This window comes from Bacillus marasmi (assembly GCF_902168435.1).
GTDB lineage: Bacteria > Bacillota > Bacilli > Bacillales > Cytobacillaceae > Bacillus_BU > Bacillus_BU marasmi.
The window spans coordinates 57,672-115,342 of record NZ_LR656167.1; the positions used below are offsets into that span (position 1 = coordinate 57,672).

Sequence of the window (57,671 nt, forward strand, 5' to 3'; positions counted from 1 at the left end):
ATTAGTGCATTTATGGCTGTAAAAACGGGTAGGGAAGAGCGGCAGTTTGAACAGGAAATGATTGAACGTGAAGGAGATATTTATATGCAGCGCCTTGAAACGGAAAAAGAGCAGCGCAAGCAAAACGTTCATGGGGCTGAAGGTTAAAGTTGGAAATCATAAGGAAAGGACCTGAAAATTTTCAGGTCCTTTTGCTTATTTTGCTGTTCCTGCTGTAGTTCCGTGAGAGATAACGCCTTCAAGGTCTTTATCCTCGATTTTAACGTTTGCACCCTTAATTTCTTTGTCTAAAACTTTTTGGATAGTTTCTGAGTCAAGTTTGGTTAATTTTACTTGATATTCAACTTCTTTTTTCATGTCTTCGTAAGATTTCTTTTCTTTTTTATCAGTTAATTGGATAACGTGCCAACCGTGTTCTGATTTTACAGGTGCACTAATTTCATCTTTTTTAAGCGCATATGCAGCTGTTTCAAATTCTGGCACCATAGCACCAGTACCAAACCAGCCTAAATCTCCGCCATTATCCTTTGAACCAGGGTCTGTAGAGTATTCTTTGGCTAAATCTTCAAATTTAGCTCCACCATCAAGCTTCGCTTTTACTTCCTTCGCTTTATCTTCGCTGTCAACTAAAATATGACGAGCCTTAATTTCAGGCTTTAGATTTTCGTAGTATTCTTTCATTTCCTTTTCGCTTGCTTTAACTTCTTTTAAACCTGCTTTTTCAATTAAAAGCTGTGGTTTTAATAATTCCTTTAGTTCTTTTTCGTCTTTCAGTCCATTTTGAGCAAGTAGCATATCAAAGCTTGCACCTGCTTGGTCCTTAATATCTTTTACCTTTTTGTCTAATTCATCATCAGATACTTTGTAGTTTTTAGAAAGAACTTTTGTATATAGTAATTCTTGAAGGACTGCTTCACCGTACTGATCCTTCATTGCTTCATATAGCTCGTCCTTCGTAATATCGCCAGCGTCAGTTTTTACAATTGTTTCTGAGGTGCCACCGCAGGCAGATAATCCAATAACCCCAGCCGCTAAGGAAAGGGATAGAATCCATTTTTTCATGTTGAACACTCCTAAATAGTAAATTCTGTGATTTTAGACCACAGCTTTTACTATAACATAAATCGAAAATAGAATAAAAATTATTATCGTAAATCTCTGTGAAAATCGGAAAAAATTAGGTATTTGGCTTACCCAAAAAGTCAGTTCTACATATGATAAAGGGAATAGATAATTGGATGCAAAATCTCAAGGGCAATTCAATTACATCTATTCGGGATAACCCTCAGGTGTTCATTCAGTGCTATTTGGAAATTTAGCCATATCGGGATAATTGCCTAAACGAAATCGTCCCAAGTTGAATAGTATAGGGTAGCTAACCTAAAAGGGGGTGTTAAAATGGGTGCAGGTTACGGTGGCGGCTTCGCGTTAATCGTTGTGTTGTTCATTTTATTAATCATTGTTGGCGCAGCATGGCTATAATTCAATCTTAATTCACATGGTAATAAAACCGTGTGGTTAAATTAAAAGGAGGAATTCAATATGTCCGGAGGTCATGGCGGATTTTACGGTGGAGGGTTTGCCCTTCTAGTGGTTCTTTTCATTCTATTGATTATTATTGGAGCAGCTTGGCTATAAGCTGGTTGACTTCAACAAAAAATTAAATGAACGAGAGGCTGCCGATTTAGGTTAGCCTCTTTATCTGTTAGGCGAATAAAATTTCGATATATGAGGTAATTAACAAAATGGTAACCAAAATATTAATGGTTCGGAATATGGATGGTTGGCGCTCAATTGGGATTTCACGTTGTAAACAAAGTGAATTGGTTAGGGTATTAATATAGAATAGTATAAACACAGCAAGTAAAATAAAAATGGAGATCAACAACGATTCCCTCCCCAGTTAATAAATAATTTAGCTAATTGTCTAGCTCCAGCGCCTAGGCAAGGCGCTTCCGCTTTTCTTGTATTTTACATGAATAAAGCAAAAAAAGATAGTGCAAATGGTACTAATACAAGGTATGGAGGGGGATTAACATTTTCAATAAAAAGGTTGTTAATGAAAAAATTGGTTATTTTATGTTATAACTATAGTGTTGATAGTTTGTTAAAGAAATATTTTATTCGGGGGAAATGAGGTATTGTCAATGAATCATGAGGATTTTATACAAAGGTTACTGAGGCTGGAATACCACCAACAGCTTTTATTAAATATGGTAGGAAATACGAAACAGCAATTCTTCAAGCTTGTCATTAAAAAATCATTGAGCGAGGAGGAGGTAGAGGCCTTCTTTGAACTGTGTGAAAACTTGAGCATTGAACTCGATGAACAAAAAGCGGAAGGATTTGTTCATTTCAATCCGCTTTTGGTCAAATTCAAAGAAGGCTTACATCCTAACCTCCGGGTCGATGAAGTAATACAAGCATGTCTAACTCAACAATTATATACCCCTTTGATGGCAGAACTTAGCAAATATTTGTAACTAGACGAACTCTTTTTCTGTAGATGGATCAGTTAAAGTATCTGTTGAGTTATCTGTTGCATTATTAATCTTGGAATCTCGTTTCTTGAGTTTCCCTTCTTCTTCTACATAATCCTGCTCGACATTATTAAATGAGCGTTCAAAAATGTCCATGAAATCATCGCCATAAATATTCCGGACAATGGCCATCATTTCGATGATGTCTGGAAACTTTCCGTAAAGCTCTTTTAATGGCATTGCCCCTGTAAATGTCGCATTTTGAGTAGGATCGTAGTTTTCCATCAAACGTAGGAAAATTTCCTCTCCCTCTGGAGTAAGCTCGATATACGTATTTCGTTTATCAGTTTCCTTTTTTGAAAATTTCAAAAGGCCCCTTTCTTCTAATTTTTTCGAAAAGTTAAACGCTGTTGATACATGCATCACTCCAAATTTCGCTACATCCGAAATTGAAGCACCATGTAAATGGTAAGCAATCCATAAAATATGGTGCTCGTTGATGTTTAAGTCAAAAGGCTTAATCCATTGCTGCCAATCCTTCTCAACCGATTTCCACAGTGCCTTGCTTAACTGGGCAATCCTTTGACTAAAAAGCATCGCTTCTTTCATTGAATACTGTTTTTCCGCCATCCCCATTTTCACCTACTTTTTATTTCTCTACTGTTATTATGCCAATAAAACAAAAATTAATAAAGTAAATTTGCACAATTTTTTGAAATATTATTCTGCATATTTTGCCTTATTAATCCATTTTATCGCGCGCCAAATAATTTAAATTTTCACACTATATTAAATTTCGTTCTTTATAAAGGAATTCCTGCTTTTCTCGCAATGTTTAATAAAAGAATTTCAATAAAATGCAAGAAATTCCAACTTCATACAAAAAAAGAACTCGTAACACGTACGAGCTCTTAACGTAATGTATTATGCATTTAATGCTGCTTCTGATATGTTTGTACGTTTAACAATTGATTTTGCAATTGGGTACAGGATGACCATGGCAGCTGTATTAAATGCTGCGGCTGGAAGAACAACTGCTGCAAATAATCCAACGAATGGACCAGGTAATCCAACGATAAAGTTAGCAGATCCTAAAAAGACAAGGCCACTAACAAGGGTACCGATAACCGTTAATGCGCCGATACCAAATACTGAAAATCTTAATTTACCAAAAGCAATCAGTAAACCAAAGACAACAAAGGATGTCACAGCCTTATCAATGATGTTGGGGAATAAACCACCAGGGAATGTTGTGGTAAGTCCGGAAATAATGCCGGTAACAAGACCTAATAAGAGTACGCTCTTTTTCTCAGGAAATAGGATAATCCCAAGAAACATCATGGTAAGCATCATATCTGGCTTCATTCCTAGGAAAAAACCTGGTATTACCGTGTGTAACACGGCACCCATCCCAACTAATAATGACAATGCGACAAGGTTTTTCGTATTCAATTCTCATCTCTCCTCAACTATTCTAAACTATTATCTAAAAACCTCTCCTACAGTGCACTCATTGCCTGCAGCGAAAAGCTTTAAATTATTATAGCATACTATGATAAAAAAATTAAAGAAAAAATGCTTCTCATAGACTATACCTGTCTATGAGAAGCATCTTAACGTATACAATTAGCTTGTATTAATTAATAATTAGGGTCACGAATTAATAATTTTTTTGGAATGATTTCATGAACTCAGCTAAAGCTTGAACATGTTCTAAAGGCACAGCATTGTAAATTGATGCACGGCAACCACCTACAGAACGGTGCCCTGCAAGACCAACGAAGCCTTGTTCTTTTGCTTGAGCTAAAAATGCTTTTGTAGCTTCGTCAGATTGAAGAGTAAAAGTAACGTTCATTGTTGAACGGCTGTCAGGCGTAGCATGACCATTATAGAACCCGTTGCTTCCGTCAATGACATCGTAAAGAAGCTTCGCTTTTTCTGCGTTAATTTTTTCGACAGCCTCAACACCACCTAGGGAATCAACATGTTCTAACACTAAAGATAATAAGTAGATCGCCAGTGTAGGAGGTGTGTTGTAAAGTGAATTATTACCAGAATGTGTTTTATAGTCAAGCATAGTTGGAACGCTTTCTGGAGCTTGACCAATTAAATCCTTACGAATAATGACAAGTGTTACGCCAGAAGGACCAAGGTTTTTCTGAGCACCCGCATAGATCATGCCGAATTTATTTACGTCGAATGGTTTACACATAATATCACTTGACATATCGGCAATTAATGGTGCCCCGTTGACTTCAGGGAATGATTGCCATTGTGTGCCGAAAATTGTATTGTTGCTAGTGATATGTAGGTAAGCAGCATCGCTATCTAATTCCACTTTATCTAGGGTAGGAATAGTAGTGTAGTTGTTATCTTTTCCAGTAGCTAGTACAGAAGTTTGACCAACTTTTTTTGCTTCCTTTAATGCCTTTTCAGACCAAGAGCCTGTTAAAACGTAATGTCCAACTTTACCTTCAAGAAGGAGATTCATAGGAATCATTGAAAATTGTGTGCTAGCACCACCTTGTAAAAATAAAATTTCGTATTCATCTGAAATGTTAAGAAGTTTACGTAGTAGGGCGATTGCTTTGTTATGTACCATTTCGTAATCCTTGCTGCGATGGCTAAGTTCCATCACATTCATACCAGTTCCGTTAAAATCTAACCACTCCTCTTGGGCTTTTTGTAAAACCTCTAGAGGTAAAGCGGCAGGACCCGCATTAAAATTATAGGCGCGTTTCATGTTTATTCCTCCTAAAATGTTTGATTTTTTGACATTTTTCATGGTCTTATCGTACCAAATAAAGAGAATGTCCGTCATTAGAAAATTTAAAATCTTATAATTTTTTATTTATTAAAAGAAAATAGACTTCCATACAGAGAGAAGTCTAATGGTATCCTTTACAAATGTTTAGCGATATTTTGGGCCATTGTTTGTAAATCATCAGAGCTATAATCGTCGTGATGTGTTTTCCAAACTGCCCCGAAGCCGTCACCTTTGCCATACCGAGGGATAAGGTGGAGGTGGTAATGAAAAACCTCCTGACCAGCTGCTTTACCGTTATTATTTAGTAAATTTAAGCCTTCTGGATTGAATTCTTGTTTAATGGCGTTAGATATCTCAGGAACAACTTCAAAAATATGTTTAGAGATTTCTGGTGTTAGTTCAAAGACATTTTCTTTATGTATTTTTGGGATGACTAGTGTATGTCCCTTCGTCACTTGACCAATATCAAGAAACGCTAGTACATGTTCATTTTCAAAGACTTTCGCTGAAGGGATTTCTCCGTTGACAATTTTACAAAAAATGCAGTCGCTCATTCATTTCACCCTTTCGATTAAAAAACTCTCTTTTCTAAATATTTTAGCATATAATTTCTACTTTAAAAAATAGGAAAGACAGGATTCAAACGAATCCTGCCTCCTGAAGGGGGGTATTTCATTACTCGTCTAATTCAGGTTCTTTTCTGCGATAAACACCTCATTTATTTAATAGAAATTAAATAATTAGTGTTTCAAGTGGGTTATTTACGTTGTTCAAAGTGACCATCCCCTAATCATAAATAGGTTTTTTACAACTTATTAATGTGGATTGATGATCGTATCTTTAACAAACACCTCATTTGTTTAGTTAAATTAACTGCACAAATTCAATTGGTGTAAGGACGTAAATTCATATACATTTTGCAATGTAATCATCCCCTGTTTTAGCAAAATCCCTAAGAATTAACGTTAGTAAATGAACGGGTCTTTAACAACCACCTCATCCGATTTATGGATTTTTAAAACCATAATGAATGTTTACCCCTTCGAAAATTATGATATCCAAAATCGGAAAAGAATATCCACTCAATCAAAAAAATTTTTAATTTCGTTTCTCTATCATGACTTCAAGGTTTGGAATGAGTTTGAACTTTGGTAAAATATATATATCTGACAAGGGAAGGGCGTTATGTATGTCTTTACTCAATATTGAAAATCTAACCGGGGGGTATACCCGCAATCCGGTTTTAAAGAGTGTATCGTTTAAAGTAAATAAACAAGAGCTTGTCGGCTTAATTGGATTAAACGGGGCAGGCAAAAGCACAACGATTAAGCATGTAATTGGTTTAATGGAGCCCCAGAGCGGGAAAATCACGATAAATAACCAAAGCTTTCATGAAAATAAGGAAGGTTATCGCAAACAATTTAGTTTTGTTCCAGAAACGCCGATATTATATGAAGAATTAACGCTTGAGGAGCATTTAAAACTAACAGCAATGGCGTATGGGTTGGATGAAGCTACATATCAAAAAAGAATGGATTTTTTGCTGGATGAATTCAGAATGAAGAAACGGCTTAAATGGTTTCCTACTCATTTTTCCAAGGGCATGAAGCAAAAAGTCATGATTATGTGCGCTTTTTTAGTCCAGCCTGATTTGTATATCGTCGATGAACCGTTTGTTGGACTCGATCCACTTGGGATCCAATCGCTGCTTGATTTAATGAACAAAATGAAGGAAACAGGTGCAGGAATATTAATGTCGACCCATATTCTTGCAACAGCAGAGCGGTATTGCGACCGTTTTATTATTTTACATAACGGCACGGTTAGAGCAGAAGGGACGTTGAATGAGCTTCGTAAACAATTTGGAATGCCTGACGCAACACTTGATGATCTTTATATTCAACTGACAAAGGAAGAAGACTATGTTTGATGAAAGCAAATTGTGGAAGGACAGGTTTAGCCAGTTTACGAAAGAGCTTGGCCGTTATCTTCGCTATATATTTAATGGTCATCTCGTTGTTGTGTTATTGTTTTTACTTGGCACAGGTGCCTATTATTACGATTTATTTGTAGAGACACTTACCTTGGATTTTCCAGCAGCACTGATAATGGCCTTGGTGTTGGGCTTATTTTTAACCCTAAGTCCCATTTATACCTTTTTGCTAGACGCCGATAAAATTTTTCTATTGCCATTAGAAACCAAGCTTGGCTCCTATTTTAAAAAATCGATTGCAGTTAGTTTTGTGTTTCAACTATATATTTTAGTGATGATTCTAGCCTTGTTTATGCCGATGTATGTGCAAGTGCATCAAGGGAGCTTTAAGTCTTTCTTTACGTTTTTATTGTTGTTAGCGATCATGAAGCTTTGGAATTTGTTTTCACGTTGGCAAATCCAATACCATGTTTCTGAACAGCTTCATGCTTTGGATTCCATTGTTCGTTTTGTGCTGAATGGCTTGTTTGTCTATTTCATGTTGATTGAAGAGCCTCTATGGATGACTGTCATGTTGGCTCTGATGATTGGGCTTTATGTATACTGGCGCAGAGAAACAAGAAATCGTGGCTTGAAATGGGAGCAATTAATTGATTTAGAGGAAAAACGATTGACCTCCTTTTATCGAATCGCAAACTTATTTACGGATGTTCCAAAATTAAAGGACCAGGTAAAACGGCGCAGAGGCCTTGATTGGATGCTTAACTGGATTTCACTTCGTCAAGAAAACACCTATTTATTTTTATATATGAGCGCGTTTGTTAGAGCAGGGGATTATTTAGGGCTTGTGTTTAGATTAACGATTATTGGTGGAATTGCTTTGTGGTTAGTCAAATTTGGAATCGGACAGGTATTGATTGTGTTGATTTTCCTTTATTTAACTGGGTTTCAGCTTTTGCCATTAGCCAATCATCATCAAAATAAACTATGGGTGATGATGTATCCAGTTGCGGAATCTTTGAAATACAAAGCTTTTCAACAGTTATTATTAGCTATTTTATTATTTGAAACGGTCATTTTATTTCTGGTTCTATTAGTATCAGGTGCCTATTTGTATGGCTCTATTGCTCTAGGTGCTGGTTTAGCATTTACCATTTATTTTGTGTTTAGTTACAGCAAGCTGCGATTAAAAAAAATGTGACGTTTTTTGCCCCCTTTTTGAAAGGGGGTTTTTGAAACTTTCGCCTCTCGATTTCGTAATAAATAAAGGGTGATCAATGTGAATGAATACGAATTAAAAATAAATCAAGAGGTTCAGGAATGGAAACGGAAACTGTCTAAACGTTCGTCGATTCTGAATCGTGTTTCAAAGAAGGCGCAAACAAAAGTAAATGATATGATTCCGGAAAAGGTTCATCAAGTCGTGACTGAAAGCATGAAGGGACTTGTAAAAGCGACATTAGTTGGTTCTGATTTTACAACGAAAAAAGGGCAAAGTGTCGGGCTTAGCTTGGCTGAGATGGACGCGGATATGGGTAAAAAGCTTGAGACCTTTAGAAAAACAGCGATGCTAGAGGGAGCAGGAACTGGGGCAGGTGGCATACTTTTGGGATTGGCTGACTTCCCGTTATTGCTAACGATTAAAATGAAGTTTTTATTCGAAGCAGCTGCTAGCTATGGTTTTGATACAAGCAATTATGAGGAGAGATTGTTTCTGCTATATGTATTCCAGTTAGCGTTTTCTAGTGATGATACGCGGAAAGAAACACTAGCGATCATTGATAATTGGGATGTGGAAAAGGAGCGTTTGCGTGAACTAGATTGGCGCCAATTTCAGCAGGAGTACCGTGATTATATTGATTTTGTCAAAATGCTTCAGCTTGTTCCGGGAATTGGCTTAGTCGTTGGTGCAGTCGCAAATTATCGACTTCTCGATCAATTAGGTGAAACGGCAATGAATGCTTTTAGGCTTAGAATATTAAAAAATCCCACTTAATCGTGGGATTTTTTTTGGTAGTTTACGGCAGCGGTTGCTAATGTTCTTGCTGCAATCAGCATCGCCCGTTCATCGATATCAAAACGTGGATGGTGATGTGGGTAGGCATCATGAGAGCCAGCACCTGTAAAGAAGAAACTGCCTTTGAGGTTTTCTAAATAATAGGCAAAATCCTCACCACCCATTTGCGGTTCGGTTTCCTCGACTATTTCAACGCCTGGAACGCTCTTGGCACAGTCCATTAAGAATTCCGTTTCTTCACGATGATTAACAAGTGCAGGGTAACCACGTTCGTAAACATAATCATATCCACAATCATTTGTGAAGCAAATCCCTTTAGTAATCCGTTCAATTTCCTTCTCAATCATCGCCCGAGTATTTTCATTAAAAGTTCGCACTGTTCCAATTAATTTAGCTTTATCAGCAATCACGTTAAAAGCATTATCAGCAACAAAGGAACCGACTGTGACAACAGCAGAATCAATTGGATTGACCTTGCGGCTCACTATTTGTTGGAGAGTCACAACCAACTGCGCAGCTGTTACGATTGCATCTTTTGAAGTATGGGGATGAGCACCGTGACCACCTTTACCGTTGACTGTGATTTCGAAACGGTCGGCAGCAGCCATAATCGGGCCTACCCGAGATTGGATTGTTCCGGTTGGGACGGTTGCCCATAAATGTGTTCCGAAGATCGCATCAACTCCATCGAGGCAGCCTGCTTCTATCATTGGCTTAGCGCCTCCAGGGGCATATTCCTCAGCGTGTTGATGAATCATAACATAGGTGCCTTCCAAGTCTGCGCGCATTTCGTTGAGATTTTTTGCTAACACAAGCAGTGTCGCTGTATGTCCATCGTGTCCACAAGCGTGCATGACGCCGGGGACAAGTGATTTATAAGGAGCATCCTTCTCATCTTGGATTGGCAGCGCATCAAAATCAGCGCGAAGAGCGATGGTGCGACCGGGTTTTGAGCCATAGATTTTTGCTACAACGCCGTTACCACCAATCCGGTCCTGTACCTCAATGCCAAGCTTTTCGTAATATTTCTTGATAAAACTTGCAGTTTTTGTTTCCTGGAAGGATAGCTCAGGATGCTGATGCAAATAGCGACGAATCGATACCATTTCGTTAAAGTCATTTTCTAAATTTGTATAAAGCTTTGCTAACATATTCAACGCTCCTTTACGTAAAATGAGTTGATTTGATTTAAGATTTTGATAATAATTATAACATTGTTTTGTTTAGGATTAAGACAACGACAGAATATTCTAACTGGAGGAAGAACGTTTGATGAGAAAGTCAAAAATCGCATTTGTGATGTTGTTTATTTCAATCGCAGTTGCAGCTTATTTATCAATGATTGCGAAGGTAAGTGGCAAGCTTGGATTTGATGGTCCAATTGCAAGTAGTATTAAGACGATTTTTCCGGAACAAACTCATGAGTTCTTTAAAATGATCGAAGTTCTTGGTGCAAAACCCGGAATAGGCGTTGTCGGTATCGCAGTGATATTATGGTTATGGTTTAAAAAAAGAAATTACTTTGGAATGGTTACTGTCCTAATTGCTGTTGCGCTCGGAAATGAACTAAGTAAGTTAATTAAGGACATCATTAAGCGACCGCGACCTGAACTGGAGCATTTAACAGATGTGGAAAGCTATGGTTTTCCGAGTGGGCATGCAATGGTTGGTGGTATCTTATATATCGTTATTGCTTATTTCTTTTTTAAAGAGATGAAGAATAGAGCAACGAAATGGCTGGTTGGCTGCTTATTCTTCATAATAATGGGACTTGTTGGTGCAAGTAGAATCGTGCTCCAGGTCCATTATCCATCAGATGTAATGGCGGGTTATGCTTTTGGCTATGTTTGGGTATATCTTGTGATTATCGGGTATGAATATATTGATGGAAGAAAGACTAATTTGAGTGTTTAATTCAAAGGAAATAAAAAGAAGCTGACTTCAAATGGCTATTTGCCATTTGAATGACTCAGCTTCTTTATTTTTTCTGAAGTAATCGTTATTTTTCTATTAAAGGAAATAGAATCGTAAAGGTTGTTCCTTTATCTAATTCACTTTCGACGGTGATTGTTCCTTTATGGGCTTCTACGAGTGCCTTTACAATTGATAGACCAACCCCGACACCGCCAGTTTTGCGAGCCCGGGATTTATCGCCCCGGTAAAATCGTTCAAAAATATGGGGGAGATCTTGGCTGGCAATACCGATTCCTTCATCCTTAATTCTAAATCCACCCATGCTAATATCCTTGATTGCGGAGATAGTAACTGTTCCGCCTTCCGGTGTGTACTTTAAGGCATTATTAACCACGTTCGTAAGAATTTGTGTTACTTTATCAAAATCACCTTTAAAGATGATTTTTTCCTCAGGTATATGAACAATTAAGCTGACGCCTTTTTCTTTAAAAATAGGGGTTTGCAATTGCTGGATTGAAGAAAGCATTTTATCTGCTTCCAGTTCTGTTTTGTTTAAGCGAATTTGCGGATTTTCAGCTGCTAATAATTTTTCAAGCTCATTTACGAGACGGACGAGCCTCATTAATTCACTGTGACTTTGCTGAAGTCGGTCAGGAGTGGGCTCCCATATTCCGTCCTGGAATGCTTCAATCTGGCTCCGCAATGTGGCTAAGGGTGTCCTTAGCTCATGAGCAAGATCGCCGGTAAATTCTTTTCTAAGCCTTTCTTCCTTCTCTAAAGACATGGCTAGTTCATTAAAGGCAACGCCGAGTTGCTTCATTTCTTCCGATAAATTGTCGAGCGGAACCCGTACGTTTTGTTTATGCTTAGTTAATTCTTCGACTGCCCCAGAAAGACTGTTCAGTCCAGAGGTGAGTCGTTTGGAAAATAACATGCTAAATGCCAAGGCGAGAACGATCGTGATGAGCACCGCAATAATAATGTATTTCTGAATCGTCTGCAGAAAGACGGATTCACTATCGACGAATCCTTTTGGGTAATAGACCTTTAAGAGTCCGATGGTGTTTCCATCCACTTTTATTAATTCTGATGATGTTTGCCATGTTTCCTCTTGATCCTGATAGGGGTTCATCCTCATTTCATTATCAGAAGGAATTGGGTCCTCGCTAATGGATGTGGAGTCTATTAGGAGGATTTCGTCTGGCGTATATATTTTATAAAATAAGCGATCGGTTGTGCCTTGCTGATAAAGGAGCTGAGTCACACGCTCCCCAGTAAAGGTTCGGTTTTCTTTGTATTCTAGCTTTAAAGCTTTGATTAGCTGTGTAATTCTTTCGTTTCGATCTTCGTTAAGATAATGATTAAAGCTGGCTTCAAAGCCCCATTGGATGCTGAAGCTAACAATTAAGATTCCCGAAAGTGATACTAATAGAAAGTAAAAGAGAATTTTAGCGCGAAGAGTTTTTAGCATCCGCTGCTCCTCCAAATTTATAGCCCATTCCAAATACCGTTAATATATATTTTGGATCGCGTGGGTCTAGCTCTATTTTTTTACGTAGGTTTTTAATATGAGTATCAATACTTCGTTCATAACCTTCGTAGGACATTCCATCCTCTTGGATTTTTTCTAATAAATCCATGCGGCTGTATACGCGACCTGGGTACTTTGCCATATTGGATAACAGTTTATATTCGATTGGCGTGACATTCACAATTGTATCCAGGAACAGGATTTCCTTTTTCGTTAAATCAAGAACTAGCTCGCCTTGGTTATAGGTTAAGATTTCAGCCTGTACCTCTGGGTTGGCTTGTCCATGTTTGTTCGCTCTTCTTAAGATCGCTTGAATTCTGACGACAACCTCTTTTGGACTAAAGGGCTTAGTGACATAATCATCGGCACCAATCACGATTCCGTTGATACGATCGTCTTCGCCAGATTTTGCGGTTAGCATAAGGATGGGGACGTCTGATTCCTTGCGAAGCAGACGGCATATTTCCTCGCCAGAAATGTCAGGTAGCATTAAATCTAGGACAATTAAGTCAGGTTTGACGGTATCGGCTTTTCGAAGTGCGTCTAGTCCGTTATCCGATGTAACAACATGATAGCCTTCTTTTATTAAGTAAGCTTCTAGTACTTCGACAATCATTCTTTCGTCGTCTACTAGTAAGATGGTCGTTTCCATGGTGATCTCTCCTTATACTACGTATCTTATCATTGGTGAAATGAGAAAAAGTAATCTTCATAACTTCCACATAAGTTCTACATAAGTTCTCCATACGTTATTTATATTATATAGTCAAGAGGAAGGCAGTTAAGGTCACAAAAAGTAAAAATTAACGAACATTGCCAACCTATTCATATTGTAAACAATCATTTTTGACTAAATTAGCTCAGGAAAACCTCCCTTTTACTATAAATTGTATTAAAAGGTCAATAAACTCCCATATAAATGTAGAAAAGCTAGCCAAATCGGCTAGCTTCTTTTTTGCTTTAACGCAGCGGGGGACTGTCCCCCACTGCACTGAAGCGTTACCGTGGTGGGGGACAGGCCCCCACTGCGGTAACGCGGTGCTAGATTAGAAACATGGCGACGATGGTGGTGACAACGAGGCCGATGGCGACGGGTTTAAGATTGCGTCGAGCTAATTCAAAGGCGTCAACATTACAGATTGCTGCTGCCGGAATTAGCGCCCACGGAACGAGGGTTCCACCGCCAACCCAGATAGCTGCTATTTGCCCAAGTGCAGTAAGTGTAGCAGCACCTGCACCGATTGCTGTTGCAAATAGATTGGCAATAGAACCAGCTAAGGAAATACCAGAGAAGCCCGAGCCGTCTAACCCCGTAATCGCTCCAACTACAGTCAGTGTTACAGCACCTACTCCTTTGCTTAACGGAACAACATTTGCGAGGGCTAAGCCCAAATCATTAACGATACCCTGAGATCCTTTTGGGAGATAGTCACCAATAATTGTCGTAAAGCCTGAATCACCAAGATAGAAAAATGCGGCGATAGGAATCACCGGACCGAATACTTTAAATCCAAATTGAAAACCATCAATTAAATAGGTTGTAGTTTTCTCTAAGCCTTGATGTTTATGGCTCGTTAGAGTAATGATGAGCAGTATAATTATAGAAGTACCACCTACAAGTGCTGTTGCATCGCCACCTTGCAAATCAAACATAAACATCGCGACAACATCCAAGGCAAACAGCACGGGTATCATAAGTGCGAAAAATCGTTTTTGATTTAGTGATAATAATTTTTGACTTGCCTCTTCTTGTGGTTTTATTGGTAGAACGGATTCATGCGAGCTTACTGCCAATTTACCTGATTTCATGTCTCTTTTTAAAAAATAAAATGCAGCAATGGTTGTAACAAGACCCATCACAATGACAAGTGGGATGCTGGCGCTGATGACATCACCAACTGGAAGTCCAGCTGCATCTGCTGTCAGTTTCGGAGCTGCTTGAATAATGTAGTCACCTGAAAGGGCAATCCCATGTCCAAATAAATTCATTGCCATTGCCACACCTAAAGCAGGTAAGCCAACTCGAACAGCAACTGGTAGTAAAACGGCTCCAAGTAAAGCAACGGCAGGTGAAGGCCAGAAAAACCATGAAATGACCATCATCAAAATTCCTATCGTCCAATAAGCAAGGGCAGGAGTACGAATTATTTTCGTAAAAGGGGAAATCATCACATCATTGATACCCGTAGTTGTTAATGTTTTGCTCATGGCAACAATAATTGAAATTACGAGGATAGTTGATAGAAGTTCAGTAATGGCAAAAATAAAACTAGCAAAAATACTACTTACCGAAGCACTTAGTGAACCGGTTGCGGTGATGGCGATTAAAAAGATGCCAACAATACAAACAATGCTGGTATCACGCCTCATCACCATAAACCCAATGATAAAGACGATAAACGTCACGTAAATCCAGTGCAGGGCTGTCAAATCCACGCCCATAGTTTTCTCTCCTTCCAACATCCGGGCATGTAATTATCCGGATGTAATACAGAATATGATATCAAGGAGAAGTTGTGAGCGGTACATGTAAATGGCACAAAAAAAAGAATAGGAAGTCATTTTCATGAGCATTCCCATTCTTCCACGAAATCATCCTTCTTCAGGAACGTAATACTTTGTCACGTAGGAAGAGCCAGAGAAAATCTTTTTCGGGGATCCACTCTCAGCAGCACCGCTGGGAGAAGGTTTTCCGTGTGCTTGCCCAAATGCTTCAGATTTTTTCCACCCTTCAAAACGTGATTCATCCTCCCAGAGCGTTACGATTACATATGTTTCAGAACTTAATGGTCGCAATACTCGAATCCCTACAAAACCAGGCATTTTTTCAATGGAACGGTTTCTGTTTTTAAAACGATGTTCAAATAATGCTCGACCTTCCTCGGAAACCGGAATATTATTCATTACGATAAATCGAGCAGTGCCAAAATCCCCAACGGAGTCAAGGACTTCATATTTTCGTGGTTCTTTGAAAATAGTATCACCAGCGGTCTCGTGCAGTAGGAGTGCCTGATCTTCATAAACCATCAGCAGCATCGTTTCACTCGGATGATTGTTTTTGATTTTAAACAAATAATCGTAGGTTCCACTTGTCATATATACATTCATCAAAGCTCACCTCAGCTTTATATTTGGTCATTCCTCTATATAAAATTCAAGATAATAATAGCCAATCCTGCAAAAATCAATAACTATTACACATTAAAATTGTGTGAAAATCGTCAATTTATCGACATTTGAAAGCGTCATCTATACAACTATAAAAGAAAAGGATATATTGGAAACAGTTATGTCTTCGATAACCCTAGTTTTTTTTGATTTTAGTATATACTAAAAATAAGAACCAGTTAGTTTTGAAAGGTGGATATATGTTCATGACGAAAGTGATCAACGAAACATTTTTAAAAGCAGCTAGAGGCGAAAAAACAGATTATGTTCCGGTATGGTATATGCGTCAAGCCGGTCGTTCACAGCCGGAATACCGTGCAATTAAAGAAAAATATTCCTTATTTGAAATCACTCATCAGCCTGAATTATGTGCGTACGTTACACGCCTTCCGGTTGAAAATTATAATGTAGATGCTGCAATTCTATATAAAGATATTATGACTCCGCTACCGGCAATTGGTGTGGATGTTGACATAAAATCAGGAATTGGTCCGGTTATCACAAATCCAATCACATCTTTAGCGGATGTTGAGAAACTTGGAGAAATACATCCAGAGGAAGATCTTCCTTACGTGTTTGAAACAATCCGTATTTTAACACAAGAACAATTGTCAGTACCTCTAATCGGTTTTGCTGGTGCACCATTCACTCTAGCTAGCTACATGATTGAAGGCGGTCCTTCTAAAAACTACAATAAAACTAAAGCGTTTATGTATACAGAGCCAAAAGCATGGTTTGCGTTAATGGACAAGCTTGGTGAGACAACGATTACTTATGTAAAATCACAAATTAAAGCTGGTGCTAAAGCAGTTCAAATTTTTGATTCATGGGTAGGGGCTTTAAACGTTGAAGATTATCGTTACTTCATTAAACCAGTGATGACAAAAATCTTCTCAGAATTAAGAGCTGAAGGTGTACCATTAATTATGTTTGGTGTTGGCGCTAGTCATTTAGCTCTTGAGTGGAACGACCTACCATTAGATGTAGTTGGTTTAGATTGGCGCTTACCAATCGAACAAGCTCGTTCAATGGGAATCAATAAAACAGTTCAAGGAAATTTAGACCCGGCAATTTTACTTGCTCCATGGGAAGTAATTGAAGAAAAAGCTAAGGCAATTTTAGATCAAGGAATGGCTCAACCAGGATATATTTTCAATCTTGGTCATGGTGTTTTCCCACAGGTGAACCCAGATACTTTAAAACGACTTACTACCTTTATTCATGAGTATTCTGCATCAAAGTTACAAGGTTAATTACTACAACTAAAAGTATTTTAAAGAGAAAGCCCCCTAGGTTCCTAAGTGTATTTCCTCCAACTGGAGGAGTCTTAGCTACTTTTCGGGGCTTCTTTTCAATAAAAAGCTTTTTTGTTGCTAAAATTGATACTTTTTTGGGAAAATACACAGGAAGATAAAAGTATAGAATAGGTGGAGACAAATGCAAAAAAAGAAAATGGGACTTCTAGTAATGGCCTATGGGACACCAACTAAAGAAGAGGACATCGAACGTTATTACACACATATCCGCCATGGTCGGAAACCTACCCCTGAAATGCTAGAGGATTTAAAAAACCGTTATGAAGCGATTGGTGGTATTTCACCATTGGCTAAAATTACCCTAGATCAGGCCGAAAAGCTTGAACAGCATTTAAACAGTGTTCAGGACGAAATAGAATTTAAGATGTACCTTGGACTTAAACATATAGAGCCTTTTATTGAAGACGCCGTGAAAGCGATGCATGATGATGGTATCGAAGAAGCAGTCAGCATTGTACTGGCTCCGCATTTTTCTACCTTTAGCATAAAAACTTACAATGGACGAGTACAGGAAGAAGCGGCAAAGCTTGGCGGTCCGACGTTTACCTGTGTAGAAAGCTGGTATCAAGAGCCTAAGTTTATTCAATATTGGGCAAAACAGGTTCGGGATACATATGACAAAATGCCAGAAAATGAAAGACAGAACGCGATGTTAATAGTATCAGCACATAGCCTCCCTGCAAGAATTGTACAAATGGGTGATCCATACCCAGATCAGCTTCAAGAAACTGCAGATTTAATTGCAAAGGAAGCGGGGATTGAAAAATTTGCAGTCGGTTGGCAAAGTGCAGGAAACACTCCTGAGCCCTGGCTTGGACCAGACGTGCAGGACTTAACAGCAGACTTGTTTGAAGAAGCAGGCTATAAGGCGTTTGTCTACACACCAGTCGGATTTGTTGCTGATCATTTAGAGGTGCTTTATGACAATGATACAGAATGTAAAGCAGTAACAGACAGAGTGGGAGCAAGCTACTATCGACCAGAAATGCCAAACTCAAAACCAGAATTTATAGATGCAATGGCAACCGTCGTCTTGAAAAAATTATCAGTTCTCTAGTGAATAAACCGAAAAGAAGGGTTTTACCATGTTAGAAAAGAAACAGAGGGTAGTGATTATTGGGGGAGGAATTACCGGTCTTGCAACGGCGTACTATTTGCAACAGCAAGCGATTCAACAAAACCTACCCTTTGAAGTGAAGTTAATTGAAGCATCGCATCGTCTTGGGGGTAAGATGCAAACGGTTGTTCAAGATGGTTATGTGATTGAAAGAGGTCCGGACTCGTTCCTTGAGCGAAAGCATAGTGCCATGCGCCTAGCTAAAGAAGTAGGACTTGATAATAAGCTTGTGAACAATACCGCAGGTCAGTCGTTCATACTTGCAAATGGACGTCTTTATCCGATGCCTGGCGGTTCGATTATGGGTATTCCAACAGAAGTAGGACCATTTATTACAACTCATTTATTTTCTGTGACTGGAAAAATGAGGGCTGCTGCAGATTTAATTATACCGCGCTCTAGAGGTAAAGAAGATCAGTCGCTTGGACATTTTTTTCGCCGCCGCTTAGGTGACGAAGTCTTAGAGAATCTTATTGAACCATTGTTGTCTGGAATTTATGCTGGGGATATTGATCAATTAAGCCTACAATCAACCTTTCCACAGTTTTATCAGGTAGAGCAAAAATATCGCAGTTTAATTTTAGGAATGAGAAAATCGACACCGACGAAGCCGAAAATCTCAGCAAGCTCGGAAAAGAAAAAAGGACAGTTTTTAACCGTATCAACTGGATTGCAATCCTTCGTCGAAGCGATTGAAGCTAAGCTTCAGCCGCAATCGGTTATTAAAGGTTATCGGGTGGAATCAGTTCGAAGGGTTGGCAAAGAGTACGAGCTTGAGTTGAATAGCCGAGAAAGAATTATCGCTGATAGCGTTGTCGTTGCTGTCCCGCATTATGTGGCAGCGTCAATTTTTTCACAATATGATTACTTTTCGGTATTTAAAGAGGTGCCAGCAACTTCTGTAGCTACAGTCGCACTTGCTTTTTCAAAATCAGCTATTAAAAAAGACATTGATGGAACAGGCTTTGTTGTTTCAAGGAATAGCGACTTCTCTATTACGGCTTGTACCTGGACTCATAAAAAATGGCCGCACAGCACGCCTGATGGAAAGGTGTTGCTCCGCTGCTATGTAGGCCGTCCAGGACATGAAACGATTGTCGACCTTTCTGACGATGAGATTATTAATATTGTTTTGGATGATTTGAAAAAAACGATGGATATTACAGAGAAACCGGAATTGTCGGTTGTAACACGTTGGAAGGATTCCATGCCGCAATATACTGTAGGTCACCAGTCAAGACTAGAGACTGTTACAAATCGGGTAGCTGAGGATTTACCAGGAGTATTTTTAGCTGGAAGCTCATATCGCGGAATTGGAGTCCCTGACTGTATTGACCAAGCCGAGGAAACAGTAAAAAAAGTATTGAAGTATTTAGATAAATAACAAAAAAGCAGCTGTTTTCAGTTGCTTTTTTGTTAGTAAAATATTTTTCTTGTTTTTATCAAGCAGGTCTGATAAATTAATAACGTACTAAATGACTAAAAAGGTCATTCAGTCATTTTGAGAGGAGGCGATGTTGGTTGGTGATAGATCGAAAACAGATGATTATCGAAGCTGCAACTAAATCATTCTCTTTATTTGGCTATAAAGCAACAACGATGGATCAAGTCGCGAAATTAGCTAATGTTGGTAAAGGGACAATTTATACCTTTTTTAAAAATAAAGAAGAATTGTTTGATGAAATCATGCTCAGTTTAATGAAGGAAATGAAGGTAGCAGCGGCGGAAACAATCGATAGTTCACTAAAATTTCATGAAAATCTCCATCGTGCTCTATTTAAAATGATTGAATTTCGCAATCAACACCAATTGATGATTAAACTATTTCAGGAAGAAAGAGAGATGGGAACGCCGGCAGTTCAAGAGATGATTGAAAAGGTAGAGCAAACGATAATCAGTTATATGAAAGAAAAGCTGATCATGGGCATTGAAAAGGGTGATATTGCCAAATGTGATCCTGAGCTGACTGCTTTTATTATGATTAAACTCTATATATCGCTCATATTTGATTGGGAAAAAAAGCATTCACCTTTATCGAAGGAAGAAATCGGCTCATTATTTGAACGATTTATTGTAAAAGGATTATCGATTTAGATAATCCTCATTTTTACGAATTAAATGACCAATTGAGAAAAGCGGTCAGTTCGTCACTATAAATAAGGAGTGTGAAGTATGAAACAAAGGCTTATGTATCAGGAATGGTTGTCCATTTTTCAAAATAAAAAAGTTCTCATACCAGTCATTGCAATTTTGTTTATCCCTGTTCTATATGCCGGTATGTTCCTATGGGCTTTTTGGGACCCGTATGCTCGATTAAATGAGCTACCGGTAGTAGTGATTAATGAGGATCAAGGGGCTACTTTTGAAGGAAAGGCTTTAGAGCTTGGGAAAGACTTATCCGAGAAGCTTGCAGACAGTGATGAGTTCGAATTTCACATTTCTGAAAATAAAACCAAAGCAAAAGAGGACTTAAAAGGTCAAGAGTACTATATGATGATCCAAATTCCGAGTGATTTTTCAGAAAACGCAACAACGCTGTTGGATGAAAACCCACAGAAGCTAGAACTTGTCTATATTCCGAATGAAGGTTATAACTTTCTTTCAGCTCAAATTGGAAATACGGCGATTGAGAAATTGAAAGCGTCTATTTCAGAGAAAGTGTCTGAAACATACGCTGAAACGATGTTTGATAAAGTTGGTGCGCTCGCGGATGGCATGGTTGCAGCTAGTGATGGTGCGGCTAAAATTGATGAAGGCGCGCTAAGCTTAAAGGATGGCACCGAATCGCTACACGAATCGCTCAAGTTGCTTGCTAGTAAGGCGGTCGAATTTCAAACTGGTATGACAAAAGCGAATACTGGGACAAAAGATTTACAAACAGGTGCTGCAACTCTTGCTTCTGGTTTAAAACAACTTGAAGATGGTCATGAAAAGTTACAAAATGCCTCAAATGAACTATTAGCAGGTGAAGAGGAACTAGGCAAAGGGATTGCTAAATCTAAGCAAGGCATAGATTTAGCAAACAGCAAGATGCCAGAAATTCTTGGTGGTACGGAAGAATTGCAGAAAGGAACTGAAAAACTCCTAAAGCAAGTTGAAACGAGTGCAACAACAACATCTAGTTCAGCACAGAAAATCAACGAAGGGATTCTCAGTTTACAGAAGCAATTAACACCGTTATTAAGTCAATTACCAACTGAGCAGCAAGCAGCACTGAATGATTCATTTGCACAATTAGCAGCTGGAAGTAAGGCTATTGCTGACGGGAATGCCTATTTAGCCGACATGATGTCCTCACCAGAAGGAGGCGACAAATTAACCTCAGGATTGTCCAGTTTAATGGATGGACAAACTCAACTACAATCCGGCATTGAACAACTAGCTGATGGCAGCAGTTTATTGCAAGCGGGATCTAATAAAATCATTACTGGGCAAAAGCAATTTAATAGTGGTATGGAAACATATTCAACAAATTTTGCAACTGCAAAAAATGGTGCTTTAACGCTTGCTAGTGGAACAAATGAACTTTCTAGTGGAATGACCCAGCTATCTGATGGCACTGATAAAATCATTGATGGGACAGGGCAGTTAACTGACGGGGCTGAACGAGTTGCAGCAGGAAATGCGGAGCTTAAGGCAGGAACTGAAGAACTGGCCAGTAAGTTAACTGAAGGTGCAAACCAAGCATCAAAGGTTGACGGTAATGAAGAAACCTTCAGCATGTTTGCTTCACCTGTTGGGGTGAAAAATGAAAAAATGAATGAAGTGCCAAACTACGGAACGGGATTTACGCCTTACTTCTTATCCCTCGGCTTATTTGTCGGAGCACTCTTGCTTTCTATAGTATTTCCATTAAGGGAGCCCGTGGCAGTTCCAAAAAGTGGCTGGAGTTGGTTTATGAGTAAGTTTGGCGTCATTTCAATTATTGGGATTATTCAAGCCTTGATTGCTGTTGCTATTATCTATTTTGGTTTAGGTATCGAAGTTCAAAATGTTCCATTATTTATTTTGTTTGCAATTGGAACAAGTTTAACATTTATCACTTTAATCCAAGTACTAGTCACAACCATGAGTGATGTCGGTCGATTTGTTGCGATTCTAATTTTGATTTTACAGCTGACAACAAGCGCTGGTACCTTTCCACTGGAATTAATTCCAGAATTCCTACAGGGCTTTAATACGCTGTTACCGATGACTTATTCTGTACAAGGCTTTAAAGCAGTTATTTCCAGTGGTGATTTTTCATTTATGTGGATGAATTTTGGTGTACTGATTGGATTCATTCTCTTATTTATTGCTGGAACAGTGACGTATTTTAATTTTAAACACAAACGGAGCTATTCGGCTTTTAAAGAGACTTTTGAAGAACAGGTGGCTAATTAATAAAACAATCCTTACACCCAGCTTGAAAAAATGGCTGGGGTGTAAATATTAAAAGTTGAACAAGAAATTGATTTTGATTAATACTTATGATTACGATTACTTGAATTAATGCCTGCGATGTTAAACAATGCATTAAATAACGTAATATTTTGTGAAATGTAGTACCTTCAAAAGAAACCCCAGTCACATGACTGGGGTTTTCATATATGGCACACTATTGATGTGGGAACCCTATTGATTAGTAACGCTTAAACATTTATCGCATGTATTGCCGTAACATTCATGCTGTTCTTCAATCTCTTCACCACACACTGCACATTTTTTTTTCGGTAAGTTTTTAAAAAATTCTAGGACGTTTTTAATCATCGTGATGCTCCCCCTTAAAAATCGAATTGTAAGAACTTTGTTAATGTTAAGATTATTGTAATATAACAGATGAAATTGGTCAATCGGTGTTTTAAAACAAAATTCTGGAAATATAATTTATCGGTAAATTTGAGTATAGTAATACTAATGGCAAATCAATATGTTGGGAGGAAGTAATATGCAATTACAAATAATCGGCTGTTGGGGTGGTTATCCTAAAGCAAATGAAGCGAGCTCGGGATATTTATTGGAATGTGAAGGTTTTCATTTATTAATTGATTGTGGGAGCGGTGTGTTATCAAAACTGCAAAACACGCTGAAGCCTGAGCAAATTGATGCTGTCATCGTATCACATTATCATTCAGACCATATTGCCGACATAGGTGTACTTCAGCATGCTCGGCTAATCCAAGGGATACTGGCTGGAACTTTGCCTAACTTGCCGATTTATGGACATCAGCTAAATGCCCAAGAGTTTGAAAAGCTTACCTATAAGCAAATCACAAAGGGGATTGCTTATGAGCCTATTGCTCCCTTAAATGTTGGACCATTTAAAATCCAATTTTTACAGACGGCGCATCCTGTTCCTTGCTTTGCAATGAGAATCGAAGCAAAAGGAAAGGTGTTGGTATATACAGCCGATACTTCGTTTAAGCCAGAATTAATTGACTTTTCTAAGGATGCTGATGTGCTATTATGCGAGTGCAATTTTTATGGGAATTTGGATGGAAAAGCCGCGGGTCATATGAGGAGCTTCGATTGTGGAACTCTAGCAAGTAAGGCAAATGTAAAAGAGCTGGTACTTACTCATCTTCCTCATTTCGGGAATTTACAGCAGCTTGTTGAAGAAGCAGGACAGCATTTCACAGGAAAAATACAGCTTGCTTTTCAAGATTTAAAAATAATCATCGACTAATATTTATATGGAGGCGATATTGTGCTTTTTATCGATAATAAGGGAATAACAGATCCACGGATAAATCTTGCAATTGAAGAATACGCATTAAAAAAATTAAATATAAATGAAACATATTTATTGTTTTACATAAATGAGCCATCAATCATCATTGGTAAAAATCAAAACACGATTGAAGAAATCAATACAGATTATGTTGAGAAAAATGGGATTCATGTTGTGCGGCGCTTATCGGGGGGTGGGGCAGTTTATCATGATTTAGGAAATTTGAATTTCAGTTTTATCACTAAGGATGACGGAGAAAGTTTTCATAATTTCCAAAAGTTCACCCAACCCGTCATAAACGCACTAAAAAAATTAGGTGTAAACGCTGAGCTTAGTGGCAGGAATGATATCGTTGCTGAAGGTCGGAAAATCTCCGGAAATGCCCAGTTCTCGACTAAAGGAAGAATGTTCAGCCATGGAACACTTTTGTTCGATTCGGAAATTGATAGTGTAGTTTCTGCTCTAAAAGTGAAAAAGGACAAAATTGAATCGAAGGGAATTAAATCAATTCGCAGCCGGGTCGCGAATATCTCTGAATTTTTATCAGAAAGTATCACGATAGAAGATTTCAGACACCTGTTGCTAGAAAGCATATTTGAAGGTGAAACTGATATTCCTGAATATGTTTTGACAGAATCGGATTGGAAGGAAATTAATCAACTCTCAAAGGAACGCTATCAAAATTGGGATTGGAATTATGGAAAGTCACCAAAATTCAATCTTCAACATTCACACCGCTTTCCAGTTGGCCAAATTGATGTTCGCTTAGAGGTGAATAAGGGAGAGATTGGGTTATGTAAAATTTACGGAGATTTTTTTGGGATAGGAGATGTCCAAGACATTGAAGAACGCCTTGTAGGTATACGTTACGAACGAGCGCTAATCGAACAAGCACTAGCGGATATCGATATTAAACATTACTTCGGTAATATCACAAAAGAAGACTTTATTCAATTACTCTATTAACCCAAACAACCACGGTGCCATAATACATCGTGGTTTTACTTTTAATTAAATATTGGAATAGCAAAAACGGACAGGCTTCGACAGAAATATTATTTAAAAAAGATAAATTGATAATGTTTGTTGGAAAAAATTATAAATATTTATCAGGGGTAGTAAATAAGATAAAACCTAGAATAACATATTTTATGTTGTTAAATCAGTTATTTGACAGAAAATTGTCATAAATCAATCCGAAAAATATTTAAAATATCTAAAAATACTTGCAATTAAAAATAATTTCGCGCTATAATTTAGTGCATAAAAGCGGAAAAGTAAAAAAGCAAAATTGAGGGGGAAGAAAAACCATGAAAAAAGGTTGGAAAACGCTGATAGCTGCTAGTTTAATTGGCAGTGTTATACTTAGCGGTTGTGGCAGTAAGGAAACTAGTGATAACGGAAGTTCTGACGAAAAAACCTATAAAGTTGGTGTAAGCCAATTTGTTGAGCATGATTCCCTTGATAAAGCTTTTGAAGGATTTAAACAAGCACTTAAGGATGAGGGTTTAAAGGTTGAATACGATGTTCAAAATGCTCAAGCAGACATGAACAATAACTTACCAATTGCCCAAAATTTTGTAGGTGACAATGTTGATTTGATTTTCGCAAATTCAACACCAAGTGCACTAGGAGCATTGAATGCAACGAAGGATATTCCAATTATTTTTACATCTGTTACAGACCCTGTTGCACCTGGGCTTGTAAAGGCAATGGATGAGCCAGGTGAGAATATTACTGGTACAACTGATAATCACCCAGATGCGATTCCTAATACTGTTAAATTTATTGATGAACAGTTTGAAGGGAACAAAGTTGGTTTGATTTATAACGCCGGTGAACAAAATTCCGAAGCGCAAATTAAGCTAGTGGAAAAAGCAGCAAAAGGTACAGACTTAAAGCTTGTAAAAGCGACAGTATCTACAACAGCAGAAGTTAAACAGGCTGCCGAGTCCTTAATTGGTGCAGTTGATATGATTTATATTGTGACAGACAATACGGTTGTAGCTGCTCTTGATTCCGTTGTGAAGGTTGCTGAGGATAATGATATTCCATTATTTGTCGGTGAGCTTGATTCTGTAGAAAATGGCGGTTTTGCAGCTTACGGATTTGATTATTATGATATCGGATATCAAGCAGGCTTAATGGCGTCTAAAGTTCTAAAGGGCGAGAAGAAAACGAGTGAAATACCGGTTGAATATCCTGAGAAACTGACACTTGTCATCAATAAAAATGCCGCAGAAAAAATGAATGTTGAAATCAAAAAAGAATGGGAAGAAATGGCTGAAATAAAATAGTAAGTGGAAAAACAAATCCATTGAACATAGTTGTAATAAGTGGTGTGAAGGTAGTTGATCTGAGTTACGGTCAACTACCTTTACATTCATACAGCCATGATAGAAAGGAAGAATCATATGTTTACCGCCATATTTGGCTCTTTGGAAGCTGGTGTGATTTACGCACTGATGGCTTTAGGGGTTTATCTATCATTTCGAATATTAGATTTCCCAGATTTGACGGTGGATGGTAGCTTTGTAACTGGGGCTGCCGTTGCTGCTGTGTTGATAGTTGAGGGGGTTAGCCCATTTATAGCAACAGTTGTAGCGCTACTTGCAGGAGTATTGGCAGGGCTTATGACTGGAATACTTCACACGAAGGGGAAAATAAATCCGCTCCTATCAGGAATACTAATGATGATTGCCTTATATTCAATTAATCTACGAATTATGGGGAAATCAAATGTCCCTCTTTTAAACGAAGAAACCTTGATTACACAAATCAATGATTTTTGGAGCAAATTGGGCATTGATGCTGCGCTTGAATCTGCCCTTATTAATATTGGCTTAGGTGAGTTTGTTCCGAAAACTTGGGGAACGCTTATCGTCATGCTGTTGTTAACCTTAATTGTGAAATTTGCTATCGACTGGTTCCTAAAAACGGATTTAGGTTTGGCAATTCGAGCAACAGGTGATAATGAAACGATGATTCGTAGTTTCTCAGCTAATACCGATTTTCTGAAAACTTTAGGACTGGGATTATCAAATGGTCTTGTCGCTTTATCAGGAGCATTAATTGCACAATATGGTAGCTTCAGTGATGTTGGAATGGGAATCGGGATGATCGTCATTGGCCTAGCTTCGGTTATTATTGGTGAAGCGATTTTTGGTACGAAGAATATTGTCCGCGCAACATTTGCTGTAATTGGGGGTGCGATATTATATCGTATTATTGTGTCAATCGCCCTCCGTGTTCAATTTTTGGAAACTGGAGATATGAAATTAATTACTGCTTGTATTGTTATTATTGCGCTTATTATTCCAAAGTTGCTTGATTCGCAGCGTGAACGAAAGCGTAAGCGGAAACGGTTATTGGAAGCGAGTAAGAAACAGAGTCCGGTAGAGAGAAGTGGTGAGCAGCTTGCTAGCATTAAATCAGATCTTTAAGGTATTTAATGAAGGGACTCCTGATGAGAAGGTTGCCTTAGATCATGTGAATCTTCATTTGAATAAAGGTGATTTTGTGACAGTTATTGGTAGTAATGGTGCCGGTAAATCTACATTGATGAACATTATTTCCGGGAAACTAATTACCGATATTGGTTCCGTCTCGATTGACGGGAAGGACGTAACCCATGTTAAGGAACATAAACGGGCAAGATTAATTGGTCGTGTGTTCCAAGATCCAATGGCGGGTACAGCACCGAAAATGACAATTGAAGAAAATTTAGCGATTGCCTACTCACGTGTGGGAGCGCGTGGCCTTCGAAGTGGTTTATCAAAAAAACGCCGTGATTTCTTCAGGGAGAAATTAGAAATGCTTCATTTGGGTTTGGAAAATCGGTTACAGGCAAAAGCAGGTTTGTTATCTGGTGGTGAGCGTCAAGCACTATCGTTATTGATGGCGACTTTCACTGAGCCAAAAATTCTATTGCTAGATGAACACACTGCTGCACTTGATCCATCAAGAGCTGAGCTCGTTACGCAGCTGACGAAAGAGATTGTAAATGAATACCAATTAACTACGTTAATGGTTACCCATAATATGCAACAGGCCCTAGACCTTGGTAATCGGTTAATAATGATGGATAAGGGTCAAATTATTTTTGAAGCAAATGAGGAAGAAAAGCAGGATTTAACGATTGAACGTTTGTTGAGCGAGTTCCAACGCATTCGTGGTGAAAAAATGAACAGTGACCGTGCTGTCTTGATTTAATAAATTTGGATGTTGATTTCCGCTCCAGTCAACGTTGAAAAAATCAACATTGTTCATTAACACAGCCGAAAAAAATGCATGCATCCAAAATATCGGATGCATGTTTTTCTTATGGTGTCGCATTTCTATTTTTATTTCGAAAAAAGATTAAGGTTAAAAAAACGAGCATGATCGGAATGGCTGCGCCCATAATGATATTCATTGGTACGTAGGATTGAAATAAAAACTCATTAAATTCGGCATAGTTCTTTGCGAAAAACAAGGAGCCAATACCAATTAGCCATGCTAAGGGAACAACAAGTGGCTGATAGCTCGATAACTTAAATATTTGTCCGATCCCTAAACTGAGTCCGTAAAAAAAGACAGAAATTCGTATCATCGAACCAACCGTCCAAAACAATATTGCAATTGTATCAAACCGATTAATCACATCTCCACTAGTGATATAGCGAACCTCAGAAAAGGTTGGAAAGGCCATTTTTGCAGCCTCTACTGGACCGAATAATGCGATTGGTCCTGTAATTGGTCCTAGGAAAAAGATGAGTGTAATTATAGCTGTCCATAGCCCTGTTTTCCCGAGCTTTTCCGGTCTTTGTACATACGGAAGAATCATCCCCATGATGACAAATTCTCCAAACCATCCCATGACAGATAATGAACCAAGCGCCACAGGTCGAAGCCCATTTCCTAAAATCGGCAATAGATTTGAATAATCCTTTTCTTTTCCTATAGTTAAGAAAACAACTGATATAGCTACAATAACTAAAACGGGTAGCATAATTTGATTTAATCTCCCTAAAGTTTCTAGGCCTCGGGAAACGATAAAAGTTGTTAACAGGAGAATGATAGAAACAAATGCCCAATAAGGTGTTTCAGGCAAAATCCTCGAATAAGCTTCAACAAACAATCTTGTCCCCAAGGTAACCATGATAAAAAAGTATCCTAGATAAAGGATTCCAAGTAATTTTCCGACCCAAGAGAAGTGCATAAATAGTATTTCAATTAAAGTTAGTCCAGGAAAGTATTGTGCTAGCTTTACTAATGAAAAGATGCCTGTTAAGCCCAAAATTGTGCCAACTATAGCGGCAATCCAGCCATCCTGTCTGCTTTGTGAAAAAATAACTGTTAATACAATTAAATGACCAATAATCGTTAGGGAGGTAATTGCTAACATTGCGGCTTGTGTATTACTGATTCGACCATGCTCTATCACTGATGATGCCTCCATTCATTTAACAAGCTGACTTAGGCCATTAAATATACTAGCAATGGAATATCCTTTGATTTCAAAAATTAATAATATACCAGAAACAACCGCGAGACTGATAATGCTTACAACGACTTTAAACGTACGATAGTCTTTATTTTTAATCAAAAAATAACAGTTTGTCGTTGATGATATGCAAATTAAGAAGATAAGGACTAAACTAAGTAATATTTTCATAACTTACCTCGATTCGTATGCTTTACTCGGTTCTTTATGGAGACCAAAGCGAGATATATTAGTTTGAACCTGTAATCTAATGTGTAAATTCTTTAGTCCGTCTTTTCGCCAGTTAGGCGCAATTTTATCCCATTCCCTTGGGTTTTTTCGATAAATTGCCTCTCCAAAGGAAAATACATCTGTCTGCCATTGTTTTTGGGCCTTTGTTAGGATAGTTTTAACTTCCTTAGTAACGAATTTTTCGAGTTGTTGATTTAACTCATCAATGTTTTCACTATCGAGCTTCATATTTGGACAGTTAACCTCATTAATGTCAGCCTTTACGTTTATTTTTAAGGTTAGCTTATCCGCAGGATTGGTCGGATCCGGAATACGTTGTGATTTTGTATCACGGATAATGATACTGACATTTTCATTGGGGTTAGTGCCGCAATTTAACACGATGATATCGTTTTTTACATTTCCACGAACCCATAACAATCCACGTGTTTCGCTTTCATTTAAAAAACCATATAATTTCCCATGTTTGAAAACCGCGGTTCCACCTAAACTAGCTACAGAAACTTTATCTTTTAATTCTTTATTAAGAGTATGATTCTCGCCATTTGCAGCAATTCCGATATTTTTGGCTGTCGAGAGAACACCGGTAACTGGGTCGGTAGTGTTACTCGTAAAGGACTTCATGAACTGGCTTAAATCAGATATCATATTTGCACTGATATTCCGTCCTGCTTTTGTAAAATCGAGAATTTCAAGACCAAGTGTTGCATTAAATTCTGGGGCGGTTCTAATGATTTCGCTAACCTTTTCCTTCGTCACGATTAATTTAATATTAGGCCGAAATCGAGTTTCACGCTGAAAATAGTCTAAGGTTGGTTGCATTCGCTTTTGCGCAACTTTTTGACTGATCAATAATATATTCATATGTCCTAAATAGACTTTTTCAGGAATTGAGTTTGATAGCTGATACAAAGCTTTAGAAATCGATTTTCCAGTCGCTGTCTGGAATATAAAATTATTTTGATGATCATCACTCATTTTTTCTGTCATAGCAGGTGAGAATAGTGCTCCAGGTCTAACAATTGCAGCTGTTACTTCGTATTCGCCAGCCTCATTAATATCAATTCCTAATACATTTGTAATGGCCATATTATGAACTTCAATTGAGCTCCAACAGCCAGACAAAAGTAAAATGAAGAAGAGTAAAGGGATGTAACAAAGTTTATGAATCATTTTCCCGGAAAAGAGATTGCTCATATTTCATCCTTCTCCTTTTTAAATGAAGGTGCCTCTGTATCTGAACTAGATTTTGTTCCAAATCCAATTGGCCTCGAATCCATTGCCCACCATGGTGCCCGTACGAACACATCCTTCCATCTTTCCATTCGTGCCGGTGAAACAGGAAAGAAGTACGGGGTGCCAAACGAGCGGATACTGACTAAATATGTTAATCCAAACATGAGTCCTACAATTATCCCCATAAATCCAAATAGACCAGCTAACAGAAGCAATGGCAAACCAGAAAAGCGGATAGTTTGATGAAACACATAATTAGGCAAAATAAATGATGTAAGTGCAGTCACGGAAACAACTATCGCAAGTATTGGTCCCACAATACCTGCTTGAACAGCTGCTTGACCAATTAGAACCAGTCCTAAAATCGTAACGATAGGCCCGCCAAAGGGTTTTGGCATTCTAAGACCTGCTTCCCGAAGTAATTCAAAAGTAAGATACATAAAAAGTGCTTCAAGTAGTACAGGGTAGGGAAGAGCCTCGCGATTGGCAGCAATTCTAATGATAAAGGGACTTTGGAGTAAATCTTGATGGAAAGAAACAAGCGCAACATAAAAGGCTGGAAGTATGAGTGTGACAAACAGACCGAGAAACCGAATCCACCGAATAATGGTTGCCGCAAATGCTCCGTCATAATAATCCTCACTAGAATGAAGGAATTCCACAAAGAGAGCTGGAACTGTAAGGGCAAATGGAGAACCATCAACAAGTATGGCAACCTTTCCATCTAACAGACTTCCGCAAACGTGATCAGGACGTTCAGTACTATAAACGGTTGGAACAGGTGACCTTGGCTGATCTTTTATCATAGATTCCACATAATGACTGTCAAGAATACTATCAGTTTGGATTTGTGATAAACGATGATGAACCTCTTCGACTACTTCGTGACTTGCTTTTCCGTGAATGTAAATTACGCTAATCTTTGTTTTCGATTGTTTTCCTATAGTTGAATTTTCAACTTTTAAAGCTGATGTTTTTAGTTTTTTTCGAATCATCATCACATTTTTTTGAAGGTCCTCGACAAACCCCTCTTTAGGACCTCGGACAGTTTGCTCAGTTTCAGGAGTGCTAATATGTCTGCCTAAATCGGCCTTTGTATTAAAGATAAATGCAGATTCTACTTCGTTGACCATTAACACAGCATTTCCTTCTAATAGGTGTTCAGAAACAGTCTCAAGCGAGTTGACCTCCATTAAAAGACTATAAGCAAATCTCTGGTAAATAAATTTGGAAATGTCGCCTTGACTAGAGATTGCATCGTTGCCAAGTGCTAGCTTTGTTTCAATTCTTTGCATTGCTTCACGACTAACCATATCGTTTAGATAAATTAAGCAACACGAAAAGTGGTTTATATTTGTAGAATGAGATATCAAATCATTACATAAATCAAACATTCCATGCAAACTATCGAGGTTTTCTTGCAAATCTGCTGACAAATGCTTGGAGATTTTTCGTTTTACTAATTGCCTTTGTGTTCCGTGTGAAGGATCATGACCTGCCATTTCTTAACACCTCCTAACCGTTAAGTTTTCCTAGTAATGCTTGAAATATTACACTCTGGTAAAAAGTAATAAAAAGAATTTGTAAAGAAAAAGATAACAAGAGTAGCGTTAGAAATAATATAATTGTTTTGGTTGCGTATTTTAGTAACTAAATCTAACTTAGAAATTTCATTGGAGTGATTGGATGAAAGCTGTTGTGCACGCAGGAAAAACTGGATTAGAAGGGCTTACATACCGAGAATTTGAAGAAATTGAGCCAAAAGCTGGCGAAGTAAGAGTCAAGCTTAAAACAGCTGGCCTGAATCACCGCGATTTATTTTCGCTAGTGCGTCATCAGCCAAATGACCCTCCGTTAATATTAGGTTCGGATGGGGCAGGAATTGTTGATGCTGTTGGAGATGGTGTTGAAGGCATAAAGGTTGGTGATGAGGTGATCATTAACCCAAGCTTAGGATGGAAAGAAAATAGTGATGCTCCACCCCCAGGATTTGAAATTTTAGGATTGCCATTTCACGGTACCTTTGCTGAGAAGGTTGTTGTCCCTGCTGAAAATGCTGTTAAAAAACCAGCTTATTTAACTTGGGAAGAAGCAGGAGTACTTTCTCTGGCTGCTTTAACCGCCTACCGCGCCTTATTTACACGTGGGAAAATAAAAGCTGGCATGAATGTATTAATACCAGGGATTGGTGGCGGCGTAGCTACATTGTTGATGCAGTTTGCAAAAGCAGTTGGCGCAACGGTCTACGTAACGTCTCGTTCGAAGGACAAGTGTGAGAAGGCACTTGAGCTTGGAGCGGATAAAGCGTTTGATAGTAATGGGGATTGGAATGAAGCACTTGAAGGTGTGAAAATGGACCTAATCATCGATTGCGTTGGTCCCGCAACGTTTAATCAATCTTTAGCACAGCTCCGCCAAGGAGGCACGATTGTTACATTTGGTTCATCAACTGGTGATGAGGTACAGATCAATTTACGAAGTTTCTTTTATGGGCAATTTAATTTCTACGGTTCAACAATGGGCAGTGGTGAGGAGTATATTGAAATGCTTCAGTTTATCGAAAAACACCAAATACGTCCAGTAATCGATCAAATGTATCCATTGGAGCAATTTGACCAAGCTTTTGACCGTTTAGAAAAAGCGGAGCAACTCGGAAAACTTGGATTTTTGATTGGATAGATTGTATACAATTAATACAAGAAAGGCATCGACAATTATTATTTGCCGATGCCTGTTTTTATTTAGAAGTTTTTTTGCCTATTAAGATTTCTAAATCAACGGTAATCTCGTAAATATTTTTTGCTAAAAACGCTTGAACTTCCTCATCGGTTCTATCCCATGTTAAAGGTGTCATTCGAATCAACGATTCCAGTGAAGTCTTGTCTAGGTTCACAGAATAGGTTAGCCTTAATGAATCTAGCAATTGAAATCTTTCGTTGAAGCGGTCGATGGTATCTGAGTTTGAATAGGTTTTTTTATCAGTTTCATGATAGAAGGCTTGCCTTAACTCTTTTAGATAGCTGCTTTGAGGAACAACTTTAATGAGCAATCCGTCTTTTTTTAATAGCCGATTAAATTCAGCATAGTTTGAAGGGGATAAAATATTAAGGATAACGTCAAATTGATGCTCTTGAAATGGTGTATTAGCTAAGTCGGCAACAGTCCAAATCTTCTCTGCATGATTTTTGGCAGCTGCGATGATTCCTTCCTTGGCAATATCAATGCCAACACCAATTGCTGTTGTAGAGACTCCCTCACAAATGCTTGAAAGGTGCGTACCTTCTCCACAGCCTGTATCGAGTATCATTACTTTATGATCAAATCCGTCCCGATTAATAATGTTTTCGATTGATTCGATTAATGGATTGAAAAAACCCTCCTCAGCCATTAGTCTTCTTCGGGCTTCGAAAAGCTGTTTATCATACTTCGTCTTAATTTGATGGGTTGTCAAATTAAGATAACCTTGCTTTGTAAAATCAAACGTGTGCTTGTTTTGGCAAATTAAACTCTTTAACTCTACGACATCCATGGTACAACCACAGACAGGACATTTGAAAATTCCAGCGAAATTCTTAACGAATTGAGCGCTGCTCATTCTCTTATTTTGGGCAGACAATATAGACACCTCTTTATTGTATTACGTTGTATTTGAATTTTCTTGGACTGGATATTTGATAATTTCATTATTTTATCATAAACAATGGTTGGATTCTTCTTTCATTACTGTAAATCCAGGAATAAGTCGTGTGATTTGATTAAATATATTGGACGGGTTAAATTTTAAGTTAAGCAATATAGTTATAGTTGATTGAAAGAAAGGAGCGATTTTATGTCGTTAACGACTTGGTTTGAAAAGGGAATGACTTTTGATGAGTATCGTGCTGGTATGAAAGTGAATGTAAAGCAGCTTAATCATGTTTATGAGGAATTAAGATTTTTACATAATGATTTAGATTTCTTTCATGATTTGGCCAAACGGAATTGGAGAGGTGTTGTCCTAACAGCAGATTGGTGTGGGGATGCAGCACTTAATGTTCCTGTTATTCAAAGGATTGCAGAGGAAGGAAAAATAGAGCTACGCTATCTAATTCGTGATGAGAATTTAGAGTTAATGGATCAATATTTAACAAATGGGACATCTAGAGCTATTCCTATTTTTATTTTCATCGATGAGAGTGGAGCGGAAGTAGCGGTTTGGGGACCACGGGCAAATGAGGTTCAGGATTTAGTAATGGCTTTAAGAGCTGAGCTTCCTCCGTCAGAAGCACCCGATTTTGAAGAGAAGCAAAAAAATATGTATCGTGATTTTAGAAATAAGGTAACTTCTGACCCCGAAATCTGGAGAAATGTTATCGACAGTGTCAAAGCGTGTTTTGTTAAGGGAGTTGAGAAATAAAGCAATTCTTTCACACACTAAAGCAATGGGGGACTGTCCCCCATTGCTTTAGTGTGTGAAAATGGCGTAGTGGCCGATGTTGTTTAGCCAGAGCTTGGCGTTTTGTCCGTCAGGTTTTGCAATCCAGAGGTCACCTTTAAATGCGGACTCTTTTCTCCTGAGCCAGGTGATTTGGTTTGTTGCAGGTACATATCTAGGTTGAACATCTTCAAAGCCTTTAACTGGTTTTGAGATTCGTTTTTGCTTTCCATCACTAATACTTATCGAGTATAACGATGCATTTGGTCGTTTTTTCGGATCATTCGACCATTCTGCCTCCTTCACTCGAGAAACGACAACCCCAACATCACCAACCCATGTAAAACCCATTTCAGCATAATCAGGTGGTGTCAGTTCAATTGTTTTTAGTGCAGGAAGCTCAGTCACTTTCAAATCTTTATTTTTAAATCCAAATACGATTCTTCCGCCACCAGCGATATATCCTAGTAAATTTTTCGAAACGGCCCATTGCGGTTCGTCTAGATGTAGAATGATTTCATCGAGTACTTCAAAATATTTTCCATCAGATGACAGTAGACAAAGCATATTGCTATCCATTGACATGGATGCCGTCGGGCTTACAATAAAGGATAACCATTTTTCATCTGGGGAAAAAGCAAACGAACCAACATTAATTGATAATACATTTGCATCCTTTTTAGAAAGTTCTTTAGGAATGATAAAAAAGCGTTGTCCGCTCATTAGGTTTGTACTTTTGAGGATCTTTGGAACAGCCACCTTATACAGAATTGGATTCGTCCAGCCATCAGGGCGCAAGGTGGCACCTGAAGAAACAATAAACGACTTTCCGTCAGGGAACCAATTGTAGTCGTCGACCCCTAAAGAGATATTATAAAATTGATCCAAATCAGAAATGTTTAAAACGCCTCTGTCAGTAAATGCAACGATATTTTGATTTGGAGACCATTTAGGGTTCCTTCCATTATAAAATATTTTCCTATGTTGTTTAGTCTCGATGCTATATACCCAAAGTTCATTTTGTGGTTCTATGTTCGAGTTTGGTGTTCCGTTCAATTTTTTCTGATATAAGAGCCATTTCCCATCATGGGACCATTGGGGAGGATATGGGAATACAGCTAATTCTGTTGTGATTTTTTCCTGCGTCCCATTGACTTCAATCCAAAGAAAGCCGTCTTTTTCAAATGCTATTTGAAGTGGAGCATTAGACGCTTGTACTGTTGATGCAAACCAAAAGTCCATTGTAAATATGAGGAAAAAAATTAAATGCTTTTTCATTAGTCACTCAACTCTTTCATCAGTTTCTATTAGCTTTTTCTTTTACTAGAAGGAAAATACGGAGACATGGTCGTTTTACAAATAGGGTTTGTTTGAAATGAAGGGATTTTGGAAAAAGATGAAGAAATGAATAGAGCAAGTTATTAATAATTATTACTCTCACATTACGGAAGAAGGTGTTGCTAGGTGACTTTAGAAGAAATCATGACGAAGCTTGCAGAATTGGGTTCGGAGCAAACAAAAAATACGTTAATAAATCATGGTGCGAGAGAGCCGTTCTTTGGTGTGAAGATTGGCGATTTAAAAAAACTTGTGAAATATGTGAAAAAGGACCATGGATTAGCGCTGGCATTATATGAAACTGGAAATTCTGATGCGATGTATTTGGCAGGGCTATCAATTAACCCTAAGCTGATGACGAAGGAAGATTTACATAATTGGGTTCAAAAAGCGTATTGGTATCAGCCGGCTGAATATACTGTGGCAGGCGTTGCAGCTGAAAGTGACTATGCCCTTGAGTTGGCACGGGAGTGGATGAAATCAGACGAAGAAATGATTGCATGTTGCGGATGGAGTACGTATGCCAATTATCTTTCGATTACACCAGATGAAAATTTAGATTTAGAAGAGATTAAGCATCTATTAGATGTCATCGCTGAAACCATTCATTCAGAAAAGAATCGCGTTCGATATAATATGAACACATTCGTCATTAGCGTTGGATCATTCGTTGTTCCACTGTATGAGGATGCGATGAGAGTTGCAGGTCAAATTGGCAAGGTCCAGGTCAATGTTGGTCAAACCGCATGTAAAGTGCCTATCGCGACTGATTATATTAAAAAGGTAGAAGCGAAATCTAAGATTGGTTCAAAGAAAAAAACATGCATCTGCTAAAATGGCGTCAGTAAGGAATGTATTTGCATATTGATATCAGGAGATTACTCGAATGGGGATATTGTATAAAAAAACTGTTAAACTCATTAAATTTAATCCTGCCCAAACCTTATCAATTGGATTTTTATGTCTAATTGCTCTTGGAACCTTGCTGTTGATGCTGCCTTTTGCGACAAAGGACCGTCATCATTTAGCATTTGTTGATGCTTTGTTCGAAGCTACAACCGCAGTCTGTGTGACGGGTCTAGTAGTGGTTGATACGGAAACAACCTTTACGATTTTCGGTCAGATTGTGATGATGTTGTTAATCCAAGTGGGTGGGCTGGGCTTTATGACCTTTGGAATCCTTATTGCACTGTTCCTTGGGAAAAATATTGGTCTGCAAAGCAGATTGATGATTCAGGAATCTTTGAATCAGCTTTCCTTGGAGGGAATGGTTAGATTAGTTAAATTTGTTATTGGTTTCACCTTTTTAGTAGAGGGAGTAGGAGCAATTATATTGGCCATTCGCTGGGCAAGTGACTTTGGATGGCCAAAAGCCATATATTATGGTGTTTTTCATTCAATCTCAGCTTTTAATAATGCTGGGATTGATATCATGGGGGATTTCCGAAGTATGACTGACTATTCCTCAGATATTACGATACTAACAACAGTAAGCTTACTGTTAATGATTGGTGGAATCGGGTATACAGTCATTTTAGATTGTCTTAGAAAAAAATCATTAAAAAAATTATCTTTACATTCAAAATTAGTCCTGATAATGACAATCATATTAGTTTTCTTTGGGACTAGCTTGATATTCATACTAGAATACAATAATCCCGGTACACTGGGAGGACTTTCGTTAAAAGATAAACTACTTAATGCCTATTTCCATGGTGTTGTCCCAAGAACAGCAGGTTTTAATAGTTTGGATATGGGGGAACTCACTTTAAGTTCCCAATTCGTTACGATACTACTCATGTTTATTGGTGGGGGGTCGGGAGGAACGGCTGGCGGAATTAAAGTGACAACATTTTTCATTATCTTCCTCGCGGTTTGGAGCTTAATCAGAGGTAGAGACGATGTCAATATTTTGGAAAAGCGGATTCCAAAGGAAATTATCTTTAGAGCATTTTCGATTACTGTATACTCAACCGCTGTAGTGTTTTTTACGCTATTTATCTTAACGATAACAGAGAATGCTCCATTAAATGTCCTGCTGTTTGAGGTTGTTTCAGCCTTCGCAACGGTTGGGATGTCGTTAGGGATTACACCTGATCTTAGTATAATTGGGAAATTGGTTATAACTATTCTTATGTTTGTTGGTAGGGTTGGGCCGCTTACTATCGCGTTTGCCTTAGCTAAAGTAAATCAAAAACCACCATATAAATACGTAGAAGAAAAAATCATGATAGGTTAACGCGTTGAAGCGGTGGGGGACTGTCCCCCACCGCTTCAACGCGTTATTCTGTCAGTGTTTCGGAAGTTTTTAGTGCTGGTTTGGTTAGGGTGTTTATTACCAATCCAATGACGGTACCAACGATTGCTGGGATAATCCAGTCAAGTCCTACAGCGGAAAATGGTAGAGCATTTCTTAAGGATTGCACTGCTCCAAGTTCCATCCCTGTTGCTGCTAATCCTCCAAGTACAGCGAAAACACCAGTAAATAACATGGCACTTCCGTATACCACACGTGAATTTTTGAAAAAGTGATTGAAAAAGGTTAGCATGATTAACACAATTGTTAGTGGATAAGCTGTTACTAAAAACGGTACTGATACTTTAAGGATTTGGCTTAAGCCTAAGTTTGAAAGGGTAAATCCAACTAAAGTGACTACTAAAACAACTTGTCGATAGCTCAATTTTGGAAGCAAATTAGAGAAATATTGTCCACAGGCGGTCGTTAATCCGACCACAGTTGTAAAGCAGGCTAAAGTGAAAATAAATCCAAGCAATGCTGTCCCGCTATTGCCAAATAACATGGTAGCTGCAGAAGCAAGAATTTGGGTCCCACTTTCATATGTTCCGCTTGCGGCCATTTTACCACCCATCCAGCCGATGCTGATATACACTAAAGCGAGTAAAACACCAGCAACGAGAGATGCTTTAAATGTATATTTCGTCAACAGCTTGCTGTCACTTACACCTTTTTGTTTCACTGCTGTTAATATTACGATACCGAATGCCAAGGATGCTAGGGCATCCATTGTGTTATAACCTTCTAAAAAGCCTTTAAAAAATGCTCCAGCTTGATAATCACCAACTGGCGCGGTCAAGTTTCCGTCTAACTTCAAAAAGCCAGCAACACATAAAACAATCATGGCTAAAACTAAAGTCGGCGTAATCCAGCGCCCCATATATTTTTCCATTTTTGCTGGGTTTAAGCTAATTACATAAACCAATAAGAAAAAGACTACTGAAAATAAAAATAATACTAGTGTTAAATCCCAGGATGCATCGATAAAAGGAACAACGCCCATTTCAAACGCCACATTGGCATTTCGGGGTATTGCTAGGAATGGCCCAATTGATAAATAAACAATCACCATGAACACTGTACTAAATACAGGATGAACACGATTTCCAATCTCTGTGATTCCACCTTTAACAAGCGAAATAGCTATTAGTACAGCAAGTGGGAGTCCAACTCCAGTTATAATAAAACCTGCCATTGCCATCCAAAAAGAGGTGCCCGACTGAGCTCCTAAAAAAGGAGGGAAAATTAAGTTTCCGGCCCCAAAAAACATTGAAAATAACATCAAACCGATAAATAAACTATCAACTTTTTTCATTACAAACTCTCCCTTTTTAGTAATATTTTTCCGTATAAATCAATGACGAATCACCCAACGCTAATGGACGCTGGTGTTTTCCTGGAAAAATAAAAAAACCCGTCCCTATAACAAGGGACGAGTTTGTGCTCGCGTTACCACCCTAATTCCGCATCAACACAAAACATGCGGCTCTCAAGATCAACGTACCATCATACGTGTTCCATAGTAACGGAGGAAAACCCGTCAAAGCTTACTATATTTTCAGCTTTGCATCTCAGAGATGATCTTCAGAAAGGTACTGAACATCGGCTTTCACCACACGCCGACTCTCTTTGGAACAGCAATCCAAACTTACTCTTCTCGTCATTGAATTTATTATTTAAAAATAATTTAACAAAGGTGGTTCAATCTGTCAATATTTTTTGATAGTTTTTATTTTTATAAAACTTCAAAGTGCATCCTGCCGAATTGAAGGGGGAGCCTTTTGAAAATTCAATTGGACAAATTCTTCTACAAAAATGTTAATCTTGTAAAATCGACAATGGTAAATGTTTCTGTTTTTTTAGGATTAGATAAAACCTTTTGCTAGACATGGATAGTATTCACTTGTATATAATATAATACAATGCGTATGTTATTTGTATTATTCAATTAAATTGTTTTGTTTAGTATTTTGCAATATTAATAGGTGGTGAGAAAGACCTTGGAAGAAATCGTGTTAAATAAACCTTCAACGGAATTTAAGAAGGGCTTACAGTCGGGATTGAGCATTGCGATAGGTTATTTACCAATTGCTTTAACGTTTGGACTACTTGCCAAAACAACAGGAATAACGCTTATTGAAACTTTATCGATGAGTATATTCGTGTATGCGGGGGCGTCGCAATACATAGCATTAAATTTAATTTCGCTTGGAACCGGGGCGTTTGAGATTATCCTGACAACATTCATTGTCAACATTCGTCACTTTCTTATGTCTGCGTCGCTCAATGAAATGAGCGAAGATGATTCCATTAGTAAGAAAATAGTTTATTCCTATGGGATAACGGATGAAACATTTTCAGTTGCAGCAACAAATGAAGGAAAAGTATCAGCACGTTACATGTTTGGTCTTACCTCAATAGCCTATTTGAGTTGGGTTATTAATTCAGGAGTTGGATATGTAATTGGTGCTGCTTTGCCCGAGACACTTCAGGAAAGTATGTCTGTTGCACTTTATGCGATGTTTGTTGGACTGCTAGTACCATCTCTTAAGAAAAGCGTGAAGGTTATTTTACTTGCTGTTTTGGCGGCATGCTTTAACTCTGTTTTCACGCTTAGTGGGTGGCTATCTACCGGGTGGTCGATTGTTGCATCCACACTTCTTTCTGCAGTTTTAATTGAAATGGTCAATTCGTTCAAGCTGAGACAGGGAGGGAGAGGCCTTGAATAATTTAATCTGGATGATTATCGGAATGGGGCTAGTCACTTTTATCCCACGAATGCTCCCGTTTGTTTTATTTAAAGGGAAGCAGCTCCCTCCATTTTTACAAGGTGTTTTGCGGAATGTTCCATATGCCACGTTAGGAGCGCTTATATTTCCAGGAATTTTATTAATTCAGGATGATATTTGGTACGGATTGCTTGGAGCGGGGGCTGCTTTTATTATCGCTTGGTTCGGTGCCAATGTGATTGTGGTCGTACTAGGCTCTATTGCCGTCTTAACTGTATATTCTTATTTCTTTTAAGTTTTTATTACATAGGAAAAACCCGTCAATTTGTGCGGGTTCTTTTTTTTGATTATGATAACGATGTTCTATTTCGTTGGAATTTTACTAAACATAATAATGAGAAGTTGTACAAAAAGGAGGACAGCAAATGGCACGAAAGCTTGGCATTTTTGCCGTATTACTATATGCCGTTTATGGGTTATTGATCTATTTTTACCTTTTTTATATTGCGGATACAGGCTTACCGTTTGAATATGGTGGCACAAAAGCTGATCCTGCTACATTTTTAAATGGCAGGGAACTGATGCTTACCGAAGAATATTCGCGAACGAGAAATTTACTTTTTTTCCTGTCAACACCACTTGAGTGGCTCATTTACTTTTTAATTTTATTGGTGGGATTATCGAAGGCATTTAAAGGCTGGGCAGATAACTCATCCAAGTACAAAGCGGCACAAACGGCTATTTATTTATTTTGGCTATCCCTGTTTTCTTATATCGCGACGTTCCCAGTTGGTTATATTAGCTATTCCCTTGCAAAAACGTATAATATTTCAACGCAAACGTTTGCGGGATGGATGAAGGATAATCTGATTGACTTCTGGATTAATTATTTAACCATGTTTATTACTGTGGCTGTTTTATATTGGCTGATGAAAAAGAGTGTGAAGCGATGGTGGTTATATGCTTGGCTCTTATCTGTTCCATTTACTCTTTTTTTAATGTTTTTGCAGCCAGTCGTTATCGATCCACTATATAATGATTTTTATCAGTTAAAGGATAAGGAGCTCGAAGCAAAGATTCTCGCTTTAGCTGAAAAAGCTGAGATTCCAGCGGAGCATGTATTCGAAGTGAACATGGCGGAAAAAACCAATGCATTAAACGCTTATGTTACCGGAATCGGTGCAAATTCACGGATTGTGTTGTGGGATACGACCTTAAATCGGCTTGATGATGAGCAAATTTTATTTATTATGGCACACGAAATGGCGCACTATGTAGAAAAGCATATTTACATCGGCATAGCTGGTTACTTGCTGCTCAGTCTTGTTGGATTGTATTTAGTATATCGGATTATGAATTGGGCAGTTCCGAGGTACGGTAAGGTGTTAAAATTTGAATCGGCTGCAGATATTCGTTCGTTACCATTTTTATTAATGGTTCTGTCAATGCTGATGTTCGTCTCTAGTCCCTTAAGTAATTTTGTATCACGTTACCAAGAAACTAGGGCTGATCGATATGCAATTGAAATGACAGAAAATCCTGAAGCTGCGATTGATTCATTTCAGGAGCTGACAAGAGCAGGGCTCAGTCAGGTCAACCCACCATTATTGGTTAAAATTTTCCGTTACGGACATCCGACGATGCTTGAACGGATTTCAAGGCTTGAGGAGTACGAAATTCAACAGCTAAAACAAAAGTAATAAAAAACAAAACCCCTGTTTCTACAGGGGTTTTTAATGGTAAGAAATTCGTTAGCTTTTGGACTTAAGATCCAAATCGCTTATTTAGTTCTCGATATTGTGTGGATAAATGAATGAATTCTTCTTGGTTGCGATCATCAATGGCCTGATCGATGAGAGTTAATAATTTTTCCCTTCTCGAAGTTAAAAGCACCTCAGACAGTAGCATCTCAATGTACAACTCCAAAACAAAGGATTCACTTGATTTTTTTCTATTCATGGCACCGGATTTCATTAACTCTGAATAAGATCTCTCTTTCATCGTTATCACCCCTGCAACCTTTTTACTATTATATGGAGTTTATATAAAACAATCAATAAAAAATTTCGAAAATTAAAAATATAATTTCTGGAATTTATGAATAAATTAGCAATTTTTCATCAAATTTCCTATATTCGAAAATTGAAGATGCTATTATATTTTTAGAATTTGAAAAGGAGATGAAAATCATTGAATCAAGAAAAGACATTATTATTTGTAGAAGAATATGAAATTAATCGTTTTACGACGCTGATAAGGCCAGTGCTGTACGGTGAGAAAGTGTATTCGGAGGTTTTTGAGCTTCAGGATCAATTTCTTGTTCCATTGCCACCAACGGTAATCGTAGATAAAAGCTGCAAATATTTCGGATCGAGTTTTCAAGGCAGAGTGACCGGCACACAACAACTAACGGGTTATCAAAGAAAGGTACCAATTGCGATTGATCCAACCTTCCACATTCTCTTCATGCCAACATCTTCGCCCTACAACCATGATTGTACTTGGTTATCCCATGAACATGTATTAGATTATCATCGAGAAGATTCCAAGAGCACACGAGTGATATTTCGAAACCAATCAACCCATATCATCCCAATGTCCTATAGTTCTTTTAATACCCAATTAGAACGGACTTCCCATTTGCGTTCAAAATTAATGCAAAGATATGATAAATGGTAAGTTTTTTGAAAATGTAAGGGTTTACAAATACAGCAGAAAGAGGATGACATGATTAGGTCATCCTCTTTCTGCTGTCCCGGGAATATGGCGCCGATATAAATAGTACTCCAGTAACTCCTGGACTTTGTTACGAATTCTTGGATTAAAATAATTATGGTGCTCCTCATAGCCTTTATAGAGGAACATAAACATCGTGAACGCTTCGTCCCGGTGGATTTCCTCAACCTTTAATTGATTCTGCTTCATCGTACGCTTGACCTCAGCTAATTCCCTTTGAATTACCTTTAGGGTTTCCTCCACTAATACAGAGTAGGGCTTTTTGAGCTTAAACGGACTTTTATCAATGACGTTCAAATCACGGTTCAACACTGTAATAACCATTGGTAAATAAATGGCTTTTTCCATCAAGTCACGTTCTTCCTCTGGAATTCTTGTCATATCCCATCCTTCTTTCGAGAAAAATAGAACATTTGTTCGTTGTTTATTTTACTAAAAATCATACTCCAAATCAAGATAATCTCATTATTAATATTTCAGTTAAAAAAAATTCCCCAAAAACAGGAAACTGATGTAGGATAAAAGAAAACATTATCATATAAAAATGAAAGGGCTAGGAAAATGAGATTAGAGAAAAACAAAAAGAAAAAATTAAGGTTGAAGAAAAAGTGGAAAATCACTTTTAATCTATTATTTGCCTTAATTTTAGGAATCATGATTTATTCCTACTATCAATATAAACAGGGACTATTGGTATCTAAGGGGAAGGTGGAGAAGGAGCAAATAAATTATCAATTTAATGGAAAGCGAGATCAGTTTGGTGGAACGAACATTTTATTAATCGGCAGCGATGCTCGTGAAAAGGAGACTTCAAGAGCTGATACGATTATGGTTGTCAATTATCACCCAGATAAAAAAACATTTAAACTGATATCAATTATGCGAGATACGTATGTGGACATTCCTGGTCATGGGAAAAATAAAATCAATACGGCATATGCGTATGGTGGTCCGGAGCTATTAAGGAAAACACTAAAGGAAAACTTTGATTTGGAATTACAGTATTATTCGATTGTTGATTTCCAAGGCTTTATACATGTGATTGATGAGGCGTTTCCTGATGGAGTCAAGATAGACGTAGAAAAAAGAATGGAAGAATACCTTGATGTTACTCTCGAACCCGGTGAGCAGATGCTCGATGGTAAGCATTTGCTGAATTATGTGAGATTTCGTCACGATGCCGTTGGAGATTTTGGACGGGTTGAGCGACAGCAAAAGGTAGTAAATGCCTTGGCAAGCCAATTTGCAAGTATTGAGACAATCCCAAAGCTTCCGAAGCTAGTTGGGGTAGTAAGACCGTTTATTAATACCAATTTATCGACGGGAAATATGATTTCAATTGGTTCAGACTATATGAGGAAAAAAGGCGAAATTGAAACATTGCGAATACCGATTGATGGTGGTTATGAGGATCAGCGGATTAGTGGAGTAGGCGCTGTGCTAAGGCTGGATTTCGAGAAAAATAATCAGGCAATTTATAATTTTCTAAAGAAATAAAATGCAGTTATCCAGATTTTTTTTTAATAGGAAAAAAGTGTAGAATAAAAATATTGGGGGAATGCAATTAGGAACATTGCCAACCAACTATTTGAGTTGTAGTAATTGAGGAGAGGCACTTAATGGATTTTGATACATTGAAAGAATGGTTTACGATTGAGAATATTATGACATTGATAAATGAATATCGATTACTTGGCCCGCTACCAGGGATATTACTTCCGATGCTGGAAGCGTTCCTACCATTCTTACCATTAGTATTGTTTGTGATGGCGAATGCCAATGCATTTGGCTTATGGTTAGGATTTTTATTTTCATGGATAGGTGCATGTGCAGGCGCTGTGCTGGTGTTTCTATTTTTTAGAAAATTTGGTCAACAGAGATTTTTGCGTTTTTTACACCGACATCCGGCAGTTGAAAAGTTAATGAAATGGGTGGAGGAACATGGATTTGGCCCGATTTTTCTATTATTGTGCTTTCCTTTCACTCCTTCAGCTGTAGTAAACATTGTGGCAGGACTTTCCAATGTTAGCATAGCTCAATATATGCTGGCAGTAATTGCCGGGAAAATGGTCATGATTTTTACCATTAGCTTTGTCGGTTATGACCTTAAGGCCCTCATCACTCAGCCGGTGCGTACGATTGTTGTAACTGTGGTCATCTTTTTATTATGGTTTGTTGGAAAAAGAATAGAAGTACGCTTGAATAGAAGTGCAAATAGAGAGCATAGCCGTGGATAATATTGAACAAAATCTTGTAGGAATGATAGAGGAGGAGACGTCGTGAAGGAAGAATTAAAGCAAGAAAGCATAGAATGGCTTAAAGCATTAGTAATCGGAATTATGATTTTTGCCTTCATTAGAACTTTTTTCTTCTCTAATTATGTAGTGGAAGGCGAGTCAATGAAGCCAACACTCGAAGATGGGAATAAGCTAGTTGTTAATAAAATCGGCTATCAAATCGGAGACTTTAATCGTTTCGATGTCATTGTTTTTCACGCGAATGAAACTGAGGATTATGTAAAACGAATCGTTGGGCTGCCTGGAGATCAAATTGAATACAAGGATGACGAACTCTTTATTAATGGAGAAAAAATCGATGAGCCTTTTTTAGATATATATCGGGAACAGGCGGCTGGTGGTAGACTTACAGGCGATTTCTCCTTGCTCGAAATTACGGGCGAGAAAAAAGTGCCTGCTGGGCAATTATTTGTATTAGGTGATAACAGATTAGGAAGCTGGGACAGCCGTCACTTCGGTTTCATCTCAATCGAACAAGTTGTCGGAAAAGTAGACCTATGCTATTGGCCGCTAAATGAAATGACAGTATCATTTTAACTGCAAAGAGTCAGGATTATTTCGTAATACGACATAATCCTGACTCTTTTTTCGACCACATTTTTACAAAAGCTATGATAAAGTGGTGGAAGATTCTGAAAAATCGAAAGAGGGATTAGGATTGAACTCAATTCCACTAATTCAAACAAAGCTGATGATACCCACTACTAAACATACTGACCTTCGACGTGCCAAATTAACAAAAAAATTAAAAACAATCAACAGTCATCCTTTAACGATCGTTCATGCTGGGGCAGGCTATGGAAAAAGTACAGCGATGGCCTTATATGTAATCGATGAAAAATGTAGCTGTTGTTGGTATTCCATTTCAGCAATGGATGATGACATACTACCCTTTTTAACCTACCTAGTGGCCTCGATTCGAACAAGTATCCCGCAATTTGGAAGAGAAATGGAAGCGTATATTAAAGAAATGGACCGATATATTCGGGAACAGGAGCTGCATTTGCTTTGCAGCATTTTTATTAATGAGATTCTCGCAATTAAGCAGGAGCTGCTTTTGATATTAGATGATTTTCAGCAAATTGAACATTCATATAATGTGAATCGATGGATGGAACTTCTATTAGAGCATATTCCGTCCAATTTACACTTAATTGTTATCTCGCGCAGTCGACCAGCTTGGAAACCGATTACGAGGATGAAAGCCAATCGGCTAGTATTGGAAGTGACAAAGGATGATTTAATGCTATCGAAGGAGGAAGTTGAACTCCTTCTAAATGAAATTTATGAAATGACATTGCCGCAAGCTGAATTGGATCAAATCTATCAATTGACAGAGGGATGGGTTATTGCCTTAGGAATGATTGCTGGCCAAACTGAAAATTATCAGCATTTGCGGAGTGGAATATATGAGCATTCAAGGTCCTTAAAGGAGCTGTTCCATTACTTAGCTATGGAAGTATTTGCAAAACAGGAGCCTGAAATTCAGAGCTTTTTGGAGCAAACCTCTATTCTGGTGGAAATGAATGAAGGGATTTGCAATGCGATTTTGGGTATTGAGCATTCCAAGCAGTTGCTTGAGAGGCTGACAGCAAAAAATTTATTTATCCAGAAAATGACTGATAAGGACTATCGCTATCATGCTTTGTTTCGGGAATTTCTTGAGAAACAGCTTCGCAGTAATTCAGCTCATGCAGTTATTGGATTACATGAACGGGCTGCCCTATTTTTTCAAAACAATCAAATGCTTGAGGAAGCTTTAATTCATTATGAAAAAATAAACCAAACGAAAGCAATTGCATCATTGCTTGAAACACATGGTTTAAGATTGCTGGTAAACGGTAAACTGGAAGGCTTGCTCGAACGTCTAACAAAGATTCCCGAAGCCAATAAGCAAGGGAGTTGTACCCTTTGGTTTTTACAAGGGGAAATTCACCGCTATCGTTCTAGCTATAAAGAGGCAGAAGTATGTTATCAACGCGCAATTGAGATTGCAGAGCTCAAGCATGATGTGATTGGCAAAAGTAAAGCGTTGGAAGGGAAGGCGAGAATTTATTTAGATACCATTCAACCAAATCTGGCTGAACGCCTGTTGTATGAGGCAATTGAACTGTTGGAGCAGGATGAACTGCATTCAAAAGCACAAATTGCTAGTCTATATCAATTGTTAGCTGAAAATTTAATTAATCTAGGGCATGGACAGAAAGCGGAAAAATGGCTTAATCGTGCGAAGTTGTTTAATGTTCCACTTGATAGTAGCTCTCTTGAGGCCAGGTTATATTTGCGGACTGGAAAATTCACCAGGGCAAAACAGATTCTTCATTTGACGAGGGAGGCAGAACAGGCAAGTAAATCAAGCTTACCACAATCACATCGCGAAACCGAATTGCTACTTTCAATCATTGCCGCTTTCACTGGTGAAGGTGAGAAGGCGAAGGAATTAGCCCAAGAAGGAATTCATCATGGATTAAAAATGAAGGCACCATTTGTTGAAGCTTGCGGCTGGATCCGAATGGGACATGCTGTTCAACTACTTAATCGCTATGATTCTACTTTAGCAATTGAGTGCTATGAAACCGCTTTAGAGATCATGGAAAGTCTTCACGTTGAAAAAGGAAAAGCTGAAAGTTTAATGGGACTTTGTTATTTATATGGTACAAAGGGCGAGTATCACAAAGCACTAGAAGTCGGAAAGCTTGCTTTACAAGAAACAGAAAGAGTGAAGGACCATTGGCTTTCAGGATTTATTACGTTATCTATCGGAATCGCTACCTTTTATAGTGGAAGGACTGAAGAAGCGTTAGCACACTTTCAGCGCGGTGATGATATGTTCTTGGAATGTAATGATGATTTTGGGCAGATGTTAAGTCATTTTTGGCTGGCGTATAGTTATTATCAGCTCGGCAATCATTCAAGCTTCAGCACCCATTTTTTATTATTTCTTCAGAAAATGGAATATGGACGCTATGAGTTTTTTTTATCAAAACGAACCTTATTTGGACCAAATGATTTGCAGGTTTTTGCACCATTATTAATTGAAGCACAGAAACAGCAAATCCCCTCTCCTTACGTTCCAAAGCTGCTTAAAGAAATGAATCTGATACGTATCAATTCTCATCCAGGCTACTCGCTCCGGGTCAAGGCCCTTGGTCAATTTCGTGTTTGGCTTGGTGAAAAAGAAGTCGAAAGTCGAAGTTGGCAAAGGGGGAAGGCAAAGGAGTTATTTCAGCTATTTATTACCAATAAGCACAAACTGATTCCAAAAGAGGAGATTTATCAAATCTTGTGGCCTGAGCAAACAGAAGCTAATGCTGCTCGGGATTTTAAAGTAGCCTTGAATGCTTTGAATCATGTGCTGGAACCGAACCGAAAGGCTCGCGCCAATTCCTTTTTTATTTTACGAGAGGGAGTATGTTACGGTCTAAATCCGAATGCTGGATTAGAAATTGATACAACCTTTTTTGAACACTATATGATGCTCGGTTTAGAGGAAAAAGACATGAATAAAGCCTTGAATTATTTAATAAGAGGGCTTGATTATTATGGTGGTGATTTTTTACCGGATCGGCTGTATGAGGATTGGTGTGTCCAAGAACGTGAACGTTTACTTAATTATTTTTTGCGGGGAGCGGAAAAGTTAGCCCAAGCTTGTGTTCGAAATGAGGATTATGACTCGGCGATTGAGTGGTGCCTAAAAATCATTAGCCATGATTGTACTTGGGAGGAAGCCTACCGATTGTTAATGTATAGTTATTTCCGGAAAAATAATCGTCCGCAAGCAATCAAATGGTTTAGAAAATGCAAGGATATTCTGGAACAAGAATTAGGTGTTTCGCCAATGGAACCAACTGTTCATATGTACGAGATGATACTTGAGGCTGAAATTGATTAGGAGGCTGTTTTAAAAAACAGCCTCCATTCCTTTTAATGCATATTATTGTTGTTGATGTTGTTCTGGTAATTGATATTTCCGAAGCCTGTGCTTGTGTTTTGCTGAATTTGTGATGTACCTTGAGCAGGGGCAAAGGAATTAATAATTTGCATCATATCTTGCTGAGAGAACTGTGGAACTTGGTAGCTATGGTGCTTATTTTGATAAATTGATAATTCATATGCCATTTCGACGCAATTCGGAATGGAATCAGCAAGGACGCGGCGTACCACCGGGTTGGTCGTTTCGCAAGCTGCCATCGTTTTAGCGGTGGCGTTGTTTTTACAGGTTGCAAGCAGGCAACCTGCGACAATTTCTTCTGACATTTCCATCTCAGATTGAATTGGTTTTTTAGGTTGTGTTGGCGTTAATCCATAAATAAAGTCGTTATTTTGCCTCATTTGATAACTCTGTGTTTCCTGAGCAGGGTTTTGCCCTGATTTAAAGCAATCCAACGTAATATTGTATTCGTTTTGGGTGAATTGATATTGGCGATCGATTATATCTAATAGCTCGGGATCTTTCACATATTTGCGCAATAAGGAATATTGATTAAGTGCGCCGATTGTTCCAGATAAAACCTCATGAACATCCATTACCTCATGGCCACCGTGATTTAATTGGGGTGGTACAGTCCCCGAGTGCATATTTATATGTGTTTGCCCTGGTTGTTGATTTTGCATGTTTACTCCCTCCAATAAAGATATTTCAACACTCGATTAGTTTGGTTTCATTTATAAAAAATATTCATTCATGTAACTGAATTGTAACTCGCCACCTTTATGATAGCTTTACAGCAATGATTAACGAATAGACGAACTAAATAATCCAGGGGGGAAGAGACAATTGAAAGCAAGTTCCCGAAATCTACTATTAGTCAGTGTACTTGCCGTTGTAATGATTTTTACCAGTGCTTGTAGCTCCAATAAAACCGGAAGTGATTCTAACGATTCGGGTAAAGAAAAAGCACCAATTAAAATCGGTGTACTTGCCTCGTTAACGGGAGGCTTAGAATCATACGGAAAGCAGACGCTTAGAGGCTTTGAGTTAGGTCTTGACTATGCAACTGATGGGAAAATGGAGGTTGCTGGAAGGAAAATCGAATTTATTACAGAAGATACTGAAACAAAACCTGAAGTAGCTGTTCAAAAGGCGACCAAGCTTTTAGAAGAGGATGAGGTTGATTTTCTAGTCGGATCTTCAAGCTCAGGTGATACGCTTGCAGTTCTACCGCTTGCGGAAGAATATGAAAAAATTATGATTGTTGAGCCAGCTGCAGCTGACAGTATAACTGGTACAGAGTATAATCCATTTATCTTCCGAACAGCTCGTAACTCATCACAGGATGCAGTTGCCGGTGCAGCAGCAATTGCTAAAAAAGGTGTAAAAATTGCTACGCTTGCTCCGGATTATTCATTTGGACGCGATGGTGTTACTGCATTTAAAGAAGCTGCATTAAAACTAGGTGCTGAAATTGTGCATGAAGAGTATGCAGATCCTGCTGCAACCGATTTCACTTCTAATATTCAAAAGGTGATTGATGCGAAGCCAGATTACTTATTTGTTGTATGGGCTGGAGCAAACTCACCGTGGAATCAAATCGCTGACATGAAGGTTCAGGAAAAAGGAATCAAGATCTCAACAGGTGCCCCTGATATTGCTGCATTAGCAACAATGGAACCGTTAATTGGCATGGAAGGATTCACTGTTTATTATCATGACCTACCGAAAAATGACATCAATAAATGGCTTGTAGATGAGCATAAAAAACGCTTTAAGGGTGAGGTACCTGACTTATTTACACCAGGAGGTATGAGTGCCGCTATCGCCATTGTTGAAGCATTGAAGAAAACAGAAGGCGATACAGATTCCGAAAAATTAATTGAGACAATGGAAGGAATGAAGTTTGATACACCAAAAGGTGAGATGACCTTCCGTCCTGAAGATCACCAAGCACTACAAGCGCTTTACGCAATTAAATTAGAGAAAAAAGAAGGCGTAGATTATCCCGTACCAGTGTTAATCCGTGAATTAACACCAAAAGAAACAGAGCCACCAATCCGAAATAAATAACGTAGCTCAAATCCTGCCAAATGAACTTCGGTAACATAGTTACCGGGGTTCATTGTCTATATTTCAAGAAGGTGGTGGTCTAATCTGACAACGATTATTGAAACAAATGGTCTTACGATTACATTTGGTGGCCATACGGCAGTTGACGCCGTAAACATGAAAATTACCCAAAACCAATTCAAATCGATTATCGGTCCCAATGGTGCTGGCAAGACAACCCTGTTCAACTTATTAAGTGGTCAACTCCAACCAACTAGTGGGCGGGTTATTTATCGGGGCAAGGATATCACACGACTATCACCTACCGCCAGAACACGTCTTGGTATCGGACGATCTTTTCAAATCACGAATGTTTTTCCGAACTTAACCGTGCTTGAGAATGTACGATTGGCAGTCCAATCTCAAGGAAAAGTGCGCTACAACATGCTTTCATCTTATAAAAAATACGCCCAATTTGAAGCTCTAGCGCTCGAATGGCTTGAACTAGTCCTCCTTGCTGATAAAAAAGACTCGCTCGCTGCCAATCTCGCTCATGGGGAAAAACGAAAGCTAGAAATAGCGATGCTGCTTGCACTTAATACAGAGGTGCTATTGCTAGATGAACCGACAGCAGGTATGTCATTGGAGGAAGTGCCTGCGATTCTTGAAGTAATAAAAAAAATCAAGGATCAGGGCAATCGGACAATTGTGTTAATTGAACACAAGATGGATATGATTTTAGAATTATCAGACTCAATCATGGTGCTATTTAATGGTCGTTTATTAGCCGATGGAACACCTCAGGAAATAATTGAAAACGAAACAGTTCAATCAGCCTATTTAGGAGGGGTATATGATGAGCGTCCTCTTAAAACTTGAAAACGTCGAAACGTATATCGATCAATTCCACATTTTGCAAGGTGTTTCATTGGAAGTGAAAAAAGGAGAAGTAACGGTCTTACTCGGTAGAAATGGTGCAGGAAAAACAACAACATTAAGAACAATCATGGGCTTGAATAAAGCTACTAGCGGGTCAATCCTTTATAAAAATAAACCAATCCAAACATTCCCCACTTATATGATTGCACAGCATGGTATTGGTTATGTCCCGGAAGATCAAGGGATTTTTGCAGAACTAACAGTTGAGGAAAACATGAAGGTTGCGATGAGACAAGAAAATGAGCAAACAAAAGAGCGGCTGTTCTCAATATTGGAGCTTTTTCCTGATTTAAAAAGGTTTTGGAAAAAACCAGGTGGCTTGTTAAGTGGTGGGCAGAAGCAAATGCTGTCCATCGCTAGGGCTTATGTCAATGAAAATGAGCTACTGCTTATCGATGAACCAAGCAAAGGCTTAGCCCCGATAGTTGTTGAAAAAGTGATGGAATCAATAATGCAAATAAAAGAAAAAACGACGATTATTCTCGTTGAACAAAATTATATGATGGCGAGTAACGTAGGAGACCATTTTTACATTGTGGATGATGGTCGAACCGTATTGGATGGAAGGATGTCACTCTTAAAAGAAGATGAACAATTACGTCGCAAATACCTTGGGATTGCCTAGGAAAGGGGGCTGAATAAATGGAGGTATTAGTCAATCTCACCTTAAACGGTTTAGCGACAGGAATGTTGATCTTTTTGTTAGCTGCTGGATTAACCCTTATTTTTGGTTTGATGGATGTCCTTAATTTTGCCCATGGTGGTTTGTTTGCATGGGGAGCTTATAGTGGAATTTGGATTTATGCAGAAACAAATAGCTTTTTTATCGGGATGATTGGTGCGATATTAACGGGCTGTTTGCTTGGAATCATTACTGAGAAATGGATTATTAAACCGGTATATGGCAATCATGTCCAACAAATATTAATTACGCTTGGCTTGATGTTAGTTTTATCTGAAATGCTGAAGGTTGTTTGGGGACCGAATCAAATTTCTGCTGCTCCGCCAGATTATTTAGCAGGAAGCTGGGAACTTGGTGGTGTTATCATCATCAAATATCGAGTATTTATCATTTTAATTGGACTGTTAATTTATGGGATAGTCCAGTATACACTAAAAAATACGAAAATCGGCCTTGTCGTTCGTGCCGGAGTAATGAATAAGGAAATGGTGCAGGCACTTGGCATTAATATTCAAAGGGTATTTATGCTCGTATTTATGGTAGGTGCAGGTATGGCTGCTTTAGGTGGCGTACTTCTTGGACCGTATTCAGGGGTTATCCATGCGGAAATGGGAATGGAGTTTGCCATACTTGCCTTCATCGTTGTTGTGATTGGGGGCATGGGGAATTTCTCTGGTTCCATTTTGGCAGCAATTCTTGTTGGACTTTCAGGCTCATTTATGGCCTATTATGTTCCAGATTTGGCTTTAGCTGTGAATATGTTACTCATGGCGATTGTATTAATCTTTAGACCACAGGGTTTGTTCGGAATGAGAGGGTGAATTCGATGCAATGGATGAACAATAATCGTTCTACTTTTCTACTCCTAATGTGCGGAATTGTCCTACTTATTCTTCCTTTTGTGTATGAATCTCGCAGCCTACTTATCTTACTCACCCAAGTATTTATTTTTGCAATATTTGCGATGAGCTACGATTTACTGCTTGGCTTTACTGGAATTGTCTCATTTGGGCATGCGATGTATTTCGGAATAGGTGCATATTCGTTTGCGATCATCATGAAGCAGTTTGAGCCAACTGAGGTATATATGTTTCTCGCTCTTGCCGTGACGATTGTTCTATCAGCGCTAGTGAGTTGGATTGTTGGCATGTTGTCGCTGAGGTTAAAAAGCCATTACTATGCAATGTTAACCCTTGCGTTAGCCGGCTTATTCTTAGTGGCTGCAGAGAAGTGGCGAACATTAACGTACGGAAATGACGGGTTTACATTTCGGGTTCCAGGGTTGTTAAAGGATCGCACCGATTTTTATTTAATTTGTCTCATTGGCATGTTGGTAGTGTTTTTATTGTTAAAACGGTTTACAAATTCTCCAGTTGGCAAAGTGTTGCAAGCAATTAGGGAAAATGAAAAAAGAACAGAATCACTAGGGTTCCAAGTCATCCATTATAAAATCATTGCCAGTGTGGTGTCAGGTATATTGGCCGGAATATCGGGATGTCTTTATGCGGTGTCGCTCCGCTTTGTAAACACGAGCGTCTTTGCTCTAGATATTACGCTTGATGCATTGTTGATGACGATTATTGGTGGGGTTGGAACACTAATTGGAGCAATTATTGGTGCTGGACTTATTGAATTTGCTCACCACTGGCTGACTGAACTTGCGAAAACACACTGGATTTTTGAAAGATGGATCATCTTTTTTGGGATAATTTATATTCTCGTTGTTATGTTTTTCCCACTTGGAATTATTGGGACACTTAGGTCGCTTACCTTTAGACGAAATAAACGACCTTCACAAAAATCGGAGCAAAAGCTGACTGGTTAGTCCTGATGTTCTTAGAAAATAGTCCTTTGGATTAAAAGACAATCAAGTGAGGTGGGGTGCGGATGCCGATTGCAATTGTCAGTACTGGAATTTACTTGCCAAAACGGACGATGACGGCGCAGCAAATTGCTGATAAAGCAGGTCTTCCAATTAATGTGGTTGTTGAAAAAATGGGAATAAAGCAAAAGTACGTTCCGGGACTTGAAGATCATACGTGTGAAATGGGAATCCGCGCAGCCAAGCAGGCGCTAGAAAAAGCAAGGATTGATCCTTCCGACATTGATGTCATCATTTATATCGGCGAGGAACATAAGGAGTATCCGCTCTGGACATCAGGAATTAAGCTCCAGGAGGCAATTGGAGCGGTCAATGCCTGGGCCTTTGATATTGCGCTCAGATGTGGAACGACCATCATGGGATTGAAGCTTGCGAAGTCACTGATGAATGGGGACCCAGCGATTAACACAGTCTTACTTGCTGGTGGTTATCGGAACGTGGATTTTATTAATTATGAAAATAAGAGAACACGATTCATGTTTAATTTGGGAGCTGGTGGCGGGGCGATTTTACTTCAGAAGGGTAATCATAGCAATGTTGTGTTAGAGACGGATGTTATTACAGATGGGTCGTTTTCAGAGGATGTTGTTGTTCCTGTTGGAGGAACAAAGCAACCATTAACTCGAGAAAATTTAGATTTGTATATGTTAGATGTCACCGATCCTGAGGGAATGAAACAGCGACTTGAGCAAAAGTCGATGGCAAATTTTCTAAAAGTGATAAGAGCATCGCTTCGAAAAAGCGGTTATCGCGAATCAGATATTTCGTATGTTGCCCTTCTTCACATGAAGCGCTCTGCACACGAATTTGTATTGTCGGAATTAGGTCTGTCTCTCGATCAATCAATCTATTTAGAGGATTATGGTCATATTGGTCAAATCGATCAAATTTTGTCCTTGGAGTTGGCTGAACAGGCTGGAAAAATAAAACCCGGTGACATCATCGTACTCGTAAGTGCGGGTATTGGCTATGCATGGGGAGCGACGACGATTCGCTGGGGGGAAGGATGATGCATATTTTATGAAGATTAACCTAAAAAAAGTGGAGTTAGCAAATGGAGAAACGATTGCTTACCGGGAGCGTGAGGGGGGAGACAAAAAGCTATTATTGATTCATGGCAATATGACCTCTTCAAAGCACTGGGATTTAATTCTGGAAAACATCGATGCATCATTTAAAGTATTTGCAGTTGATTTACGAGGCTTTGGTGAATCCAGTTATCAAGAGAAGATATTTTCTTTAAAGGATTTTTCTGATGATATAAAGCTTTGGGCAGATGAGATTGGATTAACGGATTTTGCTATGATTGGTTGGTCAACTGGTGGCGGAGTGGCAATGCAATTTGCCATAGATTATCCAGGATATGCTAACAAGTTGATTTTACTGGAATCCGTGTCAACGCGGGGGTATCCTTACTTTGCCGTTGACGATAGTGGTATGCCAGACTTTACAAAGCGCTTAACCACTTAT

58 protein-coding genes and 1 other annotated feature (2 of these 59 cut by a window edge) are annotated in these 57,671 nt (G+C 38.5%); of the genes, 37 read left to right on the forward strand and 21 right to left on the reverse strand.

The window, feature by feature from the left end:
- A protein-coding gene (locus FXW34_RS06230; RefSeq protein WP_187118853.1) for a sporulation YhaL family protein crosses the window boundary here: on the forward strand, positions 1-147 show its 3' portion. Its footprint begins 45 nt before the window's first position; the window shows 147 of its 192 coding nt (coding positions 46-192); its start codon lies beyond the left edge, outside the window; its stop codon occupies positions 145-147.
- 48 nt (positions 148-195) lie between these two features.
- Here the strand turns inward: FXW34_RS06230 and FXW34_RS06235 are convergent, their stop codons facing one another.
- Positions 196-1,062, reverse strand: coding sequence for a peptidylprolyl isomerase (locus FXW34_RS06235; RefSeq protein WP_147533112.1), 867 nt, complete (start codon positions 1,060-1,062; stop codon positions 196-198).
- A gap of 336 nt (positions 1,063-1,398) precedes the next feature.
- On the opposite strand from FXW34_RS06235, the gene FXW34_RS06240 reads away from it, so the two are divergent.
- Both FXW34_RS06240 and FXW34_RS06245 read left to right on the forward strand, forming a co-directional pair.
- Positions 1,399-1,482, forward strand: a complete 84-nt coding sequence (locus tag FXW34_RS06240; protein ID WP_064503397.1) for a YjcZ family sporulation protein — start codon at positions 1,399-1,401, stop codon at positions 1,480-1,482.
- Positions 1,483-1,542: 60 nt separating this feature from the next.
- Entirely contained in the window at positions 1,543-1,638 is a 96-nt protein-coding gene (locus FXW34_RS06245) for a YjcZ family sporulation protein (protein WP_147533113.1), read from the forward strand.
- A 67-nt stretch (positions 1,639-1,705) separates the two neighbouring features.
- Here the strand turns inward: FXW34_RS06245 and FXW34_RS23305 are convergent, their stop codons facing one another.
- Positions 1,706-1,885: a hypothetical protein gene (locus FXW34_RS23305; RefSeq protein ID WP_147533354.1), complete on the reverse strand. Its 180-nt coding sequence runs from the start codon at positions 1,883-1,885 to the stop codon at positions 1,706-1,708.
- A gap of 262 nt (positions 1,886-2,147) precedes the next feature.
- Between FXW34_RS23305 and FXW34_RS06255 the strand changes: the two genes are divergently transcribed.
- Positions 2,148-2,483: a DUF1878 family protein gene (locus tag FXW34_RS06255; protein ID WP_147533114.1), complete on the forward strand. Its 336-nt coding sequence runs from the start codon at positions 2,148-2,150 to the stop codon at positions 2,481-2,483.
- Here the strand turns inward: FXW34_RS06255 and FXW34_RS06260 are convergent, their stop codons facing one another.
- The 4 genes from FXW34_RS06260 to FXW34_RS06275 all read right to left on the reverse strand — a co-directional run bounded on the left by FXW34_RS06260 (position 2,484) and on the right by FXW34_RS06275 (position 5,801).
- The gene (locus FXW34_RS06260) at positions 2,484-3,116 is read right to left on the reverse strand and encodes an HTH-type transcriptional regulator Hpr (protein WP_147533115.1); all 633 of its coding nucleotides are present in this window, start codon (positions 3,114-3,116) and stop codon (positions 2,484-2,486) included.
- A gap of 288 nt (positions 3,117-3,404) precedes the next feature.
- Entirely contained in the window at positions 3,405-3,932 is a 528-nt protein-coding gene (locus FXW34_RS06265) for a tryptophan transporter (protein WP_147533116.1), read from the reverse strand.
- A gap of 208 nt (positions 3,933-4,140) precedes the next feature.
- Positions 4,141-5,223, reverse strand: a complete 1,083-nt coding sequence (gene serC / locus FXW34_RS06270) for a 3-phosphoserine/phosphohydroxythreonine transaminase (RefSeq protein ID WP_147533117.1) — start codon at positions 5,221-5,223, stop codon at positions 4,141-4,143.
- Positions 5,224-5,381: 158 nt separating this feature from the next.
- On the reverse strand, positions 5,382-5,801 hold the full coding sequence (locus FXW34_RS06275; RefSeq protein ID WP_147533118.1) for an HIT family protein: 420 nt from the start codon (positions 5,799-5,801) through the stop codon (positions 5,382-5,384).
- Between the two features lie 635 nt (positions 5,802-6,436).
- Here FXW34_RS06275 and FXW34_RS06280 point away from each other — a divergent pair.
- From FXW34_RS06280 to FXW34_RS06290, 3 genes are all read left to right on the forward strand, one after another.
- The gene (locus FXW34_RS06280; protein WP_147533119.1) at positions 6,437-7,177 is read left to right on the forward strand and encodes an ABC transporter ATP-binding protein; all 741 of its coding nucleotides are present in this window, start codon (positions 6,437-6,439) and stop codon (positions 7,175-7,177) included.
- Positions 7,170-8,381 (forward strand): ABC transporter permease, encoded by a 1,212-nt coding sequence (locus tag FXW34_RS06285; RefSeq protein ID WP_147533120.1) that lies wholly within the window; start codon positions 7,170-7,172, stop codon positions 8,379-8,381. The genes FXW34_RS06280 and FXW34_RS06285 overlap by 8 nt, the downstream gene beginning before the upstream one ends.
- A 78-nt stretch (positions 8,382-8,459) precedes the next feature.
- Positions 8,460-9,176 (forward strand): EcsC family protein, encoded by a 717-nt coding sequence (locus tag FXW34_RS06290; RefSeq protein WP_147533121.1) that lies wholly within the window; start codon positions 8,460-8,462, stop codon positions 9,174-9,176.
- On the opposite strand, the gene FXW34_RS06295 is transcribed toward FXW34_RS06290, so the two are convergent.
- Positions 9,173-10,348, reverse strand: a complete 1,176-nt coding sequence (locus FXW34_RS06295; RefSeq protein WP_147533122.1) for a M20 family metallopeptidase — start codon at positions 10,346-10,348, stop codon at positions 9,173-9,175. The genes FXW34_RS06290 and FXW34_RS06295 overlap by 4 nt on opposite strands.
- A gap of 121 nt (positions 10,349-10,469) precedes the next feature.
- Here FXW34_RS06295 and FXW34_RS06300 point away from each other — a divergent pair, with 121 nt between their 5' ends.
- A complete protein-coding gene (locus FXW34_RS06300; RefSeq protein ID WP_147533123.1) occupies positions 10,470-11,111 on the forward strand; it encodes a phosphatase PAP2 family protein in 642 nt (213 codons plus the stop codon).
- An 85-nt stretch (positions 11,112-11,196) separates the two neighbouring features.
- Here the strand turns inward: FXW34_RS06300 and FXW34_RS06305 are convergent, their stop codons facing one another.
- The 4 genes from FXW34_RS06305 to FXW34_RS06320 all read right to left on the reverse strand — a co-directional run bounded on the left by FXW34_RS06305 (position 11,197) and on the right by FXW34_RS06320 (position 15,750).
- Complete coding sequence (locus tag FXW34_RS06305; protein ID WP_147533124.1) at positions 11,197-12,582, reverse strand: ATP-binding protein; 1,386 nt, start codon at positions 12,580-12,582, stop codon at positions 11,197-11,199.
- Positions 12,560-13,294: a response regulator transcription factor gene (locus tag FXW34_RS06310; protein WP_147533125.1), complete on the reverse strand. Its 735-nt coding sequence runs from the start codon at positions 13,292-13,294 to the stop codon at positions 12,560-12,562. The genes FXW34_RS06305 and FXW34_RS06310 overlap by 23 nt, the downstream gene beginning before the upstream one ends.
- A 389-nt stretch (positions 13,295-13,683) precedes the next feature.
- The gene (locus FXW34_RS06315; RefSeq protein ID WP_147533126.1) at positions 13,684-15,084 is read right to left on the reverse strand and encodes a hypothetical protein; all 1,401 of its coding nucleotides are present in this window, start codon (positions 15,082-15,084) and stop codon (positions 13,684-13,686) included.
- 150 nt (positions 15,085-15,234) lie between these two features.
- Positions 15,235-15,750, reverse strand: coding sequence for an antibiotic biosynthesis monooxygenase family protein (locus tag FXW34_RS06320; protein WP_187118854.1), 516 nt, complete (start codon positions 15,748-15,750; stop codon positions 15,235-15,237).
- Positions 15,751-16,016: 266 nt separating this feature from the next.
- Here FXW34_RS06320 and hemE point away from each other — a divergent pair, with 266 nt between their 5' ends.
- The 5 genes from hemE to FXW34_RS06345 all read left to right on the forward strand — a co-directional run bounded on the left by hemE (position 16,017) and on the right by FXW34_RS06345 (position 22,626).
- Positions 16,017-17,063 (forward strand): uroporphyrinogen decarboxylase, encoded by a 1,047-nt coding sequence (hemE, locus tag FXW34_RS06325; protein WP_147533128.1) that lies wholly within the window; start codon positions 16,017-16,019, stop codon positions 17,061-17,063.
- Positions 17,064-17,247: 184 nt separating this feature from the next.
- Positions 17,248-18,183, forward strand: a complete 936-nt coding sequence (hemH, locus tag FXW34_RS06330) for a ferrochelatase (RefSeq protein WP_147533129.1) — start codon at positions 17,248-17,250, stop codon at positions 18,181-18,183.
- Positions 18,184-18,211: 28 nt separating this feature from the next.
- Complete coding sequence (gene hemY / locus FXW34_RS06335; RefSeq protein WP_147533130.1) at positions 18,212-19,627, forward strand: protoporphyrinogen oxidase; 1,416 nt, start codon at positions 18,212-18,214, stop codon at positions 19,625-19,627.
- 137 nt (positions 19,628-19,764) lie between these two features.
- Positions 19,765-20,337, forward strand: coding sequence for a TetR/AcrR family transcriptional regulator (locus FXW34_RS06340; RefSeq protein WP_187118855.1), 573 nt, complete (start codon positions 19,765-19,767; stop codon positions 20,335-20,337).
- Positions 20,338-20,415: 78 nt separating this feature from the next.
- Positions 20,416-22,626, forward strand: coding sequence for a YhgE/Pip domain-containing protein (locus FXW34_RS06345; RefSeq protein ID WP_147533131.1), 2,211 nt, complete (start codon positions 20,416-20,418; stop codon positions 22,624-22,626).
- A 231-nt stretch (positions 22,627-22,857) separates the two neighbouring features.
- On the opposite strand, the gene yhfH is transcribed toward FXW34_RS06345, so the two are convergent.
- Positions 22,858-22,992 carry a protein YhfH gene (gene yhfH / locus FXW34_RS06350; RefSeq protein ID WP_147533132.1) on the reverse strand — a complete coding sequence of 45 codons (135 nt, stop codon included), beginning with the start codon at positions 22,990-22,992 and terminating at the stop codon, positions 22,858-22,860.
- A 178-nt stretch (positions 22,993-23,170) separates the two neighbouring features.
- Here yhfH and FXW34_RS06355 point away from each other — a divergent pair, with 178 nt between their 5' ends.
- From FXW34_RS06355 to FXW34_RS06375, 5 genes are all read left to right on the forward strand, one after another.
- Positions 23,171-23,908: an MBL fold metallo-hydrolase gene (locus FXW34_RS06355; protein WP_147533133.1), complete on the forward strand. Its 738-nt coding sequence runs from the start codon at positions 23,171-23,173 to the stop codon at positions 23,906-23,908.
- A 21-nt stretch (positions 23,909-23,929) separates the two neighbouring features.
- Positions 23,930-24,919 carry a lipoate--protein ligase gene (gene lplA, locus FXW34_RS06360; RefSeq protein ID WP_147533134.1) on the forward strand — a complete coding sequence of 330 codons (990 nt, stop codon included), beginning with the start codon at positions 23,930-23,932 and terminating at the stop codon, positions 24,917-24,919.
- A 344-nt stretch (positions 24,920-25,263) separates the two neighbouring features.
- The gene (locus FXW34_RS06365; RefSeq protein ID WP_147533135.1) at positions 25,264-26,250 is read left to right on the forward strand and encodes an ABC transporter substrate-binding protein; all 987 of its coding nucleotides are present in this window, start codon (positions 25,264-25,266) and stop codon (positions 26,248-26,250) included.
- 117 nt (positions 26,251-26,367) lie between these two features.
- Positions 26,368-27,396: an ABC transporter permease gene (locus FXW34_RS06370; RefSeq protein ID WP_147533136.1), complete on the forward strand. Its 1,029-nt coding sequence runs from the start codon at positions 26,368-26,370 to the stop codon at positions 27,394-27,396.
- Entirely contained in the window at positions 27,371-28,165 is a 795-nt protein-coding gene (locus FXW34_RS06375) for an ABC transporter ATP-binding protein (RefSeq protein WP_147533137.1), read from the forward strand. Before FXW34_RS06370 ends, FXW34_RS06375 begins: the two co-directional genes overlap by 26 nt.
- Before the next feature lie 109 nt (positions 28,166-28,274).
- Here FXW34_RS06375 and FXW34_RS06380 read toward each other — a convergent pair whose 3' ends face one another.
- From FXW34_RS06380 to FXW34_RS06390, 3 genes are all read right to left on the reverse strand, one after another.
- Complete coding sequence (locus FXW34_RS06380) at positions 28,275-29,378, reverse strand: GerAB/ArcD/ProY family transporter (protein WP_187118856.1); 1,104 nt, start codon at positions 29,376-29,378, stop codon at positions 28,275-28,277.
- Between the two features lie 234 nt (positions 29,379-29,612).
- The gene (locus FXW34_RS06385; protein WP_147533139.1) at positions 29,613-30,866 is read right to left on the reverse strand and encodes a Ger(x)C family spore germination protein; all 1,254 of its coding nucleotides are present in this window, start codon (positions 30,864-30,866) and stop codon (positions 29,613-29,615) included.
- Entirely contained in the window at positions 30,863-32,407 is a 1,545-nt protein-coding gene (locus tag FXW34_RS06390; protein WP_147533140.1) for a spore germination protein, read from the reverse strand. The genes FXW34_RS06385 and FXW34_RS06390 overlap by 4 nt, the downstream gene beginning before the upstream one ends.
- A gap of 184 nt (positions 32,408-32,591) precedes the next feature.
- On the opposite strand from FXW34_RS06390, the gene FXW34_RS06395 reads away from it, so the two are divergent.
- Complete coding sequence (locus FXW34_RS06395) at positions 32,592-33,584, forward strand: zinc-binding dehydrogenase (protein ID WP_147533141.1); 993 nt, start codon at positions 32,592-32,594, stop codon at positions 33,582-33,584.
- A 58-nt stretch (positions 33,585-33,642) separates the two neighbouring features.
- Here the strand turns inward: FXW34_RS06395 and FXW34_RS06400 are convergent, their stop codons facing one another.
- On the reverse strand, positions 33,643-34,530 hold the full coding sequence (locus tag FXW34_RS06400) for a methyltransferase domain-containing protein (RefSeq protein WP_342780678.1): 888 nt from the start codon (positions 34,528-34,530) through the stop codon (positions 33,643-33,645).
- 204 nt (positions 34,531-34,734) lie between these two features.
- Between FXW34_RS06400 and FXW34_RS06405 the strand changes: the two genes are divergently transcribed.
- Positions 34,735-35,301: a thioredoxin family protein gene (locus FXW34_RS06405; RefSeq protein ID WP_147533142.1), complete on the forward strand. Its 567-nt coding sequence runs from the start codon at positions 34,735-34,737 to the stop codon at positions 35,299-35,301.
- 48 nt (positions 35,302-35,349) lie between these two features.
- On the opposite strand, the gene FXW34_RS06410 is transcribed toward FXW34_RS06405, so the two are convergent.
- A complete protein-coding gene (locus FXW34_RS06410) occupies positions 35,350-36,597 on the reverse strand; it encodes a TolB family protein (protein ID WP_147533143.1) in 1,248 nt (415 codons plus the stop codon).
- 186 nt (positions 36,598-36,783) lie between these two features.
- Here FXW34_RS06410 and FXW34_RS06415 point away from each other — a divergent pair, with 186 nt between their 5' ends.
- Together FXW34_RS06415 and FXW34_RS06420 are read left to right on the forward strand one after the other, a co-directional pair.
- Positions 36,784-37,491 (forward strand): DNA alkylation repair protein, encoded by a 708-nt coding sequence (locus FXW34_RS06415; protein WP_147533144.1) that lies wholly within the window; start codon positions 36,784-36,786, stop codon positions 37,489-37,491.
- A gap of 52 nt (positions 37,492-37,543) precedes the next feature.
- Positions 37,544-38,896 (forward strand): TrkH family potassium uptake protein, encoded by a 1,353-nt coding sequence (locus FXW34_RS06420; RefSeq protein WP_147533145.1) that lies wholly within the window; start codon positions 37,544-37,546, stop codon positions 38,894-38,896.
- 43 nt (positions 38,897-38,939) lie between these two features.
- Here the strand turns inward: FXW34_RS06420 and brnQ are convergent, their stop codons facing one another.
- Positions 38,940-40,268: a branched-chain amino acid transport system II carrier protein gene (gene brnQ / locus FXW34_RS06425; protein ID WP_147533146.1), complete on the reverse strand. Its 1,329-nt coding sequence runs from the start codon at positions 40,266-40,268 to the stop codon at positions 38,940-38,942.
- A gap of 110 nt (positions 40,269-40,378) precedes the next feature.
- Positions 40,379-40,626, reverse strand: a binding site (T-box leader).
- 327 nt (positions 40,627-40,953) lie between these two features.
- Between brnQ and FXW34_RS06430 the strand changes: the two genes are divergently transcribed.
- From FXW34_RS06430 to FXW34_RS06440, 3 genes are all read left to right on the forward strand, one after another.
- Entirely contained in the window at positions 40,954-41,682 is a 729-nt protein-coding gene (locus tag FXW34_RS06430) for an AzlC family ABC transporter permease (RefSeq protein WP_147533147.1), read from the forward strand.
- Positions 41,683-41,692: 10 nt separating this feature from the next.
- The gene (locus FXW34_RS06435; protein ID WP_147533357.1) at positions 41,693-41,977 is read left to right on the forward strand and encodes an AzlD domain-containing protein; all 285 of its coding nucleotides are present in this window, start codon (positions 41,693-41,695) and stop codon (positions 41,975-41,977) included.
- 130 nt (positions 41,978-42,107) lie between these two features.
- A complete protein-coding gene (locus FXW34_RS06440; RefSeq protein ID WP_147533148.1) occupies positions 42,108-43,382 on the forward strand; it encodes a M48 family metallopeptidase in 1,275 nt (424 codons plus the stop codon).
- 64 nt (positions 43,383-43,446) lie between these two features.
- Here the strand turns inward: FXW34_RS06440 and FXW34_RS06445 are convergent, their stop codons facing one another.
- Positions 43,447-43,683, reverse strand: coding sequence for an IDEAL domain-containing protein (locus FXW34_RS06445; RefSeq protein ID WP_147533149.1), 237 nt, complete (start codon positions 43,681-43,683; stop codon positions 43,447-43,449).
- A 189-nt stretch (positions 43,684-43,872) separates the two neighbouring features.
- Between FXW34_RS06445 and FXW34_RS06450 the strand changes: the two genes are divergently transcribed.
- Positions 43,873-44,361 carry a competence protein ComK gene (locus tag FXW34_RS06450; protein WP_147533150.1) on the forward strand — a complete coding sequence of 163 codons (489 nt, stop codon included), beginning with the start codon at positions 43,873-43,875 and terminating at the stop codon, positions 44,359-44,361.
- Between the two features lie 57 nt (positions 44,362-44,418).
- Here the strand turns inward: FXW34_RS06450 and FXW34_RS06455 are convergent, their stop codons facing one another.
- Positions 44,419-44,799, reverse strand: coding sequence for a YhjD family protein (locus FXW34_RS06455; RefSeq protein WP_147533151.1), 381 nt, complete (start codon positions 44,797-44,799; stop codon positions 44,419-44,421).
- Positions 44,800-44,979: 180 nt separating this feature from the next.
- On the opposite strand from FXW34_RS06455, the gene FXW34_RS06460 reads away from it, so the two are divergent.
- The 4 genes from FXW34_RS06460 (at position 44,980) to FXW34_RS06475 (ending at position 50,607) form a co-directional block, all read left to right on the forward strand.
- Complete coding sequence (locus tag FXW34_RS06460) at positions 44,980-45,915, forward strand: LCP family protein (protein ID WP_147533152.1); 936 nt, start codon at positions 44,980-44,982, stop codon at positions 45,913-45,915.
- A gap of 122 nt (positions 45,916-46,037) precedes the next feature.
- Entirely contained in the window at positions 46,038-46,655 is a 618-nt protein-coding gene (locus FXW34_RS06465; protein ID WP_147533153.1) for a TVP38/TMEM64 family protein, read from the forward strand.
- Positions 46,656-46,697: 42 nt separating this feature from the next.
- A complete protein-coding gene (gene lepB / locus FXW34_RS06470; RefSeq protein ID WP_147533154.1) occupies positions 46,698-47,252 on the forward strand; it encodes a signal peptidase I in 555 nt (184 codons plus the stop codon).
- Positions 47,253-47,373: 121 nt separating this feature from the next.
- Complete coding sequence (locus FXW34_RS06475) at positions 47,374-50,607, forward strand: winged helix-turn-helix domain-containing protein (RefSeq protein WP_147533155.1); 3,234 nt, start codon at positions 47,374-47,376, stop codon at positions 50,605-50,607.
- A gap of 32 nt (positions 50,608-50,639) precedes the next feature.
- On the opposite strand, the gene FXW34_RS06480 is transcribed toward FXW34_RS06475, so the two are convergent.
- The gene (locus FXW34_RS06480; RefSeq protein ID WP_147533156.1) at positions 50,640-51,329 is read right to left on the reverse strand and encodes a spore coat protein; all 690 of its coding nucleotides are present in this window, start codon (positions 51,327-51,329) and stop codon (positions 50,640-50,642) included.
- 214 nt (positions 51,330-51,543) lie between these two features.
- On the opposite strand from FXW34_RS06480, the gene FXW34_RS06485 reads away from it, so the two are divergent.
- The 7 genes from FXW34_RS06485 to phaZ form a co-directional block, all read left to right on the forward strand.
- Positions 51,544-52,719: a substrate-binding domain-containing protein gene (locus FXW34_RS06485; protein ID WP_147533358.1), complete on the forward strand. Its 1,176-nt coding sequence runs from the start codon at positions 51,544-51,546 to the stop codon at positions 52,717-52,719.
- Between the two features lie 84 nt (positions 52,720-52,803).
- Positions 52,804-53,577 carry an ABC transporter ATP-binding protein gene (locus tag FXW34_RS06490; protein WP_147533157.1) on the forward strand — a complete coding sequence of 258 codons (774 nt, stop codon included), beginning with the start codon at positions 52,804-52,806 and terminating at the stop codon, positions 53,575-53,577.
- Complete coding sequence (locus tag FXW34_RS06495) at positions 53,555-54,262, forward strand: ABC transporter ATP-binding protein (protein ID WP_147533158.1); 708 nt, start codon at positions 53,555-53,557, stop codon at positions 54,260-54,262. The genes FXW34_RS06490 and FXW34_RS06495 overlap by 23 nt, the downstream gene beginning before the upstream one ends.
- A gap of 17 nt (positions 54,263-54,279) precedes the next feature.
- Complete coding sequence (locus FXW34_RS06500; RefSeq protein ID WP_147533159.1) at positions 54,280-55,140, forward strand: branched-chain amino acid ABC transporter permease; 861 nt, start codon at positions 54,280-54,282, stop codon at positions 55,138-55,140.
- Between the two features lie 5 nt (positions 55,141-55,145).
- A complete protein-coding gene (locus FXW34_RS06505) occupies positions 55,146-56,144 on the forward strand; it encodes a branched-chain amino acid ABC transporter permease (RefSeq protein WP_147533160.1) in 999 nt (332 codons plus the stop codon).
- 62 nt (positions 56,145-56,206) lie between these two features.
- The gene (locus FXW34_RS06510; protein WP_147533161.1) at positions 56,207-57,211 is read left to right on the forward strand and encodes a 3-oxoacyl-ACP synthase; all 1,005 of its coding nucleotides are present in this window, start codon (positions 56,207-56,209) and stop codon (positions 57,209-57,211) included.
- 10 nt (positions 57,212-57,221) lie between these two features.
- A protein-coding gene (gene phaZ, locus FXW34_RS06515) for an intracellular short-chain-length polyhydroxyalkanoate depolymerase (RefSeq protein ID WP_147533162.1) crosses the window boundary here: on the forward strand, positions 57,222-57,671 show its 5' portion. Its footprint extends 444 nt past the window's final position; the window shows 450 of its 894 coding nt (coding positions 1-450); the start codon lies at positions 57,222-57,224; its stop codon lies beyond the right edge, outside the window.

Bases quoted from the DNA above. Each gene is read 5' to 3' on its own strand.
- FXW34_RS06385 (WP_147533139.1), bottom strand. From the start codon at position 30,866: ATGAGCAATCTCTTTTCCGGGAAAATGATTCATAAACTTTGTTACATC.
- FXW34_RS06510 (WP_147533161.1), top strand. From the start codon at position 56,207: ATGCCGATTGCAATTGTCAGTACTGGAATTTACTTGCCAAAACGGACG.
- FXW34_RS06285 (WP_147533120.1), top strand. From the start codon at position 7,170: ATGTTTGATGAAAGCAAATTGTGGAAGGACAGGTTTAGCCAGTTTACG.
- yhfH (WP_147533132.1), bottom strand. From the start codon at position 22,992: ATGATTAAAAACGTCCTAGAATTTTTTAAAAACTTACCGAAAAAAAAA.
- FXW34_RS06300 (WP_147533123.1), top strand. From the start codon at position 10,470: ATGAGAAAGTCAAAAATCGCATTTGTGATGTTGTTTATTTCAATCGCA.
- FXW34_RS06485 (WP_147533358.1), top strand. From the start codon at position 51,544: ATGATTTTTACCAGTGCTTGTAGCTCCAATAAAACCGGAAGTGATTCT.
- FXW34_RS06495 (WP_147533158.1), top strand. From the start codon at position 53,555: ATGAGCGTCCTCTTAAAACTTGAAAACGTCGAAACGTATATCGATCAA.
- FXW34_RS06245 (WP_147533113.1), top strand. From the start codon at position 1,543: ATGTCCGGAGGTCATGGCGGATTTTACGGTGGAGGGTTTGCCCTTCTA.
- FXW34_RS06420 (WP_147533145.1), top strand. From the start codon at position 37,544: ATGGGGATATTGTATAAAAAAACTGTTAAACTCATTAAATTTAATCCT.
- FXW34_RS06465 (WP_147533153.1), top strand. From the start codon at position 46,038: ATGGATTTTGATACATTGAAAGAATGGTTTACGATTGAGAATATTATG.
- FXW34_RS06370 (WP_147533136.1), top strand. From the start codon at position 26,368: ATGTTTACCGCCATATTTGGCTCTTTGGAAGCTGGTGTGATTTACGCA.
- FXW34_RS06460 (WP_147533152.1), top strand. From the start codon at position 44,980: ATGAGATTAGAGAAAAACAAAAAGAAAAAATTAAGGTTGAAGAAAAAG.
- hemH (WP_147533129.1), top strand. From the start codon at position 17,248: ATGCAAAAAAAGAAAATGGGACTTCTAGTAATGGCCTATGGGACACCA.
- FXW34_RS06345 (WP_147533131.1), top strand. From the start codon at position 20,416: ATGAAACAAAGGCTTATGTATCAGGAATGGTTGTCCATTTTTCAAAAT.
- FXW34_RS06445 (WP_147533149.1), bottom strand. From the start codon at position 43,683: ATGAAAGAGAGATCTTATTCAGAGTTAATGAAATCCGGTGCCATGAAT.
- FXW34_RS06305 (WP_147533124.1), bottom strand. From the start codon at position 12,582: ATGCTAAAAACTCTTCGCGCTAAAATTCTCTTTTACTTTCTATTAGTA.
- FXW34_RS06440 (WP_147533148.1), top strand. From the start codon at position 42,108: ATGGCACGAAAGCTTGGCATTTTTGCCGTATTACTATATGCCGTTTAT.
- FXW34_RS06500 (WP_147533159.1), top strand. From the start codon at position 54,280: ATGGAGGTATTAGTCAATCTCACCTTAAACGGTTTAGCGACAGGAATG.
- FXW34_RS06405 (WP_147533142.1), top strand. From the start codon at position 34,735: ATGTCGTTAACGACTTGGTTTGAAAAGGGAATGACTTTTGATGAGTAT.
- hemE (WP_147533128.1), top strand. From the start codon at position 16,017: ATGACGAAAGTGATCAACGAAACATTTTTAAAAGCAGCTAGAGGCGAA.
- FXW34_RS06355 (WP_147533133.1), top strand. From the start codon at position 23,171: ATGCAATTACAAATAATCGGCTGTTGGGGTGGTTATCCTAAAGCAAAT.
- FXW34_RS06275 (WP_147533118.1), bottom strand. From the start codon at position 5,801: ATGAGCGACTGCATTTTTTGTAAAATTGTCAACGGAGAAATCCCTTCA.
- FXW34_RS06365 (WP_147533135.1), top strand. From the start codon at position 25,264: ATGAAAAAAGGTTGGAAAACGCTGATAGCTGCTAGTTTAATTGGCAGT.
- FXW34_RS06295 (WP_147533122.1), bottom strand. From the start codon at position 10,348: ATGTTAGCAAAGCTTTATACAAATTTAGAAAATGACTTTAACGAAATG.
- FXW34_RS06255 (WP_147533114.1), top strand. From the start codon at position 2,148: ATGAATCATGAGGATTTTATACAAAGGTTACTGAGGCTGGAATACCAC.
- hemY (WP_147533130.1), top strand. From the start codon at position 18,212: ATGTTAGAAAAGAAACAGAGGGTAGTGATTATTGGGGGAGGAATTACC.
- FXW34_RS06235 (WP_147533112.1), bottom strand. From the start codon at position 1,062: ATGAAAAAATGGATTCTATCCCTTTCCTTAGCGGCTGGGGTTATTGGA.
- FXW34_RS06395 (WP_147533141.1), top strand. From the start codon at position 32,592: ATGAAAGCTGTTGTGCACGCAGGAAAAACTGGATTAGAAGGGCTTACA.
- FXW34_RS06410 (WP_147533143.1), bottom strand. From the start codon at position 36,597: ATGAAAAAGCATTTAATTTTTTTCCTCATATTTACAATGGACTTTTGG.
- FXW34_RS06320 (WP_187118854.1), bottom strand. From the start codon at position 15,750: ATGAATGTATATATGACAAGTGGAACCTACGATTATTTGTTTAAAATC.
- FXW34_RS06310 (WP_147533125.1), bottom strand. From the start codon at position 13,294: ATGGAAACGACCATCTTACTAGTAGACGACGAAAGAATGATTGTCGAA.
- FXW34_RS06480 (WP_147533156.1), bottom strand. From the start codon at position 51,329: ATGCAAAATCAACAACCAGGGCAAACACATATAAATATGCACTCGGGG.
- FXW34_RS06280 (WP_147533119.1), top strand. From the start codon at position 6,437: ATGTCTTTACTCAATATTGAAAATCTAACCGGGGGGTATACCCGCAAT.
- FXW34_RS06260 (WP_147533115.1), bottom strand. From the start codon at position 3,116: ATGGGGATGGCGGAAAAACAGTATTCAATGAAAGAAGCGATGCTTTTT.
- FXW34_RS06240 (WP_064503397.1), top strand. From the start codon at position 1,399: ATGGGTGCAGGTTACGGTGGCGGCTTCGCGTTAATCGTTGTGTTGTTC.
- FXW34_RS06315 (WP_147533126.1), bottom strand. From the start codon at position 15,084: ATGGGCGTGGATTTGACAGCCCTGCACTGGATTTACGTGACGTTTATC.
- FXW34_RS06435 (WP_147533357.1), top strand. From the start codon at position 41,693: ATGATTATCGGAATGGGGCTAGTCACTTTTATCCCACGAATGCTCCCG.
- FXW34_RS06390 (WP_147533140.1), bottom strand. From the start codon at position 32,407: ATGGCAGGTCATGATCCTTCACACGGAACACAAAGGCAATTAGTAAAA.
- FXW34_RS06505 (WP_147533160.1), top strand. From the start codon at position 55,146: ATGCAATGGATGAACAATAATCGTTCTACTTTTCTACTCCTAATGTGC.
- FXW34_RS06455 (WP_147533151.1), bottom strand. From the start codon at position 44,799: ATGACAAGAATTCCAGAGGAAGAACGTGACTTGATGGAAAAAGCCATT.
- brnQ (WP_147533146.1), bottom strand. From the start codon at position 40,268: ATGAAAAAAGTTGATAGTTTATTTATCGGTTTGATGTTATTTTCAATG.
- serC (WP_147533117.1), bottom strand. From the start codon at position 5,223: ATGAAACGCGCCTATAATTTTAATGCGGGTCCTGCCGCTTTACCTCTA.